Here is a 57,671-nt window from a genome sequence, read left to right on the forward strand (position 1 = left end):
GCCTCGCCTTCGCCGCGCAGGCCGGCAAGCATGCGGATCACCGCGGCCGGCTGCCCGGACAACGTGGTTTCGGCCAGCCGGAACACGTCGTAGCGCGCGGCATCGGCCACCAGCGATTCCATTGCCTCCAGATCCAGCGTCTTGCCGTCGGCCAACAGGGCAAGCTTGTCGATTTCCTGTGCGGCGGCGAGCAGGTTGCCTTCCACCCGCTCGCTCAGGCGCTGCACGGCAGCAGCGTCGGCGCGCAGGCCGTGCGCGCGCAGGCGGCGCTCGATCCAGTCAGACAGTTCGTGCGGCTTGATCGCCCAGGCCACCGCGATGGTGCCGATGCGACCGACCGCCTCCGCCCACTTGCCGTGGTGCGCCTTGCTCCAGTCGTTGGCGGTGATCAGCAGCACCACGTCCGGCGGCGGGTCGGCGCAGAAGCGGGTGATGACCTCGGCCCCGTCCTTGCCGGGCTTGCCGCTGGGCAGGCGCACTTCGACCAGGCGGCGCGGACTGAACAGGCTGGGCGCATTGAAGCTGGCGTCGAGCTGGTTCCAGTCGAACTCGCGGCCATCGGCATCGAACACTTCGCGTTCGCCGATGCCTTCGGCGCGCGCCCGCGCGCGCACCGCGTCGGCGGCCTCAAGCACACGCAAGGTCTCCGGGCCGGCGATCAGATACACCGGCTGCAATGGCTGGCTGGACTGGCCGGCCAGCTGCTCTGGGCGAAGTTCCATCACCGAAAACGCGGGGCGCGGCTCAGTTGCCCGACGTGGGCGCGGGCGGCAACGAAGCCGGCACGCTGGATTCGGGCGTCGTGGTGGGCTGCGCTGGCGCCGTCGGGGCCGGCGGCAATGGCGCGGTCGGCGTGCTTTCCAGACCTTCGCCGCGCTGCAGGCGTGCCCGCACCACGCTGTCGATACGACGCAGGATCGAGGCCGACATGTCCTTGCGCAGTTCGTCGGCCAGGATTTCGCGCTCGGTTGCCGTACCGGTGGCGTCCACCGGTGGCGACACGTAGTCGCGCGACAGCTCGATCACCTGCTGCGGCACCAACACCGAGCCATTGGCAGTGGTGACGGTGAAAATGGCCGCGTAGCGCAGGCTGTATTCCTGGGCGCGGCCCTGGCTATCGATGGCGATCGGCAGGTCGCCCCAACGCTCGGACAACACCTGCACCTGCGCAAAGCCGGTCTTGGCGTCTTCATCTGCCAGCGTGGCACCGGAGGCCTTGAGACCACGCCGCAACAGCTTGGCCAGCTCGCTGTACTGCACGGCGGACTGCACCTTCACCGCCGGTGTGTCCGGCGGCAACGCCAGCGAATTGCGCAAATGGAAGCCGCAGGCGGTGAGGCTTGAGACAAGCACGAGGGACGCAGCGAAGGCAGTAGGGAATCGAATCATGGGCACAGTCTGGATGAGCGCCCCGGCGGCGGCAACAGGCGGCTAGCCTGCCCGAGACCGCGTGAACGGGGCTTGAGAGGACACCGCGAAACACTGCGGCGCCCCAGGAATGAAAAAACGCGTCGCCACGCGCCGGTGAAGCCAATCGTCGGCAACCACGGCCAAAACTCTATAAATGCATCGTGCGCGCCAGTGAATGCGATGTCGAAAACGAAAGCCGTGCCCAACTAAGCCACGCCCCGCGCCGATGCAGTGATCTTGCTAAACCCGGCAGCGCATCGTCATGCACCGATGGAATGAACGCCGCAGACGCCTGGCACTTCTCGCCGATCACCCTCGCCTTCCTGGTTGCCGCGGCGCCCATGCGGTGCATCGCCAGAGCCGTCGCAGCAGCACACCGCACATCGCACGTCGGTGCAGCGTGCAGTCGCTGCACCGGCAATATCACCGATGCGCCCTCACCGCGCCGAAACACTCTCGCCACCGCCGCGTCGCTACACCGATCCGGCGCACTGCCCGGGCCGGCGAAGGCCACCGGCCGGATCAGCGCGGCTTACCCCGCGACGATGTTCACGATCTTGCCGGGCACGATGATGATCTTGCGCACGCTCAGGCCTTCGAGGAACTTGGCGGCGTTCGGCTCGGCCTGCGCCAGTGCTTCGATCTGCTCGCGGGTCGCATCGGCAGCGACGTCGATGGTGCCGCGCAACTTGCCGTTGATCTGCACGGCCAGCGTCAACGCATCGCGCACCAGCGCGCTGGCATCGGCCTGCGGGAACGCCACGTTTTCCAACAGCGTCTCGCCACGACCCAGGACCTGCCACAACGCGTGGCTGGCGTGCGGAGTGATCGGGTTGAGCAACAGCACCATCGCCTCCAGCGCTTCCTGGCGCACCGCGCGGCCCTGCTCGCTGGCATCGTCGAACTTGGCCAGCGCGTTGGACAGTTCCATCACCGCGGCAATGGCGGTGTTGAAGCTGTGGCGGCGGCCATAATCGTCGCTGACCTTGCCGATGGTTTCATGGGTCTTGCGGCGGATCGCCTTCTGTTCGGCGCTCAGGCTGGCGGCATCCAGCGCCGCTGCACTGCCCTCGCCCACATGCTTGTGTACCTGCACCCACAGCCGGCGCATGAAGCGCGCCATGCCGTCCACGCCGGCTTCGTTCCACTCCAGCGACTGCTCGGGCGGCGCGGCGAACATCGAGAACAGCCGCACCGTATCGGCGCCGTACTTGGCCACCATCGACTGCGGGTCCACGCCGTTGTTCTTGGACTTGGACATCTTCTCGGTGCCGCCGATGTGTACCGGCTGGCCGTCGGCAATCAGCACCGCACCGGTGACGCGGCCGCGCTCGTCGCGCTGGATTTCGACGTCGGCCGGGTTGATCCAGTCCTTGCCGCCATTGTCGGCATCGCGATAGAAGGTGTCGGCGATGACCATGCCCTGGGTGAGCAGATTGGTCACCGGCTCGTCGCTGTCCACCAGCCGCGCGTCGCGCATGAGCTTGTGATAGAAGCGGAAATACATCAGGTGCAGGATCGCGTGCTCGATGCCGCCCACGTACAGGTCGGCCGGCATCCAGTAGTTGGCGCGGCGGTCGACCATGTCGCGCGCATTGGGGCTGGTGTAGCGCGCCACGTACCAGCTGGACTCCATGAAGGTGTCGAAGGTGTCGGTCTCGCGCTCGGCCGGGCCGCCGCAGTCCGGGCAGGTGGTCTGGCGCCAGCTCGGGTCGGTCTTGATCGGCGAACCGGTGCCGACAAATTCCACGTTCTCCGGCAGCACCACCGGCAGCTGGTCTTCCGGCACCGGAACCGCGCCGCACTTGGCGCAATAGATCACCGGAATCGGGCAGCCCCAATAGCGCTGGCGGCTCACGCCCCAGTCGCGCAGGCGGTAGTTGACCCGGCGCTGGCCCTGGCCCTTGCGCTCGAAGCGCTCGGCCAGCGCCTCGAAGGCGCCGCCGAAATCCAGCCCGTCGAACTCGGCCGAATTGACCAGCTCCAGCTCGCGGCTCTTGTCGGTATACCAGTCGCGCCACTGGGTGGCGTCCCAGCTCTGCTCTTCTTCGTTGCGCGGCTCGCGCAGCTTGACCACCTGCACGATCGGCAGGCCGTACTTGTTGGCGAATTCGAAATCGCGCTGGTCGTGGCCAGGCACTGCCATCACCGCGCCGGTGCCATAGCCCATCAGCACGAAGTTGGCCACCCACACCGGCACCTGCTCGCCGCTGATCGCGTGGACCGCGGTCAGGCCGGTGGCCATGCCGCGTTTTTCCTGGGTTTCCAGCTCGGCTTCGGAGACGCCGCCGTGCTTGAGCTCTTCCAACAGGCGCGCCAGCTCCGGATTGGATTTGGCCGCGTGCAAGGCCAGCGGGTGCTCGGCGGCGATCGACACGAAGGTCACGCCCATCAGCGTGTCCGGGCGGGTGGTGAACACGCGCAGCGGGTCCAGTGCGGCGCCGTCGGTATCGCGCACGTCGAACTGGATCTCCAGGCCTTCCGAACGGCCGATCCAGTTGCGCTGCATGGTCTTGACCGACTCCGGCCAGCCGTCCAGCTGGTCCAGGCCGTCCAGCAGTTCCTGGGCGTAATCGGTGATGCGCAGGAACCACTGCGGGATCTCGCGTTTTTCCACCAGCGCGCCGGAGCGCCAGCCGCGGCCGTCGATGACCTGCTCGTTGGCCAGCACGGTCTGGTCGATCGGGTCCCAGTTCACCACCGCATTGCGGCGGTAGGCCAGGCCCTTGCGCATCAAGCGGGTGAACATGCGCTGCTCGTGCACGTAGTAGTCCGGCGTGCAGGTGGCGAACTCGCGCGACCAGTCGATGGCGTAGCCCAGCGATTTCAGCTGCGCGCGCATGTGCTCGATGTTGGCGTAGGTCCACTTGGCCGGCGCGGTCTTGTTCTTGATGGCGGCGTTTTCGGCCGGCAACCCGAACGCATCCCAGCCCATCGGCTGCAGCACGTTGTGGCCGGTCATGCGCTTGTAGCGGCTGACCACGTCGGAGATGGTGTAGTTGCGCACATGGCCCATGTGCAGCGCACCGGACGGGTACGGCAGCATCGACAGGCAATAGAACTTGGGTTTCTCCGAGTTCTCCTCGACCTGGAAGGCGCGGGTGGCATCCCAGAATTGCTGGGCGGAGGTTTCGACCTGCTGCGGGTCGTAGACGTTCGGTTCGACGGTGGACATTGGGAGCGGATGCTCGGACGGTGCAAAGCGGTACAGGGTACCGCAGTGCAGCAGGTGGACCAAACCGTTACCGCAGCGCCACCGACTTCGGCGGCCAGATCCAGCCCGCCACCGCCAGCCAGCCTAACCAGGCCAGGAACGCCAGCCGTTGCGCAATGGCCTGGCGCACCAGGCCGGGCGGCCCGAACGCCAGCACCGCCACCAGCAATCCTGCCGCTAGGCTCAACCAGGCCAGGGTGCGGGTTGCGGCATCGTTGAGCAGCGCAGCGGCAATCAACAACATGCCCGGCACGAACGCCACGGCCCACAACAACCAGGCGGTGGCATGGGCCTGGCTGGCGCGGCCATCCAGATCGGTGGGGTCCAGCGGCAACATGCCCATGCCCAGAAAGGCCAGGCCGGCCAGCGCGATCAACTGCCCGCCCACGCGCAGACTCCAGCTGGCCTTGGCCGGCATGCGCGCCAGCAGACTCACCCCGGTGGCCATGCCCAGCGCGCCCACCAGCACGAACGCGACCAGATTGAAGCCCAGCGCATGCGGCACGCCCTGCGCGCCCAACAGCGCCACCGGATGGCTGGCCTGCAGATAGCCCGGCAGCGTGACGCCGAAACCGGCCAGCGCCAATACGAAAACCGTTGCGGCGATCAGGCCCATGTAGCGCTGTGCGCGCTCGGTGGTTGCCATTGGCTTACTCCAACACGGGGCGCGAAGCGCCGCCAGGACGCGGCATTGTCGTGCCGGTCGGGCGCGGCGTGAACCCCCGGTGCTCACACGGCCATGCGGAAGGCGCCCGACCCGGGCACGTGCGCGCGTCATTGCCGCTAGGCTTGTGTCAGCCGCGTTTGCCACCATTACCTCCCACTGTCGCCGTACTTAACTTCTGGAAGCCCATGTCCGACAAGCCGCATGTATTCGATGCCACCACCGACACCTTCGAGACCGAAGTCCTGCAGAAATCGTTGACCACACCGGTCCTGGTGGACTTCTGGGCCACCTGGTGCGGCCCCTGCAAGTCGCTGACGCCAATCCTGGAAAAGCTGGCCGGCGAGTACAACGGTGCGTTCGAGCTGGGCAAGGTCGACGTGGACAAGGAACAGCAGATCGCCGCGGCGTTCCAGATCCGTTCGGTGCCGACGGTGTTCCTGGTCAAGGGCGGCGAGATCGTCGACGGCTTCCCCGGCGCGATGCCGGAAGGCCAGGTGCGCGAATTCCTGACCCAGCACGGCGTGCTGCCGGCCGAGCCGCAGGTGGCCGAAGATGTGCCGCTGGCGCCGCTCGACCCGCAGGCGCAAGCCGCGGCGCTGCGTGAAGCGGTCGCCGCCGAACCGGACAAGGACGAACTCAAGCTGGACCTGGCGCTGGCGCTGCTCAAGACCGGCGACACCACCGAGGCCGAGCAGTTGATCGACGCCCTGCCCGCCAATCTGGCCACCGACGATCGCGCGGTGCGCGCCAAGGCGCGGCTGAGTTTTGCCAACGTCCTCAAGGACGCCCCGGACGCCGGCGCCTTGCAGGCCGCCGTGGATGCCAACGGCGCCGACCTGCGCGCACGCCACCTGCTCGGCGTGCGCCATCTGCTCGACGGCAACGACGAAGCGGCGCTGGAGCAGTTCCTGGAAATGCTGCGCCAGGACCGCAGCTTCGACGACAACCTGCCGCGCCGTAGCCTGATCGATGCCTTCCGCGTGATCGAGGACGAAGACCTGGTCGGCCGCTATCGTCGCAAGATGTCGGCGCTGGTGTTCTGACAGCCAGTGGCGCTGCGGCGCCACACGGACACGTAGGAGCGGACCCGGCCGCGACCAGGCGGTACTCGCCAGTCCTCGATAAGGTATTCGCGGAGAGCGCGCCGTCGCGGCCAGGTCCGCTCCTACGAAAACTGCACCACCACGGTGGGCTCTTGCCCGGTGTGCACCAAGCGGCAATGCACACCATGCGACTGCGTAAGCGGAGATGACCCACCGCCTGGACTGGCTCGCAGTACGAACACGACCGTCTCAATGTCGGCATGCGGCAAGCCTCCATACGCATGCGAATGTTATGCTGGGCACTTTCCCTCGCCAAGGAAACAGGCCCGCATGCGCGCATCGTTGTTCAAGTTAGGCATCAATCTTTGGCCGCCGTTCTTGTTCGCCGGCATCCACGTCACCGTGCTCTCGGCCGACTACCGTTTTGCGCGGGTGGAGCTGCGCCAGCGCCCGTGGAATCGCAACTATGTCGGCACCCATTTCGGCGGCAGCCTGTTTGCGATGACCGACCCGTTCTGGATGCTACTGACCATGCAGAATCTGGGCCGCGATTATTACGTGTGGGACAAGGCCGGCAGCATCGACTTCGTCAAGCCCGGGCGCGGCACGGTAACGGCGGATTTCGTCATCGACGACAGCGTGCTGGCGCAATTGCGCGAGGCCACCGCAAACGGCGAGAAACATCTGCACTGGTTCGAGAACACGGTCTACAACCGCGACGGCGAAGTGGTCGCACAGGTCCGCAAGCAGCTCTACGTCAAACGCAAGCCGGCCCGCTGAGGATGACGGCCGTGCTGCTGCCATGCCAGCTGATGCGGCGATGCATGCTTCGCTCACCTCGCCGCTCACGCAACGGATGATGCCGGCGCGAAACCTGCATGCCCTCACGACCAGCTGCAGGCGCCGCAGCAGGAACCGCGGCGTCCGCACCGCGCCAACGAAAAACGATCTGAAACTTTCATACGCAATGGGCAGCGACGCCTTACTGCCGACCGCCTTTATATCGGCGGCAACTTCCTAGGGAAACTCTGAACAATCCATCGTGATCTGCCACAATCGATCAACGACCCGAGTAGACGATTTCGATGCAGCTGACCTTCGGCGACGCGGAGTACAACGGCAAGCGCAAGCGGACGCGGCGTGAGGTGTTCTTGGCCGAGATGGACCAGGTCGTGCCGTGGAAGGACCTGCTGGCGCTGATCGAGCCGCACTACCCGAAGTCGGGGCAGCCGGGGCGACAGCCGTATCGGCTGGAGACCATGCTGCGCATCCACTTTTTGCAGCAGTGGTATGCACTGAGCGATCCATCGGCGGAAGAAGCGCTGTACGACACGGTGTCGATGCGCCGTTTCGCCAAGATCGGCGGGCTGGATGAGGTGCCGGACGAGACGACGATTCTCAACTTCCGCCATCTGTTGGAGCAGCACGATTTGGCGCGCAAGCTGTTCAATCGGGTCAACGCGCACCTGTCGCGCAAGGGGCAGAGCTTGCGCGGCGGGACGATCGTGGACGCCACGATCATCGCTGCGCCCAGCTCGACCAAGAACAAGGATGGCGAGCGCGATCCGGAGATGCACCAAACCAAGAAGGGCAACCAGTACTACTTCGGGATGAAGGCGCACATCGGGGTGGACGATGACTCCGGGCTGGTGCACCACGTGGAGTGCACGGCGGCCAACGTGGCCGATATCACACAAGCGCACAAGCTGCTGCACGGCAAGGAGGACACGCTGTGCGCGGACAGCGGCTACACCGGGCTTGAGAAACGCGAGGAGATGAAGCGCAAGCGCAAACTGCGCTACCTGATCGCGGAGAAGCCCTCGAAGCTGAAGCAGATTAAGAACAAGCGCGAACTGAAGTTGGCCAAGCGCTGGGAGCACACAAAAGCCAGCCTGCGTGCAAAGGTGGAACACCCGTTTCGGGTGATCAAGCGCCAGTTTGGCTACGTCAAGGTGCGCTATCGCGGTTTGGCGAAGAACACCGCACAGATGCTGATGCTGTTTGCGCTGTCGAATCTGTGGCTGAAGCGCAAAGAGTTCATTACCGCCGCGGGGTAGGTGCGCCCGTAATCGGGACGATACCCCGAAAAAGCGCCAAAAACGGCGAAAAACCGAGGATCTGAGCGCGGTCACCGCGACCGATATGGCTTACCACATCCTCCGATCGCGTTGTTCAGACCTTCCCTAGGCGGCGCCCGCACCGAACGCTTCAATACGCTCCTGCAAACGGGTATCCGCCCATTGCACGTTTTCCGCCTGCACTGCGAGCTGCTCGTCCGACGGCTCTGCAAACGGGCGATCCTTCAGACCTGCACGCAGTTGCGCCTTCAGGCGTTTGCAAGCGGCGCCACAACGCGCTGCGCAAGACCGCTGCGTCGCAGAAGAAGAAGCCACCTGCCGGTCGCCTGGATGCCGTCCAGCGCGATGCTGGCGCTCCGCGCGCGCTGATGCAGCGCGGGAGGATTCGCCCGCTTCCGGACGCCACTGCCCTGTCTTGGCGGCGAATCATTCGCCAGACCCGAGCAGTGTCACTGTCAGCGCCCAATCGCCGCAAAAAAAGCGCGAATCGCCGGCGCAACGCACGAAGCGCGAGCCTGACGTCACTCGCTAAATGCGCACGCTTGCCTGTTTACTCAAGTCAGCTATGAAGGCTGTAGTGGACACAGGGGTTTCGGCACCTCAGGTGATACCCGTCTCGAATGACCTCGCTTAGCATGCGGTCCGCTGCGGCAGCCCTGAAGCGCAGCACCCGTGTTGGCCTGCACCCGCGCCGACCTGCTCGCCATGGACAGGCATCCGGGAGATTGCTGACGAGACAGAGACCGGCCAACGGCCGAACTCCAGCGCCTTTAAAAAGACCGCGCTCTGTCACGTACGCCACATTGATGCGGACCAAGCGCCGTCTCGGAACCTCATTTGGTTCGCGTACGGCGATAGAAGATCTGCTGTGCAGACAGGCGGCATAGGGCTCTGGTAGTTCAATTTTCGCGCAGTGCATTCACCACCTCGCCTCCATCACTACCGGCAGGCTCAGGATTGCACCAGGAACCTCGCCAAGGGTGGAAGGTTCCACGGCATCTGCGATGCAATCCCATGCGATGCGCACCAATCGTCTGGTACGCAAGCAATCTATCTGCCGTATCCACGTCAGGAGATATCCCGATGAAGTCATCCGCATCCGTCGATCCGGCCAGCCGCAGTGCGAGGACGCACTCGCCTGAGATTCAGGAAACAGAGCTCGCCATTGCCTCCACCTCTGCGGCGGTCATCCCGCAATCCGCGCCTGATCCCGCACTCAGCCCACTTGGGCGCGCGCCCGTCAGGCGCAATAGCGGAACCACGTTAGGGGCGCTGCTAGCCAGGCCCGAGCAAGACGCCCAGGCCCTCGCTCCGCAACCGGTCACCTCATCGACTGCAACCAAGGCGACGCTGGCACGGCTTCGTCAGCAATTGGCCTCGGACAATGCACGCGCAATCGCACCGGACTTGGCGGCCGATCTGATCAGCAGGCTCAGGCCGATGAAATCGCCCGGCACCACGGGTGCGCAGGCACGCGCGGCCACGCATGCGGACTTGGTCAGCCGCATCAGCGAACAAGATGTGAGCGATTGGTACAAGGCGCAGGGGCTGAACGAAAACGACGTGGCCACCCTGCGGCGCACCGCACTGCTCTCCGGCCTGCCCAACCCGAGCGGCAGCTTCCTCACCAATGCCATGCAGTACATCGTCTCGCCGTGGATTAACTATGCGACACGCCAACCCTGGGCGGGCGCTGGGTTCGGCCTGGCGACCATGCTGGTCGCCGCACCTGTGAATGCCGGCCAACAATCGGCGGTTGTCAGCCTGTGCGAGTCGATTCGCGAACACGGCGCTCACGTCATCGTGCCGGACAAGAAGCAGATCAATGACAAGCACTGGCTCCCCGAACTGGCAAGCGCCCTCGAGGAAAAGATCGAAACGTTCGCCAACGCCTGCGACAGGTTTCGCGAGATCCAGCGTGATCCAAATTCCCCACATGCAGAACGCGCAGCGGCAGCCGAGGTCTTGCTGACAGCAGAGAAGGATCTGCACCAGGCCCAGCATGATTTCGTCATGACCCAGGGCGCGCACGATCGCCAGTGGCAAGGCAACCGCTGGCAGGCCATTCCACGCATCTTACGTTCGCCGGTCGCCAGCACGCTGGGGCTGCTCAGCAAGACAGGCGCGATGCTTGCGCTGTCGCCGACGGCGCAGACCGTTGGCGCGATGTTGATGACGGCTGCACAACATGTGGCCGCCGGTTTCGACGAGCAAGCCAAGCAGGAAGCCAACAACAAGCTCAACCTGTTGTACGCCGACGTACTGACCGCCGCAGGCAAGCAGAAGCTGGCCAGCGGCACGGCGGTCAGCGCAGAAGACATCAAGGCCGACAAACTACGCAGCCTGATCCAGTCGCCCACCCAAGCCCTGGTCAAGCGCGTCACCGCCGGGGTCGCCGAGCTGGAGAAGCTGCTGGCGGATGCGGTGACAGCAGAGGATGCGCAGCACGGCGCAATCACGGCAGACGACCGCGACATCGAGGCCGGCGACGCCAGCAAGGCAATGCAGGACCTGCGCTTGCTGCGCAACGACCTTGAGGCATTGCGTGAGGGCAGGCTCGACCAAATCGACCCGAACGGCACCGCATCCAAGCTGCTTATCGGTGCCGAAAAATCTGTGCTGTCGCAGCAGCTGTTCAGCGATATCGCCAAGAAGTACAACTATCTCGAGTTCACCGCGCAAACCGCACAGCGCATCGGCCAGATGTTCCATCTGGTCTTCCTGGGCAGCGCCGCATCGTCGGTGATCAGCAAACTCGTTTCGGCCGCCCAGGGCGGGACCCGCAATGTTCCGGTCGCGCAAAGCCTGGCGGTGTCGGCGATATCCGGAGGCATGGCCACCGTTGGCGCCCTGAACCAGCACACCGCCATCACCATCAAGAACAACCGTCGCGAGGGAAGCACCGACATCGGGCTGGGCAAGCAGGTAAGCCGCGGCGTCATGGGCGCGATGCATGAAACGCTCTCCCAGCGCCGTGCGACCAAGGCCAGCAAGGCAGTCAACGCCTTGTTGGAGGGCAATGACGTTGAAGCGCTGCTAGCAGCGGCAAGAGCGTTGCCTGCGCAGGAGGCAAGCGCCTCTTCCAGCCAGCCACAGGATTTGCCATCGACATCCAAGGCGGCACCACCGCGCCGGGAACATGTTTCGGCCCCGAGTAGCCCGAACCGATCGAGGCTGGGGCAGACGAACGACGAGATAACCCGGTCCAAGAGTGCTCGGAACTTGGGGGTGGAACTCCACGAGTTCGCGCGCATGGCCGGCAAACACTCCAAGGACTTGGTGTGAGGTGATCATCCGGCATGTTGCAGGGCCGTGCCTGCCTGCAACATGCCGCATGACGTGTCCCGGGCGCGGGACGAAGGCATGGGTCAGCAAGCCTGAACCACACGCACTGCCGGCATGCAGACAGCGTCCCGATGCGGGCTTTGTTCGCAAGATGCCGAGGGTTTTGAGTCGCCCGATTGTTCATCGCAGCGCAGGTGCACGTCAGCGCTGTGTGCGAAGGCCGCTCGGCGATGGGCTCCACCCAGCCACGCAGTCGATGGACGCGACGTCATGCCCAGCACGAACAGCACGATGGCGATGATGATGCCCGCCCAGAACAGGAACTTGGCGATCCCCATCGCCGCGCCGGCCATGCGTGCGAAGCCAGCCGCCGCACCGGACGCGACCTTATCCATTGTCGATGTCGATCGACGATGGATGTACGGCGTCCTCGGCGGCCGCGCTGGCGCGCGGATGCCGAAGCGGACTCAGTGCCGGATCAGGGCAGCATCAGGCCGAACATGCACACCGCTGCATCGTTCGCCTCGGCGCTGAACGACGCGAGATCGCCCCTATGAGCGTCGGATCGTCGCCGCTCTGCCAAAGGCATCGATCCTCGGCCATCGTGCGGCTGGCGACCGCTGCCCAAGCGCGCAGACACCGCACGCGTGGCCGGCGAATGTGAGCGACATGTGTGCAACGCAGGCCGCCAGTGGGCGACGCTCACGGCCTGCTCGCTGGGGCATGCGGAGTCTGGGGCCTCCCAACCCACATGGAATGCGTTCATGAAAACGATCAACGTCATCACTCTGGTGCTTCTTATCGTCGGCGGATTGAACTGGGGGCTGGTCGGCCTGTTCCAGTTCGATCTGGTTGCCGCACTGTTCGGCGGACAGGACGCGCTGCTGTCGCGTGTGGTCTACACGCTGGTGGGTGTCTCGGCGCTGTGGCAGCTGGTACCGCTGTTCCGCAACAACCATGGCACCGCCGAGCATCACACCAGCCCGCACGTGCGCAACAATCCGTAATCTCCTGCCCGCGGCAGGTCTGCGCATCTGCACATGACGCCGACGCGCTGCGTCGGCGTCATGCCATGCGATGCATGCTTTGCGTCCGGGCGCGTGGTCGGCAAGAATCGCAGACACCTCCCTTCTGGCTGCCTTCATGCTCCTGCGCACTGTTGCTTCCGCCTGCCTGCTCGCCCTGCTGTTACCCGCAGCCGCCAACGCGGCTTACCGTAGCCCGCAACAGATTCTCGACAGCTCGCCGACCAGTGCCTGGCGCGCGCTCGATCCGGACCGCACGCTGTACCTGGAGCTGGATGCCGGCCGGGTCATCATCGAGCTGGCGCCGCAATTCGCGCCGGAACACGTCGCCAACATTCGCACGCTGGCACATGAGCGCTTCTGGGACGGGCTGAGCATCTATCGCTCGCAGGACAATTTCGTGGTGCAGTTCGGCGACCCTGATGGCGAGACGCCGGCCAAGGCCAAATCGCTGGGCTCGGCCAAGACGCATCTGCCGGCCGAATTCGAACGCCCCTCGCAGGGCCTGGATTTCCAGCGCCTACCCGATAGCGATGGTTGGGCGCCGCAGGTGGGCTTTGTCGACGGCTTCCCGGTCGGCCGCGACACGGCCACCGGCAAGACCTGGCTGGCGCATTGCTACGGCACCCTGGGCGCAGGCCGCAACAACGACGAAGACAGCAGCATCGGCGCCGAACTGTACGTAGTCACCAGGCAATCGCCGCGCCAATTGGATCGCAACATCACCGTGGTCGGGCGTGTGGTCAAAGGCATGGAATTGCTCAGCGTGACGCCGCGCGGCCCTGACCCGATGGGCTTCTACGAAGACCCCGCACAACGCGCGCCGATCCGCGCGATCCGGCTGGCCAGCGAAGTGCCTGCGCCCGAGCGCACACCGCTGCAATTGCTGCGCACCGACAGCCAGACCTTTCGCGACGTGGTCGAGGCGCGCCGCAACCGCAAGGACGATTTCTACAAGCGCCCGGCCGGGCACATCGACCTGTGCAATGTGCCATTGCCGGTACGTGCACCGCCGGCGGGTTGAATCGGAATCGGGAATCGGGAATCGAAAAAGCGAGTCGCGTCCGCTCAGCGGGCGCGCTGGCTGAAGGCGACGCTGCCGAGGATCAGCACCGCGGCGACCAGCATGGTCCAGGTGAGCGGTTCGCCCAGCAGCGACCATGCCAGCAGCGCGCCGAACACCGGCACCAGATAGGTCACCGTGGACGCACGGGCCGGGCCGATGCGCTGGATCAGCCGGTAATACATCAAGAACGCCAGCCCGGTGCACACCACACCCAGCGCGGTGGCGCAGGCCCACGCCAGCGCCGGCACCGGCGTGGTCGGCCATTGCCACCAGGCCAAGGGCGCCAGCAAGAGCGCACTGCAGCCCAGGGTGGACGCCGCCGACGCAGCAGGCGGCAAATCGCCCATATGGCGCTTCACCAGGTTGTAGCCGATGCCGTACAGCAGCGAGGCAGTTGCGCCAGCCAGCGCTGCCGGCCCGACGCTCAAACCGGCGGATTTGCCGGTGGCCAACACCAGCACGCCGATAAACCCCACCAGCAACGCCAGTGCGCGACGCGTGCCGATTCGTTCGCCGAAAAACAGGAAGGCGATCAGCGCGGTAAACAGCACCGTCATCGCGTTGCAGATCGCCCCGACTGCCGCCGGTGCATGTTGCGCGCCCCAAGCGAACAGCAAGAACGGCAACGCCGAGTTGAGCACACCGATTGCCGCCAGCATCGGCCAGCGATGCAACGGGAAACGTTCGCGTGCCAGCCACAGGAATGGCAGCAGCACCAACGCACCCAGCGCCAGGCGAATTTCCACCAGTGCCACGGTGCCGAACTTGGGCGCGGCCACGCGCATGAACAGGAACGAGCAGCCCCACACGACGCCCAAGAAACCAAGCTCAAGCGGCGTGCGCCAGTGGTGGACCGCAAGCTCCGCCTGCGCCGGAGATTGGGCGCTCATGGCCGTGCTCCCGAACCGTGCCATGCAGGAATGAAACGGCAGAAGACAGCAGCAGGCAGACAAAGAGACATGGCACGATCGTCGCGAAGGGATGACGCAGCATCGGTTGCCGCCATGGGCGCGACAAGCGCGTAGTATCGGGGCGAGCCACAAATCTCACTCATGCCTCGATGAATCTGCGCCCTACCCTGTTGCCTGCGCTGGGCGTGTTCGCCGCGGCCGCCCGCCACCAGAACTTCGCCCACGCCGCCGAAGAACTGCACCTCACCGCCAGCGCAGTCAGCCACCATGTGCGCAAGCTCGAAGCGCTGCTGGGTGCGACCTTGTTCCAGCGGCTACCGCGCGGCGTCAAGCTCACCGCCGAAGGCCGCCAGCTGGCCGATGCGGCCACCGCCGCGCTCGCCGAGATTGCTGCGGTCGCCGGCAACCTGCATCCGCGCGAAGATGCCATTCCACTGCGCGTCACCACGTTGCGGTCGCTGTCGTACTGCTGGTTGTTGCCGCGGCTGCCGCGTTTTTGCCGCGCCTATCCGCATATCCGCATGGACCTGCAATCAGATACGGCGTTTTCGCGTTTCGAAGAAGGCGGCCCGGACCTGGGCATTCGCTATGGCCAAGGCGCATGGCCCGGACTGACCTCGCATCATCTGATGGACGACGAGCTGTTCCCGGTGGCCTCGCCGTCGTTGCCGGAAGTGGCTGCCCTGCGCACGCCGGCACAGATCGCGCAATTGCCGCTACTGACCGAAATGTCGCCGCAGGGGTGGCGCGACTGGTTCCGCGCAGCCCAGGTCCGCGGTACCACCGTGCCGCCCATGCACACCTTCAACGACAGCACCGACGCGATGCGCGCCGCCGTGTATGGCCTGGGCGCGGTGCTGGCGCGCAAGCACATCGCCCAGCCCTACCTGCAGCGTTACGAACTGGTACGCCTGCCCGGCCCCACGCTCAAGGCGCGTTACGCGTACTACATCGTGCACCCCAGCCACCGCGAGCTCAGCCCGGCCGCGGCATTGTTCATCGACTGGCTCAAGCGCGAAGCACAGGACGAACGCACCCCGATGCCGGCACTGCCTGCCGAGCTGGTGGCGTTGCCGCGGAGCGAAGATGTACAGGAGCCGCGTGCGCGGCGACGTTTGCCTAGCGCATCGGCGGCGAAATGAAATCACCCGGGGATCTCGAAGATTTTGCTGCCCCTTCGCGCTAGGGGAAAAGGTGCGCCGCAGGGGCGGATGACGGTAAGAGCGCGGTAGTGGAGCCTGCTGCACTTGCGGGTTCGCCCCGTCCCCTCACCTCCGCCCCGTGCCGCGCCCTTGCCCGCGCCAAGAGCGCGCGCGCCATTGGCGCGCAAGCATTGCATCGGCGCCCTGCAGGAGAGAGCGACAAACACGCCCTGAGCGACGCTGCATAAATCGCTTGACAGCCAGCCCCATCAAGATCATTAATTAGCTAATTCGTTAATTAGCTAACCCCATCCATGTCCATCGATCGCATTTTCGAAGCCCTGGCTTCCCGGCCACGCCGGGAAATCCTGGCCTACCTGTCTGCGCAGGAATTGACTGCCGGACAGATCGGCGAACGGTTTGCGATGAGCGCACCAGCAATTTCGCGCCATCTCTCCGTGCTGTCTGCGGCCGGGCTGGTCAGCAGCGAGCGCCGCGGCCAATTCGTGGTGTATCGGCTGACGCCCGACAACATGGTCAATACGCTCAGCGGCTTCGCATTCGAGGTCTGTCCCAAGGCAGGCCCGCTGCAGCGCGAGTCGCGCAAGCTGGCGAAAAAGACCCGCTGATCCTCCACTCGACTTCTGCTGCAAGGACATGCCATGGACCCCCAACGGATCGTCGCAGACACAAGCTTTCCACGTGTATCGCTGCCCTCGTACAGCGGTGGCCGCCCGGTCGAGGTGATGCTGATCGCGCAACTGGACCCAGGCGCAGGCGATAGCTTGATTGCGCAGACCGGCGAACGGCAGCGATGCCACCCTGCGCACCACGATGCCCTGGATGAACCGTCGGCGCAGCTGTCCGCACCCGACTTCGGCCATGACGATCGTGCCTCGCTATTTTCGTTTCCGGTCGGGCCGCAGGGGCATCCGTTTCACTGCCATGCCGGCAATCGCGTGTTCACCGCAATCACCGGAAGCGGCGGTGCACAACTGCGCTTTTCCACCGCGTCGGCGCAGCAGGTGCGTCGGGACCCGCGGGCCTTCTTGCAGGCGTTGCGCTACGTGGATCTGCCCGGCGACAGCCTGTTTACGGTGCGCTTCGGCGGCGGAACGTGGCACCAGTTCGTACCTTCGCAGCGGAACGCGCCACACTCGGCGTTCTTTGCGCTGTCCTGCCATCCGGACGAAGCCGGCGGCGACTTGAGCCCCGAGCAGCAAGCCTTGGTCACGCAAGGCACGGCGACCATTGCCAGCTTGACCGAGCTGCTGCCGCCTCCCGTCGCGGCGCTGCTGCAGTCCAATGCCTTTCATGCGGCGGATGTACCTACCGTGTCGCTGTCGCTGCACGTCAAACCGCAGAGCTGGCAGCAGCGCGTCTGTGGCCGTGCGCGCCGCTGGAGCGGGCGCATCCGCCAGCTGCCGCCGCGTACCCGCCGCCCCGGATTTGTCGCCACCCGTGTGGCACCGCTACGGATCCGCTCGCTGCAGGCACTGCCGGCCGATGCATTGCTGCGCGAGCAGTTGGGCGGGCAGGTGCATTTTCAGGACACCCATCAGCTGCGTTTGGACACACGCCAACTGCGCAGCGACAGCCTGCAAGGCCTGATGTGCGACTTGCTGCAGGCATTCATCGATCAGCCGCCGGGCGGCGTGAGCGGTTTGATGCGTCTGCGCAACCTGATGGTCAAGCCATTGGGACTACGCACCTCGCATCTAGGCTGCCCGGTGTCTTCGTTGCTCGACCCGAGCGCAGCGCACCGTTTCGCCGGGCGCTTCCCGGTGCTGGCACAACGCAGCGACGCCGATGGGCAGCAAGTGCAGATCGTGCTGGGCGCCGACGACAAACATCTGCGCTTCCGCTCGTCGGTGGCACTGCGTCGGGTCGGCACGCACGAGATCGAGCTGACGATGGCCACACGGGTGAGCTGCCGCAACTGGTTTGGCCGCATTTACATGGCCTGCATCCATCACGCGCATCACCACTACGTCATGCCGACGATGCTGCGCGCCGCAGTGAGCCGGGTAATGCATTCCGACCCGGTCACACGCCAGGCATGGCCGGCACAGCCGGCGTGATGTGAGCAGCGCACCGTCACCTGGTTTTGTCCTGGCGATGCCTAGGCTTGATGTCCCCAATCCACAGGATACTCCCATGCCTACCCTGCGCATGCGCATCACCGGCACCGACGACGACGCGCGTGCCATTGCCAACCTGCTGCAAAGCATCGACGGCATCGAGCACGTAGAAGAAGTGGACGACCTGATGCCGCACCTGGACGACGAAGATTCCAGCTCAGCAGGCCTGTCGGACGACGAAGGTCCGGGCAGCCACGAGTTCGAAGTGGAAGCCGGCAACGAGGCTACCGCGCAGAAGGTACGTGACGCAGTGCAAGAGCTGGCGCTGCAGCTGGATGTGTTTGTGGAATACGAAGTCGACGAAGGTTGAGCCAGGCTCAACCTACTTGCCGCACATGACTGCCCGGCTGGATAGCAGGTGACGCTGTGACGCGTCTGCTGCGCGTTGGCATGTGCTGCGTGCTTGAGCCGCGTGCGCCCAGCACTGACAACGCACGCCGCATGCAACATCAAATCGAATGACCCCGCAGCTGCGCGCCAGTACCGCGCAGCTGCGGTGCATCAGGACATCCGGCGCCGACGTACGCGCCAGCGCCACGCCTGCAGCAACAACCAGCCGGCGATCAGTGCGACCACAGCCACCGGCAGCAGCGCCGCCACTGCGCGGATAACGAATGCCACGCTGCTGGAAAACACCTCGCCGAACTCGGCAGCGGCTTCTGCGATCTCGCCCCTGCCCTGCTCGCCACCGGTGCTGCTGAAATTGAGCGTCAGCAGCTGCGTGCGCACCCGACGCTGCTGTTGCGCGGCTTGCTGTTGGGTCTGCTGCGCTTCGGCCTCGATCTCGGCCAGCCGCTTGGACAGGGCCAGCAGATCGGTCACCGCCAGATCGCGGCGCTGCTGCAATTCCAGCAGGCGCGCATGCTCTTTTTGCAGCCGGGCCTGCGCCAGGCTGGTGTCGGCGATCTGCTGCGCCAGGTCTTCGGCCCGCGTGCTACGCGCGGCGACATCGCCATGCTGGCCGGCCAACTGCACCATGGGTTCGATCCCGTCTGGCGCCAGCCGTACGCTGACGCGCCCACTGGGGTCGCGCCCACCTTCCTGCTCGACCGCCAGCAAGGCGCAGTCGCCGAACTGCGCGCCCTGGCAGGCAGTGCGTATCGCGGCGATGCGCTGGCCGATCTGGTCGGCAGGCAGCTCGATCCGCACATCGTGCTCGTAGGCCAACGCATTGCTCTGCGCGGCGGGCGGTGCCGGCGCCGCAGCGCCGCCATCGGCCGCCATCTCTGCGTGATGCTTCGCACACCCGCATAGCGCCCATCCCAGCAGCATCGCGGTGGCGTACCGCTGCATGGCGCGGCTCATCGGCTGGCTCCGTCGACGGCATGCACCTGCAGCCCGGCAAGATCCAGGGCCGGCAGGCAACGCACATTGACCGCGACGCCCATTTTCGCCGGTCTTGGGATTGAGGCCTTCGCTGAAGGGCGCGATCCCGCACTGCGGGCAATAGTGGTGATCGATGTGCTGCTGGTTGAAACGGTAGCTGCCGACAGCTTCCGGCGTGGCCTGAAGCTGCAGCTGGGTGCGCGCGCCGAACCAGAGCAAGCCGCCGCGGCGGCGACACAGCGAACAGTTGCAGTCGTAGACCTCGGTGATGGGCGCTTCGGTCTGCAGATCGAACGCGATGCGTCCGCAATGACAGCTACCGGCATAGTGCATGTGATCCTCCTTGGAACAGGCCACCGTGCGGGTGGCAAGCATGATGTTGCGTCTACGCGCAGCCTGAGGAGCGAGGCGGCGCCCGGGAACCGGAGTGTACGAGCGATCGCGCCCGCAACGTGCACCCGTCGTGTGCCCCGCGCGATCGCGCCGCTGACCGGCTGGCAGGATCGGGGGCGGCCGTCCCTGCGTGGTGAGCATCTGTGAGGGAACCTGGAGGGCGCGCAGAAGCCGGAGGGTGCAAGCGGCACAAGCAGGTCCAAGCCTCGGCCGCGCCCGCCTGGCGGTGGGGGCGGCCGATTTATTGGCTGACCCACACCAATGGCGGATGCGCATGCGCGCGCAGATGCCTATGCTGGCGGTTTGATTCCACCAGGACCCACGATGCGTCAACGCCTGCTTGTCCTCGCCCTGCTCGCCGGCCTCAGCGCCTGCCAGCAACAGCCCGAATCGCCGCAAGCCGGCACCACCGCAGCTCCCGCCCAGGACGCACAGACCCCGGATGCGCGCTTTGCCGCATTGTCCAAACAGGCCCTTGACACCTGGATGCAGCTGTCGCCGGTGACCGCCACCCAGACCGGCGACCATCGCTTCGATGCGCAGATCGACGACCTGAGCGCCGGCGGCCGCCAGCGCAGCGTGGATGCGGGCAAGAAGCTGCTGGCCACCCTGGATGCGATCGACGTCACCAAGCTCTCGCGCGAGAACCAGGTGGATGCGGCCATTCTGCGCAACCAGCTGCAATCGGAGATCTGGAATACCGAGGTGCTGCAAAGCTGGGCCTGGGACCCGCAGGTCTACAACGGCCTGGCCGGCAGCGCGCTGTACAGCCTGATGGCGCGCGAATTCGCGCCGCTGCCCGAGCGCCTGACTGCGGCCACCCAGCGCATGGAAAAGATCCCGAGCATCTTTGCGCAGGCACGCGAGAACCTGGACCCGGCGCGCGTGCCGAAGATCCATGCCGATACGGTGGCCAAGCAGAACAAGGGCATCCTGAGCATCGTCGACAGCTTCATCGCGCCCAACATCAGCCAGCTTGGCCCGATCGAGGCGGCGCGTGCGCAGGCGGCCATCGACAACCTGCGCAAGGCAGTGGCCGAGCAGCAGACCTGGCTGGACACCGTGCTGGTCCCCAATGCCAAGGGCGACTTCCGCATCGGTGCGGAAAAATACGATCAGAAGCTGAAATTCGCACTGCTGTCGTCGCTGTCGCGTGCCGACATCAAACAGCGTGCCGAATCCGAGCTCAAGCGCGTGCGCAGCGACATGTACGGGATTGCACGCACGGTGCTCAAGGACAAGCCCGGCGCCCCCAAGTTGCCCGAATCGCCCACCGACGACCAGCAGCAGGCGGCGATCGAAGCGGCCCTGGAGCTGGCGTATGCCGACAAGCCGGCGCGCGACAAGGTGGTGGACGCCGCCAAGGCCGCGCTGGCGCAATCGACCGAGTTCGTGCGCCAGAAGGATTTGATGACGCTGCCCGATTCGCCGGTGGACATCATCCTGATGCCGGAATTCCAGCGTGGCGTGGCGTGGCGGTGGCGTATTGCGATTCGCCCGGCCCGCTCGACAAGAATCTGAAGACGTTCTACGCGGTGTCGCCGATTCCCGACGACTGGAACGACAAGCAGGTCGATTCGTTCCTGCGCGAATACAACACCCGCATGATCCAGCTGCTCAGCATCCATGAGGGCACCCCGGGTCATTACCTGGAAGGCTGGCATTCGGCCAAGTTCCCCTCCACGCTGCGCGCGGTGCTGCGCTCTGGCATGTTCGCCGAAGGCTGGGCGGTGTACACCGAGCGCATGATGCAGGAGCAGGGTTACCTGGATAACGACCCGCTGTTCCACCTGGTGCAGCTCAAGTTCTACCTGCGCACCATCGCCAATGCCATTCTCGACCAGGGCGTGCATGTGGACGGCTGGGATCGCGACAAGGCGATGCACCTGATGACCCACGACACCTTCCAGCAGGAAAGCGAAGCGGCGGGCAAGTGGGTGCGTGCACAGCTCTCGTCCGCACAGCTGCCGACCTACTTCGTTGGCGTGCAGGAACATCTGGACACGCGCAAGGCGGTACAGGACAAGCTCGGCGAGACCTTCAACCTGAAGGCCTATCACGACCAGATGCTGTCGTACGGCGCACCGCCGGTCCGCTTCGCGCGCGAGCTGATGCTGGATCAACCGATCGAGTGATTGATCCTTCACCCACGCGCGGGAGAGGGGCGTTCTACGGCAGCCGAACAAGCGGTTGCATGTGGCCCTTCTCCCGCACGCGGGAGAAGGTGCCCCGCAGGGGGGCGCCTGGCAAAAAGGTGTCACCACCTACGATGTCGAACGCGTCGCTACGCGCCTCCAGAAATGACACACCGAGTGGCTTCCCCCGTGCCCTCACCCCAACCCCTCTCCCGCATGCGGGAGAGGGGCGTGCTCCGGCAGCCGAATAAGCTGCTGCATGCGGCCCTTCTCCCGCGCACGGGAGAAATTGCCCCGCAGGGGGGCGCCTGGCAAAAAGGTGTCACCACCTACGGCGTCGAACGCGTCGCCACGCGCCTCCAGAAATGACACACCAAGTGGCTTCCCACGTGCCCTCACCCCAACCCCTCTCCCGCACGCGGGAGAGGGGCGTGCTCCGGCAGCCGAATAAGCGGTTGCATGCGGCCCTTCTCCCGCGCGCGGGAGAAGGTGCCCCGCAGGGGGCGCCTCGCAGAGGTGTCACCGCCTGCGATGCCAAACGCGTCGCCACGCGCCTTCGGAATGAAACGGCAGGTGGCTTCCCACGTGCCCTCACCGTGCCCTCGCCCCACCCCCTCTCCCGCACGCGGGAGAGCGGCGTCCTACGGCGGCCGAATAAGCGGTCGCATGTGGCCCCTCTCCCGCACGCAGGAGAAGGGCTACGGTCGCGCCGAGCTCGCGCATCTCTTCAATCACGCATCCGCAGCAACAAATCCACCGGTCTGCCGCGCCCACAGGCGCGCATACAGTCCGCCATGCGCGATCAACTCCGCATGCGTGCCGGTCTCGACGATGCGGCCGCCGTCCATCACCACCAGCCGGTCCATGCGCGCGATGGTCGAGAGCCGATGCGCGATGGCAATCACCGTCTTGTTGCCCATCAGCGCGTCCAGGCTGTCCTGGATGGCGGCCTCCACTTCCGAATCCAGCGCCGAGGTCGCCTCGTCCAGGATCAGGATCGGCGCGTCCTTGAGCAATACCCGCGCAATTGCAATGCGCTGGCGCTGACCGCCGGAGAGTTTCACCCCGCGCTCGCCCACATGCGCATCGAAACCGCGACGGCCTTCGCCATCGATCAGCGTGTCGATGAAACTGTCGGCGCGGGCCTTGCGCACGGCGTCGAGAAGTTGCGCCTCGCTGGCCTGCGGCCGCCCGTACAGCAGGTTATCGCGGATCGAGCGATGCAACAGCGAGGTGTCCTGGGTCACCAACCCGATCTGCCCGCGCAGGCTTTCCTGCGTCACGCTTGCGATGTCCTGCCCGTCGATCAGGATGCGGCCCTGCTCCAGGTCGTACAGCCGCAGCAACACATTGACCAGGGTGGATTTGCCGGCACCGGACGGCCCGACCAGGCCGATCTTTTCGCCGGCGCGCACCTGCAGATCCAGCCCGGCAATCACCCCACCGCGCTTGCCGTAGTGGAAATGGATGTGCTCGAACTGCACCTGCCCCTGGGTTACCTGCAGCGGCACCGCATCCGCTGCATCCTGTACCTGCACCGGTTGCGAGATGGTCTGCATGCCGTCCTGCACGGTGCCGATGTCCTCGAAGATGCCGTTGACCGTCCACATGATCCAGCCGGACATGTTGTGGATACGGATCACCAAGCCGGTGGCCAGGGTGATCGCGCCCACGCTGATCTGGCCGCGGCTCCACAACCACAGCGCCAGCGCGCAGGTCCCCACGATCAAAAAACCGTTTGCCACGGCGATGGCGGTATCCATGGCGGTGGTCACCCGGGTCTGCCCGCGATGCTTGACCGCCAGCTCGTCGATGGCATCGCGCACATACGCCTGTTCGCGGCCGGCATGGGCGAACAACTTGAGCGTGGAAATATTGGTATAGCCATCGACTATGCGGCCGGTCGCCTTGGAGCGCGCATCGGAGGCAACCCATGCGCGCGCCTTCATGCGCGGCACGAAGAACGCCATCAGCGCGACGTACACCACCAGCCAGAGCAGCAGCGGCGCCATCAACCAGGGGTCTGCCTGCGCGAACAGCCACAGCGCACTGCCGGTATAGACCACGATGTACCACAGTGCATCCACCATCTGCACGGCCGATTCGCGCAGCGAGGTGCCGGTCTGCATCACCCGGTTGGCGATGCGCCCGGCAAAATCGTTGTTGAAGAAGCCCAGGCTCTGGCGCACCACGTAGTTGTGCATCAGCCAGCGCGAACGGTTGCTCAGGCCCGGCACGATCGCCTGATTGACCAACAAATTGTGCAAGCCGGTGAAAAACGGCCTTGCCACCAGCGTGATCACCGCCATCCAGATCAGTTCGCCCGCATGCTGCCGGAAGAAATCCGGCCCTGGCTTGCCGGCAAGCATGTCGACGATGCGGCCGAGGAAATCGAACATCGCCACTTCCACCAGCGCCAGCAACAGCCCGGCGATCAAGGTGGCTAGCAGGATCGGCCACAACGGCCGCAGATAATGCAGATAGAAGCGCCACACGCTGCGTGGCGGCATCTCCCGCTCGATCGGCGGGAAAATATCGATCAGGGACTCGAACCAGCGGAACATGGCGCAGACTTCAAAAAAACCGGGGTCCCAGGCTAGCCGATCGGGCGTCAAGCCGCAGTGGCGCGGATCGGCACGCGCGGCCTGGTCAGCCCATGCAATGCGTCAATGCTCTGGCGATGAGAAACTAGAGACGAGGTCTGCAGCGCCTTCGCCCCTGAGGCGCCACCGCTGTCACTCGCGCACGCGCGCGAGCAGGCGATTGACCTCCGGCAGATCGAAATGCCCGGGTTCCAAGCGCCCACCCAAGCTCGCCAGTTCCTGCACATGCTGCGGGTGGTCCGGGTCGGCGATGATGCGCAACAGCGCCTGGTAATGACCGATGCCGCCACTGCGCTCCGGCGGACAGGCATTGGCACCGTCCATGCAGCGCGCTACGCGCAGGCCGGCATCGGCCGGCAACCGCGCTTCCACGTGCAGGCGATGTTGCCAGCCGGCGCCGGCGCCGTAGAAATAATCGAAGCCTTCTAGCTCGCCCACCGCGCTTTCCAGCGTGACACGTCCGGCGTGCTTGAGCCGGGGACGCTCGGGCACATCCAGCCCGGATTCGCCATAACGTCCGCCACCGAGGTCGAACTCGTAGGGATGGATGCCAGTCCAGCCCATCACCGGCTGCAACACGCGATGCAGCGTGGCCAGGCGCACCGCACCGGACACCAGCAGGCGCCGCCAGATCAGCGGCGCACTGCCGGTCAATGCCACATGCAGTTGATACACCGGCGCAGGTGCCTGCAGCGCTTGCTGCGCGGATTTCTTTCTTGCCTTGGTCATCGTGTGATGCGTTTGCCTGCCTGTTACCAGTATGGCGTGCCAGGCAGGCGAATGCAGAAGCTGTCCAGCTCCGCGCGTCAGTCGACTGCGCAACGCCAGGCGCGCGCGGCCTGTGCATGGGTCGGGATGTACCCCATGTACATCCGCACTCTGAGCGCTCCATCCACGCCCGCCTGGCCGCGACTGGCTGCGGTTTGCTGACAACGCTCAGGCACGGCGGCGCAGGCGCAAACCGAACAGCAGGTCATACAGGATCGGAATCAGGCCCAGCGTCACCAGCGTGCCCAATGCCAGCCCACCGATCATGGTGATGGCCATGCCCGTCCACAGTGGGCCTGCAAACAGCATCAGCGGTACCAGGCCAACGATGCAGGTGAGCTTGGTCATGACGATCGGGCGCAGCCGCTTGACCGCGGCCGCCACCACCGCGTCGCGGCGCGGCAGGCCATCGGCAAGTTCGGCTTCGATGCGCTCCAGCAGCAACACCGCGTTGTTGACGATGATGCCGGCCAGCGCCAGCAGGCCGAAGGTCGCCATGAAGCCGAACGGATAGCCGGTTATCACCAGCGCCAGTGCCGCACCGATCAGCACGAAAGGCACCGCCGACAGCACGATGAACAACTTGCGGAACGAGTTGAACTGCCACACGAACAGCAACAGGATCGCGCCCAGCGCATGCGGCATGTAGTGCAGCAAGGCCTGATTGGCTTCGGCCGAATCTTCCAGCTCGCCACCGATCTCCACGCGGTAGCCGGGCGGCAACTTGAGCGCGGCGATTGGCGCGGACAGCCGTTCGACGATCTCGGTCGCGGTCAGTTGCGGGTTGCGTGCGGTCACGGTGATGGCACGGCTGAGGTTGCGCCGCTGGATCGCCGACGGCTCGCTGTCGCGCAGCACCGTGGCGACCGCCGCCAACGGCACCGGTGCGCCGCCTGCCTGCGGGTACACCAACGTATCGGCCGGATTGCCGTTGGCGGCACGCTCGTCGGTGCTGCCGCGCACGACGACCGGCACATCGGTGCCATCGTCGCGGATCAAGGTGGCGTCCACGCCGCTGTAGCGCCCCTGCAAGGCCTGCGCAATGTCTTCGCTGCTCACACCGGCGCGGCGGGCCTTGAGCTGGTCTACCTGCACCACGTAGCGCGGAATGCGCGCCTGCCAATCGTCCTGCACGTCCACGGTGCCCGGCACCGCCCGCAACGCCCTGGCAATCGCGGCAGCGCTGCTGCGCAGGACGGCCTCGTCCGGACCCACCACGCGATACACCGCCATTCCGGCTTCGGTGGCGCCCAGCGAAAAGCGCTTGGGCTCGGCACGCAGCGCGGGGAAGTGGCTGCGCACATGCGAGCGCACCCGTGCGATCACCGCATCGATGTCGGTCCCCGGCCGCACGCTGACCGTGAAGTAGGCCTGGTTGGCCGCCGGCAGCGGCGGGTTCAGGCCCAACACGATGCGCGGCCCGCCATCGGCGACATACCCGATGCTGTCCACCACCTCGGGGTTCGCATGGCGGTCGCCCAACCAGCGGCTGAGTTCACTCACCGTGCGCAGGGTCTGGCGTGCATCGCTGCCCGCCTGCAACGTCACCGGCATCTGGAACTGCAGGCGGTCGGACTTGGGCAGGAAGTCGTACGGAATGGACACCAGCACGGTGACCGCCACCGCCAGCGTCGCCGTCATCGCACCGATGAACAGCACCTTGTGCTGCAGCACGCGTTCGATCACACGGCGGTAGCCGCGATAGAAACGCGACTCGCCTGCATCGCTGGTCTTGGCGACATGCACCTTGGCGAAGTACATGCACAGCAGCGGCGTCACCGTGATGCTCAGCAACCACGAGCCCAGCAGCGTCACGCCGAGCACGGTAGCCAGCGAGCGCAGGTATTCGTTGGTGCTGGTCTGGCCGAAGAAGAACGGCGAGAACGCCAGCACGATGACCAACGAGGAGGTCAGCAAGGGTGTCGCCAACGTCCGGCCCGCGTCGATGCAGGCCTGGCGGCGTTCCTCGCCGGCCACCAGACGGCGCTCGATGTCTTCGGCAATCACGATGCCGTTGTCCACCAACAAGCCCAACGCAAGAATGATGGCGGCAATCGAGACCGTCTGCAGCTCCACGTCCAGCACACGCATGACGATCAGCGAGGCGAAGATGGTCAACGGCACGATCGCGCCGACGATCAACCCGGTGCGCCAACCCAGAAACAGCATCACCACCGCCATGACGATGACAATGGTCTCGCCCATGACGTGATGCATCTTGCCCATCTCGCGCTCGACCACATCGGCCTGGAAGCTCACCACATGCTGGGTGAAGCCGACAGGCAGCTCACGCGCGGTGTCGTCGAGCTTGGCGCGCAGCGCCTTGCCGAAGTCGGCGATATTGGTGCCGGGCTGCATCGAGACCGAGACCACCACCGCCGGCTGTCCCTGGTAGACGGCCGCGCTTTGCGGCGGGTCGGTCGGCATCACCTGCACCTGTGCCAGCTCGCCCAGGGTCACTTCGCGGGTACCGCCGGCAGGCGCGCCTGGCACGCTCAGCAACACGCCGCGCAACTGCTCAGGCGTGCGGATTTCGCCGGACGTGGCCACGGTCAGCGCCAGCCCGGACACCGCGACCTGCCCACCGGAGCCCACCACATTCTGCGCGCGTAACTGCGCCATCACGCTGGAGGGCGTCAATCCGCTCGCCAGCAACCGCGCGCGATCGAACGACACATACACTGCCTCGTCCTGCAGGCCATACACCTTCACCTGCTCCACGCCGGGCAAGGCGTATAGCTGCTCGCGCATGCGCCGCAACGGGGCGCGCATTTCGCTCATCGAAAAGCCCGTTGCGGTCACCGCAATCGAGGCTACCGACACGCGCCCGAAGTCGTCGTCGACGAAGGGGCCAAGCGTGCCCGCAGGCAATTGCGCGCCGGCCTCCGCGGCCTTGGCGCGAACGCGCTGCCACAGCGCAGGCAGATCCTGCACATCGTCATAGGCGGTCAGCTGCACGATCGCGCTGCCCGGGTGCACCGTGGTGACGATGCGCTTGATGCCGGCCAACTCGCGCAAGCGCTCTTCCACCGGACGCGCCAGCAGGTTTTCCACCTGCTCGCTGGGCATGCCGGGATAGGCCACCGACACCAGCGTGTCGCGCACGGTCACCGACGGTTCTTCCTGCGATGGGAAACCGAGAAACGCCACGATGCCGCCGATCAGGATCATCGCTGCGGCAAACAGCGTCAGCCGGCTCGAGCGCATCGCCATCTGGGTCAGCTTCATGGCGTGCGACCTCCGCTCAGCTGCGTTTGCGCCTGCAGTGGCGTCACCGGCTGGCCGTTCACCAAGAAGCCCACCCCGGCGCTCACCACCTGCTCGCCTGCACGCAGCCCGCGCAGAATCTGCACACGCTCGCCGACGATCGTCCCCAGGTCGACCGCGCGTTCGATCACGGCCCGCTTTGCCGGCTGGTAAACGAACACGCTGGCCCGCTGCCGGTTGAGCCGGGGCAATACCGCCGACAACGGCACGCTCGGCGTGGAAGCGGCAGGAGGCGGCAGCGTCAGCATCACGCTGTCGCCGCTACGCAGCGACGGCGCGGCGGCGAGCGGTTCCAGCAACGCCTGTACGGTCGTGGCATTGTCCAGGCGGCTGGAAAGACTGCGCAGACGCAGTTCGATCGGCGCCTCGCCCGTATCCATGCGGGCACGCACGGTCTGCCCCGGCGCCAGGCCGGCACCGGCAGTTGCCGGCAGCGTGGCGACCAGTTGCACACGGCCCTGCCCTTCCACCTGCAGCACCACCTGCCCCGCCGCCACATCGGCCTGCGGCTGCTGCAGGCGCGCCACCACGCTGCCATCGAAGGGCGCACGAAGCTCGCCCAAACGCGTGCCGCGGCGCGCCATGGCCAGGTCGGCCCTGGCCACCTGCAGCTGCGCGGCGGCCGCATCTGCCGCCGCCCGCGCGGCCGTCAAGGTGGCATTGGAACTGGCGCCGTCATCGAACATTGCCTGTTGCTGGCGCAATTGCAGTTGCCGTTCGCCAGACTGCGCCAGTGCCGCGCGCACGTTGGCATCGGCCTGCTGTTCGCGCAGGCGCAGCGGTTCATCGTCCAGCCGTGCCAGCAGTTGCCCGCGGGTCACACGGTCGCCGACATCCACCAGCACTGCCGACAGACGGCCTGCCCCTTCGAACCCCAGCTCGGCGCGTTGTTCCTGGCGCACCAGCGCCGGCACCTGCAGCGGGTTATCGCTCCCGCTGCCGAAGCGCTCCAGCTTCACCGCGCGCGGTGTCTCGGTGGCCGGCGCATCCGGCCCGCTGCATGCGGCCAGTCCCAGCAGCAACGTGCCGCACACCAGGCCGCGATAAAACATCGTCATCATTCGATCCCCCGGTGTATGCCGCTCAGCGGCTGTAGGTCAGTGCAAGGTTGCCGCTCACCACGCTGCGGCGTGCCACCAGCGGGCTGTCTTCGGCGTTGTCCAGGTAGCGCGTTCCGGTGACCCCCACCGTGGTGGCCCAGTGCTCGCCCAGCGAGTGCGTCCAGCTGCCACCTACCGCGGCGGCATACGCACCGGACCCGGCATTGAAGGCGGCAAAGCGGGTGCGCGCGGCTTGCGCATCGCTGACACCGAAGTAAGCCTGATTGAAGCGGCGGTCGCCGCCATGCACGTCCAGGTCCAGGGTGACCGTGTCGCTGGCGCTATGCAGCAGGGTGAACTCCATCCCGGCGCGATAGCGGTTGCGGCGCGCAGCATCCTTGAGCGTGAATTCCGCCTCCGCATTGACGTTCATGTAGGGCGTCACTTGCTGCATCACCAGCGTACGTGCCGTCACCGAGCCAGGCACATCGCCCATGCCGGCCAGCAGGCGCGAGCCCGGCCGCCAGTTGCTGTCGCGTTGCAGCCGTCCCAGGTCGTAATACAGCGATTGCGATATGTAGAAGCCGGACTTGCTCTGGAATTGCAGGCCTCCACCGCGCGAGGTGTCGAAGAACAACACGCCGCGCTGCACCACCAGCACCGGGTTGAATTGCACGCGCGCGCGCTCGGCACCGGCATACTCCGGCGTGGCCACCGCTGCGGCGCCGGCGGTGATCTCGGTGCGGTCTCCCAGCAGGCGCGAACTTCCGGTCAGATCGGTTTGTGCGTGCGCGATGCACGGGATGGCGCTCATGCAGGCAAGGACGCTGGCGCGAACCACATGGTTGCCACGCAGGCGATTGAAAGACGATACGTTCATCGAAAGTCTCCGTCGGAAGTCAGGAAGCGGTGGGCAGGCGCACGCCATAGAACGCCTGAAACAGCGCAATACGGCTCAGCACGCGTTGGCGTGCGGTATCCAGGTAATCGAGTTCGGTTTGGGCGATGCGGGTCCGCTCGGCCAGCAGCGCGCTGCGGTCTTGAAGACCGGCATCCACGCGTTGTTGCATGCGAGCAAGTCGCAGTTGCTCGCGTTCGACCTGCTCGCGCGAGCGCGGCTCGGCCTGCGACAAGGTGGCGTGGGCGTCGAGCGCGTTGGCGACCTCGCGAAATGCCGCTTCGATTGCCTGCTCGTAGGCAACCACATCGGCGCGTTTGCGCAGTTGCGCCAGGTCCAGGTTGGCGCGATTGCGGCCGCCATCGAACAACGGCAGATTCACTTGCGGCATGAAGCTCCACACGCCGTGGCCTGCAGAAAACAAGCCGTTCAATCCGTCGCTGGCCGTGCCCACGCTGCTGCTCAAGGTGATCGACGGAAAAAACGCCGCGCGCGCCGCGCCGATATCGGCATTGGCCGCGCGCAGCTCCAGCTCGGCCTGCTGGATGTCCGGGCGTTGCAGCAACAGCGACGAATCCAGCGCGCGCCACGCACTTGCCGACGTATCGGCGGCGATCAGCCCCTGCAGATCGCCGGGTACCGGCGTGCTGTCGTAGCCGGCCAGCAATTGCAGCGCGCGCACCGCAGCGGCGTGGTTGTCGTTGCCCTGCAGGGCCGCCACATGGGCCTGGTCGGCCTGCCGCTGCTGCGCATCGCGCTCGTCGCGCGCAATCAGCCCCACCTGATATTGCCGCTCGGCGATGGCAAGCAATGCAGCGCTGTCGGCATCCAGCGATTGCAGCTGGTGCAGCGCCTGCGCGGTGGTGCGCTCGGCGGTGTAGGCGCGCAGCACCTCTGCAATCAGGGCGCCACGCGCCGCGTCGCGGCCATGGGTGCTGGCCAAGTAGCGCTGGCGTGCGGCCTCGGACATCGCCTGCAGCTTGCCGAAAAAGTCCACTTCGAAATTGCCGATCCCCGCATTGGCAATCACCAGATCCTGCTGGTAACGCGCATCCAGCGTCGGGTTGTCGAAATGTTGCCGCAGCTGCTGTGCGCCGACGGCGAGCGTCGGCAGGCGCGACGCCTGCGCGATGCCGTATTGCGCACGCGCCTGTTCTACCTGCAACGCCGCACGGCGGAAATCGCCGTTGTGGGCCAAGGCACGTTCGACCAGCGGCCGCAGGTCGCGGTCTGGCGCGAAGGCCTGCAGAAACGCGCGCTCTTGCGCGTTCAACGCGACCGCGGCGGTCGCATCGGCGTCGGGCTGAGCGGATGCCGGTGCGGGTGCGGCCTGCGGGCTGCCGAACGTGGCCGGCACGCTGACCACCGGGCGCTGGTAGGCCGGCGTCAGCGAGCAGCCAGCAGACAGCACCGCACTGGCGGCAACCAGGCACACGCAAGACCAACGATGCGGAATAATTTGTGGAATCATGATGTCGGAGCACAGAGCCAATCTCGACCGACATCCTCGACCCGCAGCGTCCAGGTTGTTTTCGGGAATTATCCAGATTTGATCGAGACGACAGGGCAACACGCCATGACAGGCAAAAAGGTTCTGCTGGTGGAAGACGACAGCGATAGCGCCAGCATTCTGGAGGCCTATCTGCGCCGCGACGGCTTCGATGTGGCGGTGGCCGGCGATGGCGAACGCGCCATCCAGCTACACCGGCAATGGGCACCGGATCTGGTGCTGCTGGACGTGATGCTGCCCAAGCTCAGCGGCATCGAGGTGCTGTCGACGATCCGCCGCGCCGGCGACACGCCGGTGATCATGGTCACCGCCATCGGCGACGAGCCGGAAAAGCTCGGCGCCCTGCGCTACGGCGCCGACGATTACGTGGTCAAGCCGTACAGCCCCAAGGAGGTGGTGGCGCGCGTGCATGCGGTGCTACGCCGGAGCGTGGCGGTGCGCGCACCGGGCGAGCCGTTGCAGCACGGTCGGCTCAGCGTGGATCCGGCCGCCGTGGTGGCCAGCGTGCAACACGAAAACGGCGACAGCGTGGCGCTGGATCTGACCCCGACCGAATTCAACCTGCTCGCGCTGCTGCTCAAGACGCCGTTCAAGGCCTTTACGCGCAGCGAACTGCTCGACGCCTGCCTGCCCGACAGCGATGCATTGGAACGGGTGGTGGACTCGCACATCCACAACCTGCGCCGCAAACTCGAAGTGCATGGCATCACCGGTGTGCTGGTCACCGTGCGTGCAGTGGGGTATCGCTTTCAATGAAGGTGCTGCGGCGGTTTCATGCCTGGCGCAACCAGGCGCCCCTGTGGTGGTGGGTGGGGCTGCGCATGAGCGCGCTGGCGGTGGTGACCATGATGGTCATCGCGTTCGGCATGTGGTGCTATTTCAACCTGCGCTACAGCCTGATCCTGAGCACCGTGCCGGCCGGGCCGCGTGCGGAGATCTCCGAGCTGATCGAGCAGCCCAGGGCCAACCAGGCCCGCCTGTGGGAGCTGTTCCAGCGCTATTACGACATCGAAAATTTCCTGCCCGGGCTGGCCAATCCGGACTGGTGGATGCTGGGCGCCATGATGGCCATCTCGGTGCCGGTCATTTTGTTCTGCGGCCTGCTCGCGTCGCGGCCGCTCTCGCGGCAGTTTTCGCAGGTGGCTTTCGCGGCGCACCGGGTCAGCGATGGCGATTTCGGCGCACGCGCACAAGTGGTGCGCGGCGCGCCGGACGAGCTCACCGCGCTGGCCGAGGACTTCAATACGATGAGCGGCAGGCTGCAGCAGTACGAGCGCGAATTACGCGACTCCAGCGCGATGCTGGCGCATGAATTGCGCACCCCGCTCAATGCCGCGATGGGACGCGTGCAAGGCATGCTGGACGACGTTTTCCCGCGCGAACCCGAGCAACTGCGGCTGGTACATCGCCAGCTGGAGCAGATCAATCGCCTGATCGGCGACCTGCACCTGGTGTCGCTGGCGCGTGCCGGCCAGCTGGTGCTGGAGCCGGAAAGCGTCGAGCTGCGGGAGCTCGTCGCCGAGCGTATCGAATGGGCAGGGCCGGCACTGCGCGAGGCGCAGATGACCATCCACTACCCCACGCATCCGGCGCTGCGCCTGCATGCCGACCGGCACCGGCTGGGCCAGGTGCTGTCGATCCTGATCGATAACGCGTTGCGCTACGCCGCAGCCGGCAAGCTGCTGGAGATCCAGGTGCGTCGCGACGGCAACAGCGTGCAGCTCACCGTCGGCGACCGCGGTCCCGGCGTGGCGCCTGCGCAACTGCCGCACCTGCTGGACCGCTTCTGGCGTGCCGACAGCTCGCGCGCGCGGCATTCCGGCGGCAGCGGCCTGGGCCTGGCGATCGCCTCGGCCATCTGCCAGGCGCACGATGGCCAACTGGTCGTCAGCAATCGCCCCGGCGGTGGCCTGCTGGCCAGCGTGCAGTTACCGCTGGGGCGTTGACGCAACGCTCGGCCGCGCACACGCCAGTGCAAGTGCCCGCACCCGCGGGCAGTTGCGCGCCCGATCACCGCGATTGCAGGCTCGGCACCGCATCGCTCACATGGGCGTGGCGGCGCATGATCCAGTTGAACAACGGAGTGGCCATCAGCGTGGACACGATCGCCATCAGCACCAGCACCGAGAACAGGCCCTGTTCGATGACACCGGCCTGCAAGCCGATATTGATGATGATCAGCTCCATCAGCCCGCGTGCATTCATCAGCGAGCCGATCGCCATCGCGTCGCGGTTGTTCTCGCCGGTCGCACGCGCCGCGGCCCAGCAGGCCACGCCCTTGCCGATGAACGATGCGGCCAGGATCGCCACGCCAGCCAGCATGATCTGCGGCTGCAGCAACACGCTGAGCTGGGTTTTCAAGCCCGAATAGGTGAAGAACATCGGCAGCAGCAACACCACGACGAACGGCTGCAGCATCTCGCGCAGCTTCTCGGTCAATGCGCCCCTGGGCAAGCAGACCCCGAGCAGGAAACCGCCGAACACCGCATGGATGCCGATCGCATCCATCGCCCAGGCGCTGACGCAGAACAGGATCAGCACCACCGCCAGGACACTGTTGCTCAGCGGCTGGCCGGGCACCACATGATCGGCCAGCCGCTTGAGCAGATGCCGGCCGACGAAAATCATGAACACCGCATAGCCGATGCCGCCGCCGATGGCCAGGTAGGCATTGCCCCAACTGCCGCCGAAACTGGCCAGCACCACGGCCAAAATGCACCACGCTGCCGCATCGTCGAACGCGCCGGCGGTCAGCGCCAAGGTGCCCAACGGGCTATTGGTCAGACCGCGTTCGTGGATGATGCGCGCCAGCATCGGGAAGGCGGTGATCGCAATGGCCGCGCCCAGGAACAGCGACGCTTCGGTCAGCTTGGCCTGTTCCGAAAACAGGCCTTCCACGTTGATCAGCCACGGGCACATGGCAAACGCCAGCAGGAACGGCACCGCGATGCCCGCCATCGACACGCTCATGGCGCTGCGATAGCGCGCGCGGAAGTGGTCGCCGCGGAAATCGGTTCCGACCAGGAACATGTACAGGCCCACGCCGAACTGCGCGAACACATACAGCACGTCCATGGTCTGCTTGGGGAACAGGGCTGCTTGCACGCCCGGCGCCAGCAAGCCGAACAACGAAGGCCCCAGCATCACGCCGGCAATCATTTCGCCCACCACCTGCGGTTGCCCGAGGCGCTTGGCCAGCATGCCGACCAGCCGGCACACCAACAAAATCGCGGCAGCCTGCAAAAAGAAATACACCGACATCTGCGGAGTGGTCATGCGTGCGGCGACATCCCTGAAAAGTGCGCAGATCGTAACCGGAGCTGCCGCACTCCGATAGCGTGCGGCCGCCGTGGCGATCTGAGCCCACCTGCGCGCTTGGGCCCGCCAGGCACGGCGCGCAGGCCATCGGCGCTTGTCTGCATCATGTGCCCGCAGCGGCCTGCGCCGGCACCGGCGTCAGCACCAGGTCCTGGAAATCGAAGCTGAAATCGGTCAGCGGCGAAATCGGCTCCATGCGCATCTCGCGCACCGCGCCATCCGGGGTCAGCGCAAAATTGACGAAGGCATCGGCATTCAAGGAGCGGTCGTCCCAGCGCACGATGAAGCTGTCGTGCTGCCAATGCTCCAGCGTGCCCACCAACTGGGCGGTCTTGGCGAACTGCATGCGCAGCCGCTTGCCATCCTGGACGATCACCACATCGCCGTACCAGGGGTCGCGATAGGTGGTCGCGTAGCTGCGCAGCGGCAACGACGGCGTCGAACGCGCCGCACGCGCTTCCTGGTGCTTCTTCCAACTTGCGTCCGCATCGCTGTCGGCCTTCTCCACCAGTTTGGCGTAGGCGGCGGTCCAGTCCGTGGACGGCACCTGCAAAAACGCATCCAGCATCTGGAAGGTCACGGCGTTGAACGCAGCGCCCACTTCCTGGTTGGTCAACACCACCACGCCCAGCTTCTGATCCGGCAGCAGCGTCAGGCGCGACACCATGCCGGGCCAGCCGCCGGTATGCCAGACCATGCGATGGCCGCGGTAGTCGCTCAGGCTCCAGCCCTCACCGTAGCCGGCGAAGTTCGGCCGCGCCGCGGCAAGCTCGGGCACCTGCACCTCGCCGATCGGGATCGGCGTGATCATCGACCACATTTCCTGCTGACGCTTGGCGCTGAACAGGGGTTTGCCATCGGGCAGGATGCCGCCGGCCAGCTGCACGTTCATCCACAGCGCCATGTCGTGCGCGCTGGCATAGATGCCGCCGGCACCGGAGTTGTTGGACCAGGTCAGCGGCGCCACCGTACGCAGCTCGGTAAAGTCGTACTTGGCATGCCCGACTGCCGCGTGATCGCCGGGCTGCAGATGGTCGGCGTTGAAGCGCGTGCCGCGCATGCCCACCGGGTCGAAGATGCGTTGCTGCAGAAACGCCGCGTAACTCTGCCCGGATACCTGCTCGATCACCTTCTGGGCAACGGCGTACAGGATGTTGTCGTAGGCATAGCGGTCGCGAAAGCCGCCCTTCAGCGGCACCTTGGCCAGGCGCTGCACGACCTCTTCGGTGGTATAGCTGGTGCTGGGCCAGAACAACAGATCGCCAGCGCCCAGGCTCAGGCCGCTGCGGTGCGCCAGCAGATCGCGGATGCGCATTTGTCCGCTCACATACGGGTCGGACATGCGAAACCACGGCAGATGGTCGATGACCTTGTCGTCGAGCGAGAGCTTGCCTTCATCGGCCAGAATCGACAGCGATGCGGCAGTGAATGCCTTGGTATTGGAGGCAATGGCAAACAACGTGTCGGCCTGCACCGGCGCGGGCTTGCCGGTCTCGCGCACGCCGTAGCCGCACTCCAGCACCACCTGGCCGTCCTTGACGATGGCCACCGCGAGACCGGGCACGTCGAACTGCTTGCGCACGCGTTCCATCTGCGCATCGAACTGCTGCATGCCGGCGGGAAGCTCGGCCGCATGCGTTGTCGTCACCAAGCTTGCCACCATCAGCACGCCCCCACTCAGCCATCGGTTCAAGGTCACTGCATCACCTTCAGGTTGTTGGTCAGATCGATCCGCCGGCGCCATCCAGCGCCAGCGGTTGCGGCGCCACCAGCACGCCATTGGCATCGGCATACAGCCAATGGCCAGGAACGAAGGGCACGCCGGCAAAATTCACCGGCACATCCACATCGCCCAGATCGCGTCGCTCGGTACGGCGCGGGCAAGCCGCCAGCGCCAGTACCCCCAGCGGCAACGTGGCAAGAATCTCGACATCGCGCACGCAGCCGTGAATCAGCACGCCGGCCCAGCCGTTGGCCACTGCGTTGGCCGCGATCTGGTCGCCTAGCAGCGCATGCTTGAGCGAGCCCTGCCCGTCCACCACCAGCACGCGGCCATCGCCCGGCGTGGCGGCCAGCTCGCGTACCCGCGAGTTGTCTTCGAAACAGCGCACCGTGACCATCGGTCCGGCGAATGCCGTACGCCCGCCGAAGTGGCGGAACAGCGGTTCGGCGATCGTCACGTCGGGGTAGCGGTCACACAGATCAGGCGTGGTCCAGGTCATCGGGGCGATCTCGCGCGGCAGAGCTGGCATGGTAGCCGGCCGTGGCGGCGCGCGGGCGATGGGGGACGGATGCCCGATATCCGCTATCCGATACCCGATAACGCGACATGCAGGCACGCACGCGCAACGACAGTGCGCACACGCGGACACCGCTGCGTTCGCCGTTTCATGATGGTCGCGACAAGGCAGTCGCCATGCGGCGCTTGCCGCGTATGGGCCTCGGCAGCGCGCTGCTGCGCTGGCGTCCAGGGCATCTGCTTGAGGTAAGCACTGCGAAGACGCCGAATTGCGGCACCGAGACGCAACGCAGCCGACGTGGGTTGCCGGCAGCGACGCCGTCGGTGGCGTGCGCAGCTCACCCCCGGCGGCGTGTAACCCCAACACGGCAGACCAGCGCAGGGGCAACGCACTTCGGTAAGACGACCGCCCCACTGCGATGCACCGTTGCGTCATGCAGGCTCAACCATTGCCCTTCACCGCGGCGCCTCATTGGCCGCCGCGTTTCTCATCGCGCCACCTGCGCCACGGCTATGATCGGCCGGCGCGCGTCGCACCCATTGACGCATCCGCAACGACGCACGACCTCGCCAGCGAGTATCCATGCAATGACCGATCTGTTCGCTTCCGCCCCGCCCGCCCTCGACGGCATCCACATCGGCATTGGTGGCTGGGTCTATGCGCCGTGGCGGGCGGGCATGTTCTACCCGGAAGGGCTGGTGCAGCGCCGCGAGCTGGAATACGCAAGCCGCCACGTCACCGCCATCGAAATCAACGGAACCTATTACGGCACGCAGAAGCCGGCCACGTACGCGAAGTGGCGCGATGAGGTGCCGCCCGGCTTCGTGTTCTCGGCCAAGGCGCCGCGCCGCATTACCCAGTCGCGCAAACTGGCCGGTACCAAGGCGCAGGTGGAAGATTTCATCGGCGGCATTGTCGAGCTCGGCGATACCCTTGGGCCGCTGGTGTGGCAATTCGAACAAGGGCACCGGCTGCAGGCCGACGATCTGGACGCGTTTTTGTCGTTGCTGCCCAAGCGTGCAGGCACGCGTGCGCTGCGCCATGTACTGGAGATCCGCGACCATGATGCGGTGGATGCGGCGCTGCTCGCATTGGTGCGCGGCCATGGCGTGGCCACGGTGTTCACCGATTCGGATGAGCACCCCTCGTTCGCCGATCTGTCCACGGATTTCGTCTATGCACGTCTGATGCGCAGCCAGGCGCGCCTGCATGCGGGGTATCCGGCGCCGGCATTGGCGCGCTGGGCAGAGCGCATCAAGGCCTGGCGCCGCGGCGAAGACCCGGCCGACCTGCCGCACGTGGATGCAACGACGGCGCCAGCGCCGCAGCCGCGCGAGGTCTTCGTGTTTTTCATCAGTGCGGCGAAGGAACGCAACCCGGCAGCGGCGATGGCGCTGTTGAAAGAAGTGTCGGCGCGTTAGAGCAGCTCGCAACACGACAGCCCAGCGGCGATATGGGCGCGGCGGCTTGGGAATCGGCAGGTTGCATGCGTACGTTCGGATGCTGCGTGCGGCATCCACAGCCATCTGACGACGGCTTGTTGGTGTATCAGCCGCTCTTGGCCCGCGCATGAGGACAATCGGCGATGATGGATGCGGCCGTCTCCTGAGCACGGCGTTGCGCGCCGGGGTACGGCGATCGATCGCGGCGTGGGGTGATGCATCGCTCGTGGACTCTCCTGCCGTGATGCAAGTCGGTCGATGGCGGGCGTCTCGCGCGATGACTGCGCGACAGCCTGATCAGCCATCCCTCCATCGGCGCCGCTGCACGCCGCCGCCGATTCCCTCGCAGCGCAACATCACGCCGTTTTCGGCGACGATGACGCATGCCCACGACCGACCTGCGCAAGGCGCAACTGCAAATTCACTTCTGCGTCCTGCTTTGGGGCATCACCGCGATCCTGGGCAAGCTGATCACGCTGCAGGCATTGCCGCTGGTGTGGTGGCGCATGTTGATCGTCGTGGTGGCACTGGCCTTGTGGCCACGCGTGTGGCGGGGGTTGCGCGGCTTGTCCGGGCGTGTGGTGCTGGGCTATTGCGGCATCGGCGCGCTGGTTGCCTTGCACTGGCTCACCTTCTACGGCGCGATCAAGCTGGCCAATGCATCGGTGGCGGCGACCTGTATCGCACTGGCGCCGGTGTTCACCGCGGTCATCGAGCCATTGGTCACGCATCGCCCATTCCGTCCGCGCGAGCTGCTGTTCGGGCTGGCCGTGTTGCCCGGCGTGGCGCTGGTCGTCGGCGGGGTGCCGGACGGCATGCGGGCCGGCGTGGTGGTAGGCGCGATTTCGGCGGTGTTCGTCGGGCTATTCGGCTCGCTCAACAAGCGCATGGTGGCGCATGCCGACCCGCTCACCGTCACCGCGCTGGAACTGGGTGCCGGCACGTTGACCCTGACCCTGCTTGCACCGGCCATGCCGCTGCTGCTGCCGGCGTTGCATGGCGATCTGCTGGTGATCCCCAGCCTGCACGATGGCGTGTTGCTGCTGGCGTTGTCGCTGGCCTGCACCTTGCTGCCGTTCGCGCTGGCGCTGATCGCCTTGCGGCATCTGAGCGCCTATTCGGTGCAACTGGTGACCAATCTCGAACCGGTCTACGCCATCGTGCTGGCGATCGCGCTGCTGGGCGAACAACGCGAACTGACCCTGCAGTTCTATCTCGGCGTGGCAATCATTCTCGGCGCGGTATTCCTGCATCCGGTCCTGGAGCGTCGGCGCACGGTCGCGCACCCGGAAGTGCTCGGCACAGCCGAGGCGAAGAACATCGTCGACTGATTGCACTGCGCTGCAAGACCACGCATCTTCACAGCGACCTCTGCGTTGATGCGCGCCGACGCTCACGCTGCATCGCGCGGGTTCGGCGCCCGGCACATGGCAATCGACGCCCCATGCGCTTGCCAGGCCATCTGCATCGGCAGGCGCGCAGCCACGCCCGCCCCTACTCCAGCGCAACCACCTGATCGCGCCCGCCGCGCTTGGCCGCATACAGGGCCTGGTCGGCGCGCTTGATCACTGCCTCCACGCTTTCCTGCGGGTACAAGGTCGCCACGCCGATACTCACCGTCACCGGCAGCGCGATCGTCATCGCCGCCACGCTCTGGCGCAGGTATTCGCATTGCACGCGTGCCTGCAGCAGATCCGCATTGGGCAGCAGCAACACGAATTCCTCGCCGCCATACCGGGCGATGGTGCCGGCACCGGCCATATGCGCACGCAACAACGTGGACAGTGCGCGCAGCACTGCATCGCCCTGATCGTGCCCATGCACATCGTTGACGGTCTTGAAATGATCCACGTCCAGCAGCGCGACCGACAGCGGCTGGCCCACCGCACGCGCCTGTTCGGTGGCCGCCGCCAGTGCCACCGCGAACGCGCGCCGGTTGGGCAGGCCGGTCAACGGATCGGTACGGGTCTGTTCGACCAAGTCGGCGTTCAACGCATCCATCTGCGCGTAATAGCCGGCCATCTGCTGTTCGTACCACTCGCGCTCGTGCAACTGCTGGCGCAACTTCCTGCCGGCCAACCGCAACTCGAGCAGGTGCGAGGCCTGGCGCGACAAGGCCTGCAAGGCGTGGCGCTGGTCTTCGCGCAGGTGCGCCGGGGTCTGGTCGAACACGCACAGCGAGCCCAGCGCCATGCCCTGGCTGGTCACCAGCGGCGCGCCGGCGTAGAAGCGCACCCCGCCGCTGCCGACCACCATCGGGTTATCGTGGAAGCGTGGGTCCAGCAAGGTGTCGTCCACCATCAGCACTTCGTCCGGGCGCAGGATCGCGTGCGCGCAGAACGAGATATCGCGTGGTGCCTGGCTGCGTGGCGCACCGTGCGCAGACTTGAACCATTGCCGGTCTTCGTCCACCAGCACCACCGCCGCCATCTGCGTCTCGCACAGCGTGGAGGCAATCATGGTCAGGTCGTCGAATGCACGTTCGGCCGGCGTATCCAGCACGTCGTACTGGCGCAGCGCGGCCAACCGCTCGGCCTCGTTGCTCGGCAATTCCGGTTTGATCACTGCCGCCCCCTGGCTGTTATCTGTGAAAGTATGCCGGAGCCCGGCAAGTGCCACCATCTGGCTGGCCCGCACCCTGCCGTGCCGCAAGCACCGCCCTGGCCGACATCGGCCGTGTCGAAGGGTGATCCATCGGGCGGGCGCAAATACCCGCCGCGGGGTTGCACGTGTGGCGCGGCAGCACGGCAGTACCACGCGCGCATGTGCCGTGTCTGAAACGCCGGCTGCGCTGACCTGGCAGCGATGCAGCCGGCCCGGCACAGGCACTTACCAGTCGGTGCGTTGCGGCAGCAGCCCGCGCAATTCCGCATCGCTGAGGTTGCGCCACTGCCCCGGCTTGAGCGCAGCCAGCTTGATGTTGTCGATGCGCACCCGGCGCAGTTGCGTCACCCGGTAGCCGAATTCGGCAGCCATCAGGCGAATCTGCCGATTCAGGCCTTGCTCCAGCACGATGCGGAAGCCGAATTTGGCAATGCGCGCGGTGCGACACGGCAGCGTGGTTTCGTTGTGGATGCGCACGCCGCGTGCCATGCCACGCAGGAATTCGTCGGTGACCGATTTGTTGACCGCGACCAGATATTCCTTCTGGTGGCGATTTTCCGCACGTAGGATCTCGTTGACGATGTTGCCGTTGCTGGTCAACAGGATCAGCCCTTCGGAGTCCTTGTCGAGCCGGCCGATCGGAAAGATGCGCTGCTCGTGACCGACGAATTCGACGATATTGCCCTTGACCGAACTCTCGGTGGTGCAGGTGATGCCCACCGGCTTGTTGAGCGCGATATAGACGTGCTTGCGACCGCCGAGCTTCTTGGCCTCGCGCATGCGTAGCGGCTGGCCATCCACCAGCACGGTATCTTCCTCGCCCACCACCGCGCCGGTGCCGGCGGGCACGCCATTGACGGTGACCCTGCGTTCTCCGATCAGGCGATCGGCCTCGCGGCGTGAGCAGAAGCCGGTTTCGGCGATGTATTTGTTGAGTCGGATCGTCATCTGCCAATTATCGGCGATTTGGAGCAGGCCGTGCGTCATGCCGGCTGCCCGGGCCAGCAATCGGCAGCAGGCCGTCGCAAAGGCGTGTGCACGCAGCACCGGCATGACGCTGCGCGACGTCGCCTGGGTCAGGCGCGCTTACCCGGAGACGGCCACCAGCTGCGGCGTGTGCAACAGCTCTTCCAGCGGGCATGGACGATGCAGGCTGAAACCCTGCACCTGGCCCACACCGGCGTCGCGCAGACCGGGGATGTCGGCCTCCGATTCCACGCCTTCGGCGACCACCTCGATGCCCAGCGCCAGGCCGACCTGGGCGATCGAATGCACCGCCGCGCGATCCACCGCATCGTGCGCGTAGTTACGGACGAAGCCGCAATCGATCTTCAACACGTCCACGGTGAATTGCTTGAGATAGCCGAACGAGGCAAGGCCGCTGCCGAAGTCGTCCAGCGCCACGTGGCAGCCGCGCGCGCGCACGCTCTGCACGAAACGCTGCGCGTGTTCCAGATCGCCGATGACTGCGGTCTCGGTGATCTCCATGCACAGCTTCGGCACCAGTGCCGGGTAGCGTTCGAACAGGGCACAGACCACGTCGAGAAAATCCGCCTGCGCGATCGATTGCGCAGACAGATTGACGTGGCACAGGTCCAGCGTCGCCACATGCATCGGGTTGGCCGACAACTGCGCGCACAGCGCTTCCAGCACATAGGTATCGACCATGCGCCCCAGGCCGTAACGCTCCACCGCCGGCAAGAATTCACCCGGGCTCAGCACCCTCCCGTCGCTGGCGCGCATGCGCACCAGCACCTCGTACTGCAGGCGCCCCGGGTCGTTCAGCACCTGGATCTTCTGCGCGTACAACAGCAAGCGCTCTTCGGCGATCGCCTGTTGCACCGCACTGATCCAGCCACCATCGTGGCGGCGCTGCGCCAGCGCCAGATCGTTTTCGTTGAAGCAGCGAACGCGGTTGCGGCCTTCTTCCTTGGCCGCATGACAGGCCAGATCGGCGGCGGTCATCAAGGTGGTGAGGTCGCTGACGCCCTGGCGAATCTCCACCACGCCAAAACTGCAACTGGGCGTCAGCGGTCGCCCGCCTTGATGGCTCCACGGTTGACCGAGCACGCCGTGCATGCGTTCCAGCACGATTTGCGCCTGCGCCAGATCGGTATTGGCCAGCAGGATGGCGAACTCATCGCCGCCCAGGCGCCCCAGCCAATCGCCAGAACGCAGCTGCATGGTGATCACGTCGGCGAAGTGACACAGGAACCTGTCGCCCACCGCATGCCCGAAGGTGTCGTTGACCAACTTGAAGTGATCCAGGTCGACAAAACACAGCGCGTGGCACATCTGCGGCGATTGCGGCAGCTCGATCAGGCGCAGCAGCCGGCGTTCGATTTCATGCCGGTTGATCAACCCGGTCATCGCATCGTGGCGCGCATGGAAGGCCACTTCGTCGGCCAGCTCGTGCGCGTGCGAGACATCTTCGATCACCGCCAGCACAAGGGTCGGCTCTTCCGGCCCCGGCTCGACCAACGACGCGCTCCAGCGGCCCCACATCACCCCGCCGTCGGCACGCAGAAAGCGCAGCTCGCCGGACTGCAGCAGCTTGGGCCAATCGAGCATGCCGCGGCTGTCCAGCTTGATGTCTTCCGGATGCATCACCTCGGCCAGCGTGCACGCCTGCAGCTCTTCGGGCCGGTAGAGCAATACATTGGCCATCGACGCATTCGCATCCAGCACATTGCCGCGCAGGTCGAACTTGACCATGCCCAGCGCCGCCTGCTGAAACGCGGTACGGAAGCGACCTTCATGCGACAGCAGATAATCGCGAATGCGCCGCATCGCCAGTACGCAGGTGATCAACACCAGCAGCAAGGTGGCCAGGCTGCAGACCACCATCACATCGTGCAACAGCCGCGCGCAGCGGGTCAGGTAGGCCAGGAATTCGGCCGCATCGCGGCGCATGCGGCCGTCCAGCAGATGCAGTTCATCGCGCAGTGCCTGCAGCGCACGCGGGTCGGGCCGGTTGGCGGCGTGCACCGAGGCGGCGCGGTCGGCCAGGTCGCTCAGTTGCAGGATGCCGGCGTCGGTGCGCTTCCACAGCGCGATGGCGTCGCCGAGATACGGAAATTGATGCCCGTAGCGATACAGCCGCACCATTTGCGGCATGTCTTCATGGGCATTACGCCCAGCGGCCAGACCGGCGTAGACCGCGTCCCAATCGATCGCCGGCTGTTCGATCGCCACGCGAGCAGCGCGGTCGCCCAGCGGCACTTCCAGCGCGCGGCAGGCGGCCTGCAGATCGGCCGTATCGCCGCTGCCCAGGTAGCGCTCCATCCAGTACACCGATTCCTGCTGGGCGTTGGACCAATGGCTCTGGCCGACGATCCAGGCGGTCGCGCCGGACTGGACTTCGATCACCAGCGCCGACACCACCGTCATGCAGACGGCGATACCGATCAACAGCGCCAGAGGAAGCGTCAGCCAGCCACGCACCAGATGCATGGTCTGCCCACCGCCCTTGCCGCGTACTGCCTGCGCCATCGCCGTCCGTCCTTCGCCGCCCCAGTGCGATTCAGGCGCCCACTGGGCGCCTGAAGGCAGTAACGGCCGCAACGGCCGAGTCTGTATGGCTACGCCCGCTTGGCGTCCTGCGCTCGGGGTTAGCGACGCTGACGGGATCGGCCTGATCGCCGCCGCCCTGAGGCGCCGTAACGTCCTACCCGCTCGCTATGCTCTCTGATGCATAGCGATACTGGGCAATCCGACCAGCTGCGGGGGTCCCGGCGGGCCGTGCCGGGCAGGCTTACTCGCCGCGCGGCTTCGGCGGACCCTTGCGGTGCGGCGCGCCGGCGCGGTCCATCGGACGGCCCGGGCCGTTCGGGCGCCCGGACGGCTTGCCGCCACGCGGGAAGCGCGGCTTGGACGCCGCACCGGCCGCTTCGCCGTCTTCCAGCTTGCGCATGTTCAGCTGCTGACCGGACACCCAGACCTTCTTCAGGTGGGCGAGCAATTCGCGCGGCATGTCGGCCGGCAGATCCAGGATCGAGTAATCGTCCTGGATGTCGATACGACCGATATAACGACTTTCCAGACCGGCTTCGTTGGCGATCGCGCCGACGATGTTGGCCGGCTTCACGCCATGGCTGTGGCCTACTTCGATGCGATAGCTCTCCATGCCGAACTCCGGCTCCCCACGTGGGGCCGGCTCGCGGCGCGGACGCTCGCCGGCATTGTCAGCGCGGGGCGGGCGCGGAGCGCGGTCGCTGTCGGCGCGCGGGCCACGTTCGAACGTGGGTTCGAAACGCGGACGCTCGCCCCGGTCGGCACGCTCGTTGCGCTGGCGCGGAGCGGATTCCTCGCGCGCACCGCGCACCGGCGGGGTCAGCAGGAACGGGGCATCGCCCTGCAGCAGCTTGGCCAGCGCGGCGGCGATATCGATCGCCGGCACGTTGTTTTCGGCCTCGTAGCGCTGCAGCAGATCGCGGTACATGTCGATCTGGCCACCGGCCAGGGTCTCGGTGATGCGGGTCATGAAACGCGCGACGCGGGTGTCGTTGACCGCGTCCACGCTCGGCAGCTGCATTTCTTCGATCGGCTGGCGGGTGGCGCGTTCGATCGAACGCAGCATGCCCTTCTCGCGCGGCGTCACGAACAGGATCGCGTCGCCGTTACGCCCGGCACGACCGGTGCGACCGATGCGGTGCACGTAGCTTTCGGTGTCGTAGGGAATGTCATAGTTCAGCACGTGGCTGATGCGCTCCACGTCCAGACCGCGTGCGGCCACGTCGGTGGCGACCAGGATGTCCAGCTTGCCGTCCTTGAGCTGGGCGATGGTCTTCTCGCGTGCGGCCTGCTGCATGTCGCCGTTGATGGCCGCAGCCGCCATGCCGCGCGCCTGCAGCTTCTGCGCCAGCTCTTCGGTGGCCGCCTTGGTGCGCGCGAAGATGATCATGCCGTCGAACGGCTCGACCTCGAGAATGCGGGTCAACGCATCCAGCTTGTGCAGCCCGCTCACCCACCAGTAGCGCTGGCGGATATTGGCCGAGGTGGTGGTCTTGGCCGCGATGGTGACTTCGGCCGGGTCTTTCAGGTAGGTCTGCGCGATCCGGCGGATGGCCGGCGACATGGTGGCCGAGAACAAGGCCACCTGGCGCTGCTCCGGCAGCTTCTTCAGCACCGCTTCGACATCGTCGATGAAGCCCATGCGCAGCATTTCGTCGGCTTCGTCCAGCACCAGCGTCTTGAGCTGCGACAGATCCAGGGTGCCGCGATCCAGGTGATCGATCACCCGGCCCGGGGTACCGACGACCACGTGCACGCCGCGCTTGAGCGCGCTCAGCTGCTGGGCATACGGCTGGCCGCCGTAGACCGGCAGCACACGGAAGCCGGGAATGGCCTCGGCATATTTCTGGAATGCCTCGGCAACCTGGATGGCCAGCTCGCGGGTCGGGGCCAGCACCAGTGCCTGCGGCTTGACCTGGTTGAGATCGGCGTTGGACAGCACCGGCAGCGCGAACGCGGCGGTCTTGCCGGTGCCGGTCTGGGCCTGGCCGAGCACATCGCGACCGGCCAGCAACGCGGGGATGGTGGCAGCCTGGATCGGCGACGGCGACTCGTAGCCAACATTGGCAACGGCCTTCATCACAGCGTCCGAGAGGCCGAGATCTGCAAACAGCAGCGGCGCGGAAGATTCTTGGGTCATGGGTAACTCCGGAGGCGCCGCACGGAGCCGGCAGGCGCAAAGCAGCATAGTGTGCCTCTTCAGCCCCCTTGCTGTCGAAATTTTCGTGACAGTCCATTCAGGTTGTGAGGAATCGCGCTCCTGCGCGAATCATCCCCGTGTCGCCCCTCACCTGCCCGACTGGAGCCATGCCCCTGGACACAGACCTGCACACCCGCTTCAGCGCCCTGCTGCAGCAACATCGCGGCATCGTGCTGAAGGTGGCGGCCAGCTATTGCCGCGGCCGCGACGACCGCGACGAACTGGCGCAGGAAATCGCCACGCAACTGTGGCGGGCATTTCCCGGCTACGACCCGGGCCGGCGCTTTTCCACCTGGATGTACCGCATCGCCCTGAACGTGGCGATCAGCGATCTGCGCGGCCGCCGCGCGGCCAGCGAGCCGATCGCGCTGGATGCGGTGCAGGAGCGCATTGCCGATCCCCATGCGCACGACCCTGTACGCGAGCAACAGGTGGCCGCGCTGTATGCCTTCATCGCACAGCAACCGCCGCTGGAACGCGCGTTGCTGCTGCTTTATCTGGACCAACACAGCTATCGCGAGATCGGCGAAGTGCTCGGCATCAGCGAAACCAATGTCGCCACCAAACTCAGCCGCCTGAAAACGCGTATGCGCGCCGAGCTGTGACCCCCACCCATCCGCAACCGGAGCAAGACATGGAACTGGACGACATCGCCCTGGCCTGGCGTTCGCTGGAACAGCGACTGGACCAACATGCCGCACTCACCGACCAGGTGCTCGGCGAGCTGCGCAGCCACGCAGCACGCGCCCAGCTACGCCCGTTGTGGCTGAGCCAGTCGGCGCAACTGCTGTGCGCCATCGCACTGAGTGGCATCGTTGCCCACAGCTGGCGTGCGTTCGCCGAACAGGCGGCTGCCGTCGTCGGCGGCGTGTTGCTGCAGGCGTGGTGCGTTGCGCTGGCGGCGTCTGCGGTCCGTCAACTGTGGCTGTTGTCGCAATTGGATTTCGCCAGGCCCCTGCTGCAGACACAGCGCGCGCTTGCACAGCTGCGGCGCTGGCGCACGCGCGTGGCGCCGTGGCTGGGCGTAGCGTTCTGGGTGCTATGGGTGGCATTGGCAGACGCTGCATGGCGGGCCCTCACCGGCCTGTCGTTGCCAACCGCCTGGCTGCTATGCAACCTGCTGGTCGGTGTCATCGGCGGCATCGGCACCTGGCTGGGCTATCGCCGGCTGCAGCGCAGCGGTCACCCCTGGCTGGAACGCCTCGACACCGCGCATGCCGGCCGCAGCGTCGCCCGCACCGAAACCCTGCTGGAACAGATCGCGCGTTTCCAGCGCGAGTAAGCGGATAATCGCGGCCTCCCTGCCACCGAGCACACCATGCAATACCTGGAATTCGACCTGGACGGCGACTACATCGAACTCAACCAGTTGCTCAAGCTGGCCGGCATTGCCGACAGCGGCGGCCAGGGCAAGGCGATCGTCGCCAGCGGCGCGGTCAGCGTCGACGGCGTGCAGGAGCTGCGCAAGACCGCCAAGATCCGTCCCGGTCAGCTGGTGCAGCTGGACGATGTGGAAATCCGCGTGCTGGCATGGGACCCGGACGCCGAGCCCGACGCATGAAGGTGGTGGAGATCGGCCGGCGCAACAACGCACCCTCGGCCGACGATCCAACCCACGACGTCTGTGTTTTTTCGATCGCCATCGACGCGGACCAGCCGTTCTGGCTGGAGAGGTCCATCCGCGGCGGCCATGCCGAGCGAGGCGGCTGCAGCATGCTGGCCTTGCACGAACTGGATGCCTGGCGCGGCGACTGGCGTGCCGAGGTGACCAGGGCCGGTTGCGCCTGGGTGATTCCACTCCTGGAACACGCCCTGCGTACCGACGATGCGCAGGCGTCCATCGATGCCATCCTGGCGCGGGTGCAAGCGCCGGATTGAAACTCGCACCCGCCGGCGACGCTGCATCAAATGCCCAGCAGTGCGCGCACCAGTTTGATGATGCCCCAGAACGACACCACCCAGATGGCGCTGCGCAGGTACGGAATACCCGCGGCATACACCGGCACATACGCCACGCGCGCCCACAGGTAGAGCTGCACGGCGAGTGCTGTTTCTGCGCTGGTGCGCCCGGCCACGCTCACTGCCAGCACGGCAGCCGCGAAGATCGGAAAGGTTTCCAGATAGTTGCGGAACGCGCGGTCCAACCGCGCCGCCACGCCGGTGAGCGGCTTGGCCTCGCCATCGCGTGCGCTGGCATTCCACTTGGTGCCGCGCTGGGCGGTCATGCTGGCCGAGGCGGCCAGCAATTGCACCAGCCCGAGCACCATCGCCCAGCCCAGCATCTGCAGCTCGATCGTCAGTTGCATGCGTTTCTCCTGGCCGATGGAAACATCACTTCACCGCCGTGCGCAGGCTGTAACCGGCCAACCGCCAGGTCTTGTCTTCGTCCAGACGGAACGACACCAGCTCGCGGACCGGCTGTTGCGCCTTGGCAAAACGGGTCGGGAAGCTGACGTTGACATACAGGCCTTCGGGCACCTGCGCGCCGGGGCCGTACTTGACCCGCGTGACCGAGCCCTGCCCGCGCCCCACCACCGCACCCAAGCGCGCGCGTTCGGTGCCGATCTGGCTGACGAAGACATCGCGCTTGACGGCGGTCTTGGCGACCTTGGACGCGCCATCCCACAGGGACGCAACCTGGTTGCCGTCCACCATCTGCGCCACGCGCAAGGCGGCCTGGGTCATCTCGGTGTTCTGCTTGGTCAGCTGCGCCTGCTGCGCCGGGCTAAGCGCCGGCTGCGCTGCGGGCCCCGCAGCGGCCGGTTGCGCCGCAGCCGGGCCAGCGGGACGACTGGCGGCCTGCGGTTGTTGAGCGAACGCCAGCGCTGGAGCCAGTGCCAGCACGATAACCAGACGAGAACGAAGCATGGGACAAGGACCTTGTACGGATCGGGTGGAAAGGAAAGGCGCCCGCCCACCTGTGGGTGGGTAGCGCAGTCTAGGGCGTGTCATGCGCAACACAAGTCTGCGGCTGCAGGTGCGGGGACGGCACTGACGACAACACGCCAAGCGCTGACGCGGGCCTCGGGGAACAACGCACCGCTCGAGCGCGCAAGCGACGAGCAGCAAGCTCTGGCCACGGCCGCACGCATCGACGTCATCGGGTTTGGCAGCGGCGTTTTCCTCCCTCTGTCCGGAGTGGCAGGCATGCTGCGGATATCGGCATCGGTTGGGCGTGGACGCGTGCCGCAACCATTTGAAGTTGCCAAGCCCCCATCCCGCACAAGCACCCACCAACCTTGAAGTTCCAGCGTCGTTGCCTGCGCAATCAGACCTCGCTCCCGGGAGCCGGCGGCACGGCTGTCACGCCACGCGGCCGCCACAGACGCCAACTGACCCAGAAGGCACGCGCGATCGCGGCAATCAGCGCCGCCAGACTCAGCCAGGTTGCCAGTGTCGCCGGCCATTGTTCGTGCATGGCGGCAGCGGCCAGACGCAGCAACTCGGCCACACCGAAGCCGACCAGCACCAGCAGGGCCGACGGGAGATATGCCAGTAACACACCCTTGGTCTTGCCTCGCATATGTCACCGGCTCGGTTGTGATGCAGCGACGATAGGCAGCGCGCAGTGCGATACGCGTGAAGCCGGTCGCTGCGCTCAGCCGTCGGGGTGAAGCGCAGACGGCGGGCCGGCCTGGGCCGCATCCTGCGCAGGCGCGGCGTCTGGCTCGGCTGCAGGTGTCGCCGCACCTGCGGCGTCGCGCTGGACTTGGTCGTTCTGCGCCTGGCCGTTCTGCGCCTGGCCGGTCTGCGCCTGGCCGGTCTGCGCCTGGCCGGTCTGCGCCTCACCGGTCTGCGTTTCGGCCGGCGGGCTGGCGGGCAGCGCCGCGGCATCGGTTTCGGCCAGCGGGCTTTCTTCCGGGCAGGCGGCATCCGGAAAGCCGAAGCGCTGCTTCAAAGCCAGGCCGCAGGCATTGACCGCGTCCAGGTCTGCGCCCTCGCCCTTGCACTTCTGGTCGAAGGCGACCAGAAACGCGTCCTTGCGGCGTACGAAGGCATCGCCGCACTTGCGCATCTGGCGGATGCGTTCCAGATCGTCCTGCACCGCGTTGGTGCCATCCAGCCCGTATTCGCGCAGCTCTTCCATGCTGAGCAGGCGCAGGCTGCGGTTGGGCACGGTCATCATCAGGTCGGCCACCGCCACCGCCACGCCGTTGCGCTCCAGGTAATCCTTGACGTTGCCGTAGACCTCGCGCAGTTCGCGATTGAGCTCGGCGCGCGAGGTGGCCTTGGAGCTGATCCGCATCATGCGGTGAATGCCGACCTTGCCGGCGACCAGGCGGTTGTCGCCGGCCGCCAGCACGAACACGCAGGCGCTGTGGCAGATCGAGCCTTCGCGCACCCAGATGGTCCAGTTGGACTCGCCGATGGTGTCGCCGGCACGGATAGCCGCCTCCACCTGCCCGCCACTGGAGTCCAGGTCCAGGATGCGATGCGGCAACTTCCACTGCTCGGCCACCGAGGCCAGCCGCCACACCAGCGCCGCAAACCCTGCGTTGATCTTGCCGGCGTAGCGCACCCGCACCAGCCCGGTCTCGCGGCACGGCGCCAGCGCCGCTTCCACGCTGGCCCGGTCCAATGCCGGCAACAGCGTGCCGTCGCCGGCCTCGCGGCTGTAATCGGTCGCGCAGCTGATCCAGGCCTGGCCCGATTCCAGTTCCGCCTGCGGCCAGCTTGCCTCGCCTGCCTGCGTGCGCGGGCGCGGCGGCGGTACCGGTTCGGGCGTATCCACCGACACCATGTGATCGCCATCGCCGGCCTGCCCCGCACCACTTTGCTGCGCAGCCGCGGCATCGGCGGAGGTCGCCGACCGGTCGCAGGCGGCCAGCAGGAGCAAGCAGGCAAGGGACAGACAAACCGATTTCAGCATGATGTGGGGCACGGAACGCGACGGAGATCACCCGCAGTCTATGGCTGAATGGGTCGAAGGGTTGACCCGGCCATGAACGCGCAGGGCCAACGCAACCCTGTCCGAAAACGGCCAGCCGGCGCCGGAGCGAGCGCATAGACTGGCGCCATGCAGACCGCAACGCCCGACCGAGCCCAATGCGACCGCGCCCGCCTGGCACGCGATGCACGCTTCGACGGGCTGTTTTTCACCGCCGTGCGCAGCACCGGGATCTATTGCCGCCCGGTGTGTCCGGCGCCGCCGCCGAAGCCGGCCAATGTCAGTTACTACCCCACCGCCGCGGCAGCCAGCGCTGCTGGATACCGGCCATGCCTGCGCTGCCGGCCGGAGTTGTCGCCGCAGGCGCAGCAGCATCTGGGCGAAGAAAGCGTGCAGCGTGCGCTGGCGATGATTGCCGACGGCGCGCTGCAGGCGCAGCCGGTGCAGACGCTGGCCGATGCGGTGGGCGTGAGCGCGCGCCAGCTGCAGCGGCAATTCGTGCAGCAGCTGGGTGCCACGCCGATCCAGGTGCACGGCACGCATCGGCTGCTGCTGGCCAAGCAACTGCTGACCGAAACCGCCCTGCCGGTAACCGAGGTCGCGCTCGCAGCCGGCTTCAACAGCCTGCGCCGCTTCAATGCGGCCTTCCTGCAGGGCTGCGGCATGCCGCCCTCTGCACTGCGCAAGCAGCGTGCCGAGGTGCCGGGCGGCGAACTGACATTGCGCCTGGGCTATCGCCCGCCGCTGGATCTGCCGGCGATGCTGGCCTTCCTGCAGCGCCGCGCGATTCCGGGCATCGAGCAGGTCGACGCCAACGGTTACCGGCGCGTGATCGGCGCGCCGGGCAAGGCCAGCGTGATCGAGGTCAGCGCGGCACCGCAGCGCCCGGAACTGCTGCTGCGCATCGGCGCCACCGACCCGCGCCAGGTTCCGCAGATCGTGCGGCGCGTGCGCCGGCTGTTCGATCTGGATGCAGACCTGCAGGCCGTGCACGCCACGCTGGCGCCGGAACCGCTGCTGGCCGAGGCAATTGCACGCCGACCCGGTCTGCGCGTACCCGGCGGCTGGGACGGCTTCGAAGTGGCGGTGCGTGCAGTGCTGGGGCAGCAGATCAGCGTGGCCGGCGCGGCAACGCTGGCAGCGCGCCTGGTGAACCGTCACGGCGGCCATCATGCCGACATGCCACCCGGGCTGGATCGCAGTTTTCCCACGCCCGAACAGTTGGCCGACGCGCCGCTGGAACACCTCGGGCTGCCGCGTGCGCGCGCCGCCACGCTGCGTGCGCTGGCCTCGGCCTGCGCGCAAGGCCAGCTGCACTTCGGTGCCGGGCAGCGCCTGGCTAATTTCATCGCCGCCTGCACCGCGCTACCCGGGATCGGGCCGTGGACCGCGCATTACATCGCCATGCGCGCGTTGTCCCACCCAGATGCGTTCCCGGCCGGCGACCTGATCCTGCAGCAGGTGCTCGGCGCCCCCGGGCGCCTGAGCGAACGCGCTACCGATGCCCGTTCGCAGACATGGCGACCGTGGCGCGCCTACGCCGTGCTGCACCTGTGGCATCTGGCCAACGACCGCAAGGACCCCCGCGCATGAGCACCCTGCACTACGACACCTTCCCCTCGCCGATCGGCGCACTGAGCGTGGCCGCCGACGACACCGGCGTGCACCACATCCTGTTCGCGCAGAACCGCTACGACGCCGTCGGCCGTGCACGCTGGTTGCACGACCCCGATGCGCCACTGGTGCGCGAAGCACGCCAACAGCTGCTCGATTACCTGCACGGCGGGCGACGCAGTTTCGATCTGCCGCTGGCACCGGTCGGCACACCGTTCCAGCTGATGGTCTGGCGCACGCTGGCGCAGCTTCCGTTCGGGCAGACCTGGAGCTATGCGCAGCTTGCGCAGGCGGTGGGCAAGCCGGCCGCGAGCCGCGCGGTGGGCGCTGCCAACGGACGCAACCCGCTGCCGATCGTGCTGCCGTGCCATCGCGTGATCGGCGCCAATGGCACGTTGACCGGCTTCGGCGGCGGCCTGCCGACCAAGCAGGCGTTGTTGCAGTTGGAAGGCTGGTCGCCGCGTGGTGCGGCGCGCGCCGACGATCTGTTCGCCCCTGCCTCGCCAGCGCGCACTGGCTGACTTCGCGGCGTCATCGCTGCGCCGTAGACTTACGCCATGATCGACCGACGTCTTGGAATTGCCGCAGCGGCGCTTGCCTTGCTTGCGGCCTGCAGCAGCCAGCCATCCGCGCGCAGCGCGCCCACGCAGCTGCCAACTGCATCTGCGAACATCGCATCGGCCAGCAACCCGCACACCTTGCTGCTGATCTCCATCGACGGCCTGCGCGCGGACATGCTCGATCGCGGCATCACGCCGAACCTGTCGCAACTGGCACGCGAAGGCGTCCGTGCGCGCTGGATGACGCCCGCGTATCCGTCGCTGACGTTTCCCAATCATTACACCCTGGTCACCGGGCTGCGTCCGGACCACCACGGCATCGTGCACAACAGCATGCGCGACCCGACGCTTGGGGGATTCTGGTTGAGCAAGTCCGACGCGGTGGGCGATGCGCGCTGGTGGGGCGGCGAACCGGTGTGGGTGGGCGTAGAAAAATCGGGCCAGCATGCGGCCACCTGGTCGTGGCCAGGCAGCGAGGCGGCGATCAAGGGCGTGCGCCCGTCGCAATGGCGCCATTACCAAAAAGGCGTGCGCCTGGACACGCGCGTGGACGCAGTGCGGGGCTGGCTGAAAACCGACGGTGCCCAGCGCAATCGCCTGGTCACGCTGTACTTCGAACACGTGGACGAAGCCGGCCACGACCACGGCCCGGAATCGCGCGAATACGCCGACGCCGTGCGCGCGGTGGATGCGGCCATCGGCCGGCTGCTGACAGGCATGCAACGCGATGGCACGCGTGCGCGCACCAACATCATCGTGGTCTCCGACCATGGCATGGCCGAGGTGGCGCCAGGGCATGCGATCAGCGTGGAAGACATCGCGCCGCCGCAGATCGCCACCGCAATCACCGACGGCCAGGTGATCGGTTTGGAGCCACTGCCCGGGCAACAGGCCGCTGCCGAGGCCAGCGTGCTTGGCGCGCACGACCACTACGACTGCTGGCGCAAGGCCGAGCTGCCGGCACGCTGGCAGTACGGCAGCCACCCGCGCATTCCGTCGATCGTCTGCCAAATGCACGAAGGCTGGGATGCGCTCTTCCCGGACAAGCTTGCCAAGCGCGCGCGGCAAGGCATGCGTGGCTCGCACGGTTTCGATCCGGCATTGCCGTCGATGCGCGCGGTGTTCCTGGCGCAAGGCCCGGATCTGGCGCAGGGCAAGACACTGCCAGGCTTCGACAACGTGGATGTCTATGCGCTGATGACCCGGCTGCTGGGGATTGCGGCCGCACCCAACGATGGCAACCCGGCAACCTTGCTGCCGGCCCTGCGCATGCCGCCGGCAGCCGACGCCCGGTAATCGCGACCGGCATCCGCAACGCCGCCGCGGTGCGTAAGCGGGCCGCATCAACGCCGACAATGCGCACGCAGGGAAGATCCCGCTCCACCTCGCCACCGCGCAGCGCGTGTTGGCGAGCGCGCAAAAATGCGGATCGCTGTAGACACCGCTGCGGCCCGGCAGTGCGACAATGACGCAATGTCCGGTTCCAATCCCCCGCCGCATCGCTCGCGGCCGCTGTTGTCCAGCGAAGGCTGGCGTCGTCGCGCTGCGCTGTGGGGCGGCGCCATTGCGGTGGCGCTGGTGGCGATCGTGTTCGCCAAGGCCAGCGACGCGGCTTTTCATCTCTTTCAACGCATTACCGCACACTCGATCTGGTGGGCATTGCTGCTGACGCCGGGCATCTTCGCCCTGCTCGCTTGGCTCACCTCCGGTGCGCTGCGGCCCACGCGCGGCAGCGGCATCCCGCAGGTGATCGCCGCGCTGGAGCACCCGGACCCGGCGTTTCGCGACAGCAACCTCTCGTTGCGCGTATCGGTTGGCAAGCTCGCGCTGACCACCTTGTCGCTGCTCGGCGGCGCATCGGTGGGACGCGAAGGACCCACCGTGCATGTCGGCGCCAGCCTGATGCATGTGTTCGGGCGCTGGTTCGGTTTTCGCGACCCACGCGAGCTCTCGCATTTTCTGCTCGCCGGCGGCGCCGCCGGCATCGCGGCTGCGTTCAACACCCCGCTGGCGGGCGTGGTGTTTGCGATCGAAGAACTGAGCGGGCGTTTCGAGCACCGCTTTTCCGGCACCTTGCTCACCGCGGTGATCGTCGGCGGAGTGGTGTCATTAGGCCTGCTGGGCAACTACACCTATTTCGGCAAGGTGGCGGTGGCCTTGCCGTTGGGCCAGGCCTGGCTGGCGAACGCCTTGTGCGGCAGCGTGGCCGGGTTACTTGGCGGCCTTTTCGCGCGGATGGTGCTGGCCAGCGTCAGCGGCAAACCGCGCTGGTTGGGCGCGCTGCGCCAACGGCATCCGGTGCTGCTGGCCGCGTTGTGCGGCGTTGCCCTGGTCGGGCTGGCGCTGGTGTTCGGGCAAGGCGCCTTCGGCACCGGCTACGAACAGGCGCGCAGCCTGGTGCAGGGGCATGCGGTGGTCGGCCACGAGTTCGGCTTGATGAAACTCATCGCCAACCTGGTCTCGTATCTGGCCGGCATTCCGGGCGGACTGTTTTCGCCGGCGCTGGCAGTGGGTGCCGGCATCGGCCACAACCTCTCGGTGCTGATGCCCAGCGTGGACCCGCGCACCTTCGTGCTGTTGGGCATGTGCGCCTATCTCACCGGCGTGACCCAGGCGCCGCTGACCTCGGCGGTGATTTCGCTGGAACTCACCGACACCGGCCAGATGCTGCTGCCGATCCTGGCCACCGTGCTGATCGCGCGCGCAGTCTCCGGGCTGGTCTGCAAGACGCCGATCTATCGTGGCTTGGCCGAGCAATTGCTGCCGGTGCCGGCGCCCGCTGCAGAGCATGCGTCAACGTCGCAGTCCCAGACATTGGCCGGAAACAGCAGCCAGGACGACGCCTCGCCACGAACCTAAGCTGCCGCAACGCTCGCCAGCGGTGCAGCGCGGTAGATCCCCTCTTCGTTGTGCTGCTTCCTGAGGTTATGTATGCGTGCAATGCAGTTCGAGCGTTTCGAACATGTTCCGAAAATTCTGCAGCTCCCGGACCCGACGCCAACCGATGACGGGGTGGTGATCAAAGTGGCGGCCACTGGCATCTGCCGCAGCGATTGGCACGGCTGGATGGGGCACGATCCGGACATTGCATTGCCGCACGTGCCGGGACATGAGTTCGCCGGCGAAGTGGTCGCCTTGGGAAAACACATCTCGGGCTTTGCGATCGGCACCAGGGTCACCGTGCCCTTCGTGTCCGGGTGCGGGCGCTGTGCGCAGTGCCACGGCGGCCATCAGCAAGTGTGCTCGAACCAGTTCCAGCCCGGCTTCACCGCATGGGGATCGTTCGCCGAATATGTCGCGATCGACTTTGCCGAAACGAATCTGGTTAGACTGCCGGACAGCATCGACAGTGCGACGGCGGCAAGCCTGG

47 protein-coding genes and 4 pseudogenes (2 of these 51 running past the window's edge) are annotated in these 57,671 nt (G+C 66.3%); 26 read left to right on the forward strand and 25 right to left on the reverse strand.

Annotation, left to right across the window (positions count from 1 at the left end):
- The 4 genes from holA to ACCQ03_RS14230 all read right to left on the reverse strand — a co-directional run.
- Positions 1-722: the 5' portion of a DNA polymerase III subunit delta gene (gene holA / locus ACCQ03_RS14215; RefSeq protein ID WP_057677479.1), read on the reverse strand. The gene continues 307 nt to the left of window position 1, outside the view; 722 of the gene's 1,029 nt are visible here — the first part of the coding sequence; the start codon lies at positions 720-722; its stop codon lies off the left edge, out of view.
- Between the two features lie 22 nt (positions 723-744).
- Positions 745-1,389: an LPS-assembly lipoprotein LptE gene (locus tag ACCQ03_RS14220; protein ID WP_057685516.1), complete on the reverse strand. Its 645-nt coding sequence runs from the start codon at positions 1,387-1,389 to the stop codon at positions 745-747.
- A 553-nt stretch (positions 1,390-1,942) separates the two neighbouring features.
- Positions 1,943-4,585 (reverse strand): leucine--tRNA ligase, encoded by a 2,643-nt coding sequence (gene leuS, locus ACCQ03_RS14225; RefSeq protein WP_209227875.1) that lies wholly within the window; start codon positions 4,583-4,585, stop codon positions 1,943-1,945.
- Positions 4,586-4,652: 67 nt separating this feature from the next.
- The gene (locus tag ACCQ03_RS14230; protein ID WP_209227877.1) at positions 4,653-5,270 is read right to left on the reverse strand and encodes a DUF998 domain-containing protein; all 618 of its coding nucleotides are present in this window, start codon (positions 5,268-5,270) and stop codon (positions 4,653-4,655) included.
- 206 nt (positions 5,271-5,476) lie between these two features.
- On the opposite strand from ACCQ03_RS14230, the gene trxA reads away from it, so the two are divergent.
- From trxA to xopN, 6 genes and pseudogenes are all read left to right on the forward strand, one after another.
- A complete protein-coding gene (gene trxA, locus ACCQ03_RS14235; RefSeq protein ID WP_104625729.1) occupies positions 5,477-6,334 on the forward strand; it encodes a thioredoxin in 858 nt (285 codons plus the stop codon).
- A 330-nt stretch (positions 6,335-6,664) separates the two neighbouring features.
- Positions 6,665-7,114 carry a DUF4442 domain-containing protein gene (locus ACCQ03_RS14240; protein WP_209227879.1) on the forward strand — a complete coding sequence of 150 codons (450 nt, stop codon included), beginning with the start codon at positions 6,665-6,667 and terminating at the stop codon, positions 7,112-7,114.
- A gap of 22 nt (positions 7,115-7,136) precedes the next feature.
- Positions 7,137-7,357, forward strand: a pseudogene (locus ACCQ03_RS14245) (hypothetical protein); the annotation flags it as partial.
- Positions 7,358-7,419: 62 nt separating this feature from the next.
- Positions 7,420-8,391 (forward strand): IS5 family transposase, encoded by a 972-nt coding sequence (locus ACCQ03_RS14250; protein WP_150147813.1) that lies wholly within the window; start codon positions 7,420-7,422, stop codon positions 8,389-8,391.
- 126 nt (positions 8,392-8,517) lie between these two features.
- Positions 8,518-8,781, forward strand: a pseudogene (locus tag ACCQ03_RS14255) (hypothetical protein); the annotation flags it as partial.
- 714 nt (positions 8,782-9,495) lie between these two features.
- On the forward strand, positions 9,496-11,697 hold the full coding sequence (gene xopN / locus ACCQ03_RS14260) for a type III secretion system effector XopN (protein ID WP_209226030.1): 2,202 nt from the start codon (positions 9,496-9,498) through the stop codon (positions 11,695-11,697).
- Between the two features lie 83 nt (positions 11,698-11,780).
- On the opposite strand, the gene ACCQ03_RS14265 is transcribed toward xopN, so the two are convergent.
- A complete protein-coding gene (locus tag ACCQ03_RS14265; protein WP_209226028.1) occupies positions 11,781-12,092 on the reverse strand; it encodes a DUF1328 domain-containing protein in 312 nt (103 codons plus the stop codon).
- 369 nt (positions 12,093-12,461) lie between these two features.
- Between ACCQ03_RS14265 and ACCQ03_RS14270 the strand changes: the two genes are divergently transcribed.
- Together ACCQ03_RS14270 and ACCQ03_RS14275 are read left to right on the forward strand one after the other, a co-directional pair.
- Entirely contained in the window at positions 12,462-12,704 is a 243-nt protein-coding gene (locus ACCQ03_RS14270; RefSeq protein ID WP_017157139.1) for a DUF378 domain-containing protein, read from the forward strand.
- Between the two features lie 70 nt (positions 12,705-12,774).
- Positions 12,775-13,746, forward strand: a complete 972-nt coding sequence (locus tag ACCQ03_RS14275) for a peptidylprolyl isomerase (protein ID WP_209226026.1) — start codon at positions 12,775-12,777, stop codon at positions 13,744-13,746.
- A gap of 44 nt (positions 13,747-13,790) precedes the next feature.
- Here ACCQ03_RS14275 and ACCQ03_RS14280 read toward each other — a convergent pair whose 3' ends face one another.
- Complete coding sequence (locus tag ACCQ03_RS14280) at positions 13,791-14,678, reverse strand: DMT family transporter (protein ID WP_039570296.1); 888 nt, start codon at positions 14,676-14,678, stop codon at positions 13,791-13,793.
- 170 nt (positions 14,679-14,848) lie between these two features.
- Here ACCQ03_RS14280 and ACCQ03_RS14285 point away from each other — a divergent pair, with 170 nt between their 5' ends.
- From ACCQ03_RS14285 to ACCQ03_RS14300, 4 genes are all read left to right on the forward strand, one after another.
- On the forward strand, positions 14,849-15,841 hold the full coding sequence (locus ACCQ03_RS14285; RefSeq protein ID WP_209226024.1) for a LysR substrate-binding domain-containing protein: 993 nt from the start codon (positions 14,849-14,851) through the stop codon (positions 15,839-15,841).
- A 314-nt stretch (positions 15,842-16,155) separates the two neighbouring features.
- Positions 16,156-16,470 (forward strand): metalloregulator ArsR/SmtB family transcription factor, encoded by a 315-nt coding sequence (locus tag ACCQ03_RS14290; protein WP_017157135.1) that lies wholly within the window; start codon positions 16,156-16,158, stop codon positions 16,468-16,470.
- 117 nt (positions 16,471-16,587) lie between these two features.
- Positions 16,588-17,922, forward strand: coding sequence for a DUF2867 domain-containing protein (locus ACCQ03_RS14295; RefSeq protein WP_244663985.1), 1,335 nt, complete (start codon positions 16,588-16,590; stop codon positions 17,920-17,922).
- A gap of 76 nt (positions 17,923-17,998) precedes the next feature.
- Positions 17,999-18,292: a hypothetical protein gene (locus ACCQ03_RS14300; protein ID WP_005912915.1), complete on the forward strand. Its 294-nt coding sequence runs from the start codon at positions 17,999-18,001 to the stop codon at positions 18,290-18,292.
- Positions 18,293-18,483: 191 nt separating this feature from the next.
- Here the strand turns inward: ACCQ03_RS14300 and ACCQ03_RS14305 are convergent, their stop codons facing one another.
- Both ACCQ03_RS14305 and ACCQ03_RS14310 read right to left on the reverse strand, forming a co-directional pair.
- Positions 18,484-19,287 (reverse strand): DUF4349 domain-containing protein, encoded by an 804-nt coding sequence (locus ACCQ03_RS14305; protein ID WP_057677471.1) that lies wholly within the window; start codon positions 19,285-19,287, stop codon positions 18,484-18,486.
- Positions 19,284-19,683, reverse strand: a pseudogene (locus ACCQ03_RS14310) (GFA family protein). The gene ACCQ03_RS14305 and the pseudogene ACCQ03_RS14310 overlap by 4 nt, the downstream one beginning before the upstream one ends.
- A gap of 342 nt (positions 19,684-20,025) precedes the next feature.
- Here ACCQ03_RS14310 and ACCQ03_RS14315 point away from each other — a divergent pair.
- Positions 20,026-21,836, forward strand: a pseudogene (locus ACCQ03_RS14315) (DUF885 domain-containing protein).
- Between the two features lie 731 nt (positions 21,837-22,567).
- Here the strand turns inward: ACCQ03_RS14315 and ACCQ03_RS14320 are convergent.
- The 6 genes from ACCQ03_RS14320 to ACCQ03_RS14345 form a co-directional block, all read right to left on the reverse strand.
- Positions 22,568-24,400: an ABC transporter ATP-binding protein gene (locus ACCQ03_RS14320; protein WP_017165128.1), complete on the reverse strand. Its 1,833-nt coding sequence runs from the start codon at positions 24,398-24,400 to the stop codon at positions 22,568-22,570.
- Positions 24,401-24,571: 171 nt separating this feature from the next.
- Positions 24,572-25,168, reverse strand: a complete 597-nt coding sequence (locus tag ACCQ03_RS14325) for a plasmid pRiA4b ORF-3 family protein (RefSeq protein WP_209226019.1) — start codon at positions 25,166-25,168, stop codon at positions 24,572-24,574.
- 207 nt (positions 25,169-25,375) lie between these two features.
- A complete protein-coding gene (locus ACCQ03_RS14330; protein WP_209226017.1) occupies positions 25,376-28,435 on the reverse strand; it encodes an efflux RND transporter permease subunit in 3,060 nt (1,019 codons plus the stop codon).
- Complete coding sequence (locus tag ACCQ03_RS14335) at positions 28,432-29,535, reverse strand: efflux RND transporter periplasmic adaptor subunit (RefSeq protein WP_057677468.1); 1,104 nt, start codon at positions 29,533-29,535, stop codon at positions 28,432-28,434. The genes ACCQ03_RS14330 and ACCQ03_RS14335 overlap by 4 nt, the downstream gene beginning before the upstream one ends.
- A gap of 22 nt (positions 29,536-29,557) precedes the next feature.
- A complete protein-coding gene (locus ACCQ03_RS14340) occupies positions 29,558-30,394 on the reverse strand; it encodes a MipA/OmpV family protein (RefSeq protein ID WP_209226015.1) in 837 nt (278 codons plus the stop codon).
- Positions 30,395-30,413: 19 nt separating this feature from the next.
- Positions 30,414-31,883 (reverse strand): efflux transporter outer membrane subunit, encoded by a 1,470-nt coding sequence (locus ACCQ03_RS14345; protein ID WP_209226013.1) that lies wholly within the window; start codon positions 31,881-31,883, stop codon positions 30,414-30,416.
- 105 nt (positions 31,884-31,988) lie between these two features.
- Here ACCQ03_RS14345 and ACCQ03_RS14350 point away from each other — a divergent pair, with 105 nt between their 5' ends.
- Positions 31,989-32,678, forward strand: a complete 690-nt coding sequence (locus ACCQ03_RS14350; RefSeq protein ID WP_005912893.1) for a response regulator — start codon at positions 31,989-31,991, stop codon at positions 32,676-32,678.
- A complete protein-coding gene (locus ACCQ03_RS14355) occupies positions 32,675-33,868 on the forward strand; it encodes a sensor histidine kinase (RefSeq protein ID WP_209226011.1) in 1,194 nt (397 codons plus the stop codon). Before ACCQ03_RS14350 ends, ACCQ03_RS14355 begins: the two co-directional genes overlap by 4 nt.
- A 64-nt stretch (positions 33,869-33,932) precedes the next feature.
- On the opposite strand, the gene ACCQ03_RS14360 is transcribed toward ACCQ03_RS14355, so the two are convergent.
- The 3 genes from ACCQ03_RS14360 to rraA form a co-directional block, all read right to left on the reverse strand.
- Positions 33,933-35,198 carry a cation:proton antiporter gene (locus ACCQ03_RS14360; RefSeq protein ID WP_209226009.1) on the reverse strand — a complete coding sequence of 422 codons (1,266 nt, stop codon included), beginning with the start codon at positions 35,196-35,198 and terminating at the stop codon, positions 33,933-33,935.
- A gap of 145 nt (positions 35,199-35,343) precedes the next feature.
- Entirely contained in the window at positions 35,344-36,939 is a 1,596-nt protein-coding gene (locus tag ACCQ03_RS14365; RefSeq protein ID WP_485130637.1) for a serine hydrolase, read from the reverse strand.
- A gap of 22 nt (positions 36,940-36,961) precedes the next feature.
- On the reverse strand, positions 36,962-37,462 hold the full coding sequence (gene rraA, locus ACCQ03_RS14370) for a ribonuclease E activity regulator RraA (protein WP_017113654.1): 501 nt from the start codon (positions 37,460-37,462) through the stop codon (positions 36,962-36,964).
- Between the two features lie 605 nt (positions 37,463-38,067).
- On the opposite strand from rraA, the gene ACCQ03_RS14375 reads away from it, so the two are divergent.
- Together ACCQ03_RS14375 and ACCQ03_RS14380 are read left to right on the forward strand one after the other, a co-directional pair.
- Positions 38,068-38,901 carry a DUF72 domain-containing protein gene (locus ACCQ03_RS14375; RefSeq protein WP_209226007.1) on the forward strand — a complete coding sequence of 278 codons (834 nt, stop codon included), beginning with the start codon at positions 38,068-38,070 and terminating at the stop codon, positions 38,899-38,901.
- A 404-nt stretch (positions 38,902-39,305) separates the two neighbouring features.
- Positions 39,306-40,253, forward strand: coding sequence for a DMT family transporter (locus ACCQ03_RS14380; protein WP_209226005.1), 948 nt, complete (start codon positions 39,306-39,308; stop codon positions 40,251-40,253).
- A gap of 163 nt (positions 40,254-40,416) precedes the next feature.
- Here the strand turns inward: ACCQ03_RS14380 and ACCQ03_RS14385 are convergent, their stop codons facing one another.
- The 4 genes from ACCQ03_RS14385 to ACCQ03_RS14400 all read right to left on the reverse strand — a co-directional run bounded on the left by ACCQ03_RS14385 (position 40,417) and on the right by ACCQ03_RS14400 (position 47,179).
- The gene (locus tag ACCQ03_RS14385; protein WP_209226004.1) at positions 40,417-41,544 is read right to left on the reverse strand and encodes a GGDEF domain-containing protein; all 1,128 of its coding nucleotides are present in this window, start codon (positions 41,542-41,544) and stop codon (positions 40,417-40,419) included.
- 207 nt (positions 41,545-41,751) lie between these two features.
- Entirely contained in the window at positions 41,752-42,474 is a 723-nt protein-coding gene (locus ACCQ03_RS14390; RefSeq protein WP_209226001.1) for a pseudouridine synthase, read from the reverse strand.
- A 138-nt stretch (positions 42,475-42,612) separates the two neighbouring features.
- Positions 42,613-45,018 carry a putative bifunctional diguanylate cyclase/phosphodiesterase gene (locus tag ACCQ03_RS14395; protein WP_017155818.1) on the reverse strand — a complete coding sequence of 802 codons (2,406 nt, stop codon included), beginning with the start codon at positions 45,016-45,018 and terminating at the stop codon, positions 42,613-42,615.
- 262 nt (positions 45,019-45,280) lie between these two features.
- Positions 45,281-47,179, reverse strand: a complete 1,899-nt coding sequence (locus ACCQ03_RS14400) for a DEAD/DEAH box helicase (protein WP_209225999.1) — start codon at positions 47,177-47,179, stop codon at positions 45,281-45,283.
- A gap of 167 nt (positions 47,180-47,346) precedes the next feature.
- Here ACCQ03_RS14400 and ACCQ03_RS14405 point away from each other — a divergent pair, with 167 nt between their 5' ends.
- From ACCQ03_RS14405 to ACCQ03_RS14420, 4 genes are read left to right on the forward strand one after another with little or no spacing between them, the layout of a single operon-like run.
- Entirely contained in the window at positions 47,347-47,844 is a 498-nt protein-coding gene (locus ACCQ03_RS14405; protein ID WP_057679028.1) for an RNA polymerase sigma factor, read from the forward strand.
- Positions 47,845-47,873: 29 nt separating this feature from the next.
- Positions 47,874-48,521 (forward strand): hypothetical protein, encoded by a 648-nt coding sequence (locus ACCQ03_RS14410; protein WP_057679029.1) that lies wholly within the window; start codon positions 47,874-47,876, stop codon positions 48,519-48,521.
- A gap of 36 nt (positions 48,522-48,557) precedes the next feature.
- Positions 48,558-48,800, forward strand: coding sequence for an RNA-binding S4 domain-containing protein (locus tag ACCQ03_RS14415; RefSeq protein ID WP_005929320.1), 243 nt, complete (start codon positions 48,558-48,560; stop codon positions 48,798-48,800).
- Positions 48,797-49,117, forward strand: a complete 321-nt coding sequence (locus tag ACCQ03_RS14420; RefSeq protein WP_057679030.1) for a hypothetical protein — start codon at positions 48,797-48,799, stop codon at positions 49,115-49,117. Before ACCQ03_RS14415 ends, ACCQ03_RS14420 begins: the two co-directional genes overlap by 4 nt.
- A 26-nt stretch (positions 49,118-49,143) precedes the next feature.
- Here ACCQ03_RS14420 and ACCQ03_RS14425 read toward each other — a convergent pair whose 3' ends face one another.
- From ACCQ03_RS14425 to ACCQ03_RS14440, 4 genes are all read right to left on the reverse strand, one after another.
- Positions 49,144-49,545, reverse strand: a complete 402-nt coding sequence (locus tag ACCQ03_RS14425; protein ID WP_017155823.1) for an MAPEG family protein — start codon at positions 49,543-49,545, stop codon at positions 49,144-49,146.
- A gap of 25 nt (positions 49,546-49,570) precedes the next feature.
- On the reverse strand, positions 49,571-50,107 hold the full coding sequence (locus ACCQ03_RS14430) for a DUF4019 domain-containing protein (RefSeq protein WP_039570263.1): 537 nt from the start codon (positions 50,105-50,107) through the stop codon (positions 49,571-49,573).
- 400 nt (positions 50,108-50,507) lie between these two features.
- Complete coding sequence (locus ACCQ03_RS14435) at positions 50,508-50,762, reverse strand: hypothetical protein (RefSeq protein WP_057679031.1); 255 nt, start codon at positions 50,760-50,762, stop codon at positions 50,508-50,510.
- A gap of 75 nt (positions 50,763-50,837) precedes the next feature.
- Entirely contained in the window at positions 50,838-52,109 is a 1,272-nt protein-coding gene (locus ACCQ03_RS14440) for a COG3904 family protein (protein WP_209225997.1), read from the reverse strand.
- Positions 52,110-52,256: 147 nt separating this feature from the next.
- Between ACCQ03_RS14440 and ACCQ03_RS14445 the strand changes: the two genes are divergently transcribed.
- The 5 genes from ACCQ03_RS14445 to ACCQ03_RS14465 form a co-directional block, all read left to right on the forward strand.
- Positions 52,257-53,720, forward strand: a complete 1,464-nt coding sequence (locus ACCQ03_RS14445; RefSeq protein WP_150146620.1) for an AlkA N-terminal domain-containing protein — start codon at positions 52,257-52,259, stop codon at positions 53,718-53,720.
- Positions 53,717-54,262, forward strand: coding sequence for a methylated-DNA--[protein]-cysteine S-methyltransferase (locus ACCQ03_RS14450; RefSeq protein ID WP_209225995.1), 546 nt, complete (start codon positions 53,717-53,719; stop codon positions 54,260-54,262). The genes ACCQ03_RS14445 and ACCQ03_RS14450 overlap by 4 nt, the downstream gene beginning before the upstream one ends.
- 36 nt (positions 54,263-54,298) lie before the next feature.
- On the forward strand, positions 54,299-55,597 hold the full coding sequence (locus ACCQ03_RS14455) for an alkaline phosphatase family protein (protein ID WP_150146625.1): 1,299 nt from the start codon (positions 54,299-54,301) through the stop codon (positions 55,595-55,597).
- Between the two features lie 177 nt (positions 55,598-55,774).
- Positions 55,775-57,160 (forward strand): chloride channel protein, encoded by a 1,386-nt coding sequence (locus ACCQ03_RS14460; protein WP_209225993.1) that lies wholly within the window; start codon positions 55,775-55,777, stop codon positions 57,158-57,160.
- A 72-nt stretch (positions 57,161-57,232) separates the two neighbouring features.
- A protein-coding gene (locus tag ACCQ03_RS14465) for a zinc-dependent alcohol dehydrogenase family protein (protein WP_209225991.1) crosses the window boundary here: on the forward strand, positions 57,233-57,671 show its start. Its footprint extends 602 nt past the window's final position; 439 of the gene's 1,041 nt are visible here — the first part of the coding sequence; it begins with the start codon at positions 57,233-57,235; the stop codon falls past the right edge of the window.

Source organism: Xanthomonas sp. NCPPB 3569 (assembly GCF_041475645.2).
Taxonomy (GTDB): Bacteria; Pseudomonadota; Gammaproteobacteria; order Xanthomonadales; family Xanthomonadaceae; genus Xanthomonas; species Xanthomonas phaseoli.

Coding starts and splice junctions, on each gene's coding strand:
- ACCQ03_RS14455 (WP_150146625.1), top strand. CDS start 54,299: ATGATCGACCGACGTCTTGGAATTGCCGCAGCGGCGCTTGCCTTGCTT.
- ACCQ03_RS14375 (WP_209226007.1), top strand. CDS start 38,068: ATGACCGATCTGTTCGCTTCCGCCCCGCCCGCCCTCGACGGCATCCAC.
- rraA (WP_017113654.1), bottom strand. CDS start 37,462: ATGACCTGGACCACGCCTGATCTGTGTGACCGCTACCCCGACGTGACG.
- ACCQ03_RS14285 (WP_209226024.1), top strand. CDS start 14,849: ATGAATCTGCGCCCTACCCTGTTGCCTGCGCTGGGCGTGTTCGCCGCG.
- ACCQ03_RS14360 (WP_209226009.1), bottom strand. CDS start 35,198: ATGACCACTCCGCAGATGTCGGTGTATTTCTTTTTGCAGGCTGCCGCG.
- ACCQ03_RS14400 (WP_209225999.1), bottom strand. CDS start 47,179: ATGACCCAAGAATCTTCCGCGCCGCTGCTGTTTGCAGATCTCGGCCTC.
- leuS (WP_209227875.1), bottom strand. CDS start 4,585: ATGTCCACCGTCGAACCGAACGTCTACGACCCGCAGCAGGTCGAAACC.
- ACCQ03_RS14410 (WP_057679029.1), top strand. CDS start 47,874: ATGGAACTGGACGACATCGCCCTGGCCTGGCGTTCGCTGGAACAGCGA.
- ACCQ03_RS14220 (WP_057685516.1), bottom strand. CDS start 1,389: ATGATTCGATTCCCTACTGCCTTCGCTGCGTCCCTCGTGCTTGTCTCA.
- xopN (WP_209226030.1), top strand. CDS start 9,496: ATGAAGTCATCCGCATCCGTCGATCCGGCCAGCCGCAGTGCGAGGACG.
- ACCQ03_RS14425 (WP_017155823.1), bottom strand. CDS start 49,545: ATGCAACTGACGATCGAGCTGCAGATGCTGGGCTGGGCGATGGTGCTC.
- ACCQ03_RS14420 (WP_057679030.1), top strand. CDS start 48,797: ATGAAGGTGGTGGAGATCGGCCGGCGCAACAACGCACCCTCGGCCGAC.
- ACCQ03_RS14295 (WP_244663985.1), top strand. CDS start 16,588: ATGCTGATCGCGCAACTGGACCCAGGCGCAGGCGATAGCTTGATTGCG.
- ACCQ03_RS14325 (WP_209226019.1), bottom strand. CDS start 25,168: ATGACCAAGGCAAGAAAGAAATCCGCGCAGCAAGCGCTGCAGGCACCT.
- ACCQ03_RS14250 (WP_150147813.1), top strand. CDS start 7,420: ATGCAGCTGACCTTCGGCGACGCGGAGTACAACGGCAAGCGCAAGCGG.
- ACCQ03_RS14330 (WP_209226017.1), bottom strand. CDS start 28,435: ATGAAGCTGACCCAGATGGCGATGCGCTCGAGCCGGCTGACGCTGTTT.
- ACCQ03_RS14345 (WP_209226013.1), bottom strand. CDS start 31,883: ATGATTCCACAAATTATTCCGCATCGTTGGTCTTGCGTGTGCCTGGTT.
- trxA (WP_104625729.1), top strand. CDS start 5,477: ATGTCCGACAAGCCGCATGTATTCGATGCCACCACCGACACCTTCGAG.
- ACCQ03_RS14290 (WP_017157135.1), top strand. CDS start 16,156: ATGTCCATCGATCGCATTTTCGAAGCCCTGGCTTCCCGGCCACGCCGG.
- ACCQ03_RS14460 (WP_209225993.1), top strand. CDS start 55,775: ATGTCCGGTTCCAATCCCCCGCCGCATCGCTCGCGGCCGCTGTTGTCC.
- ACCQ03_RS14405 (WP_057679028.1), top strand. CDS start 47,347: ATGCCCCTGGACACAGACCTGCACACCCGCTTCAGCGCCCTGCTGCAG.
- ACCQ03_RS14320 (WP_017165128.1), bottom strand. CDS start 24,400: ATGTTCCGCTGGTTCGAGTCCCTGATCGATATTTTCCCGCCGATCGAG.
- ACCQ03_RS14240 (WP_209227879.1), top strand. CDS start 6,665: ATGCGCGCATCGTTGTTCAAGTTAGGCATCAATCTTTGGCCGCCGTTC.
- ACCQ03_RS14270 (WP_017157139.1), top strand. CDS start 12,462: ATGAAAACGATCAACGTCATCACTCTGGTGCTTCTTATCGTCGGCGGA.
- ACCQ03_RS14230 (WP_209227877.1), bottom strand. CDS start 5,270: ATGGCAACCACCGAGCGCGCACAGCGCTACATGGGCCTGATCGCCGCA.
- ACCQ03_RS14280 (WP_039570296.1), bottom strand. CDS start 14,678: ATGAGCGCCCAATCTCCGGCGCAGGCGGAGCTTGCGGTCCACCACTGG.
- ACCQ03_RS14305 (WP_057677471.1), bottom strand. CDS start 19,287: ATGAGCCGCGCCATGCAGCGGTACGCCACCGCGATGCTGCTGGGATGG.
- ACCQ03_RS14385 (WP_209226004.1), bottom strand. CDS start 41,544: ATGGTGGCACTTGCCGGGCTCCGGCATACTTTCACAGATAACAGCCAG.
- ACCQ03_RS14355 (WP_209226011.1), top strand. CDS start 32,675: ATGAAGGTGCTGCGGCGGTTTCATGCCTGGCGCAACCAGGCGCCCCTG.
- ACCQ03_RS14440 (WP_209225997.1), bottom strand. CDS start 52,109: ATGCTGAAATCGGTTTGTCTGTCCCTTGCCTGCTTGCTCCTGCTGGCC.
- ACCQ03_RS14350 (WP_005912893.1), top strand. CDS start 31,989: ATGACAGGCAAAAAGGTTCTGCTGGTGGAAGACGACAGCGATAGCGCC.
- ACCQ03_RS14445 (WP_150146620.1), top strand. CDS start 52,257: ATGCAGACCGCAACGCCCGACCGAGCCCAATGCGACCGCGCCCGCCTG.
- ACCQ03_RS14435 (WP_057679031.1), bottom strand. CDS start 50,762: ATGCGAGGCAAGACCAAGGGTGTGTTACTGGCATATCTCCCGTCGGCC.
- ACCQ03_RS14300 (WP_005912915.1), top strand. CDS start 17,999: ATGCCTACCCTGCGCATGCGCATCACCGGCACCGACGACGACGCGCGT.
- ACCQ03_RS14390 (WP_209226001.1), bottom strand. CDS start 42,474: ATGACGATCCGACTCAACAAATACATCGCCGAAACCGGCTTCTGCTCA.
- ACCQ03_RS14265 (WP_209226028.1), bottom strand. CDS start 12,092: ATGGATAAGGTCGCGTCCGGTGCGGCGGCTGGCTTCGCACGCATGGCC.
- ACCQ03_RS14395 (WP_017155818.1), bottom strand. CDS start 45,018: ATGGCGCAGGCAGTACGCGGCAAGGGCGGTGGGCAGACCATGCATCTG.
- ACCQ03_RS14275 (WP_209226026.1), top strand. CDS start 12,775: ATGCATGCTTTGCGTCCGGGCGCGTGGTCGGCAAGAATCGCAGACACC.
- ACCQ03_RS14380 (WP_209226005.1), top strand. CDS start 39,306: ATGCCCACGACCGACCTGCGCAAGGCGCAACTGCAAATTCACTTCTGC.
- ACCQ03_RS14335 (WP_057677468.1), bottom strand. CDS start 29,535: ATGATGACGATGTTTTATCGCGGCCTGGTGTGCGGCACGTTGCTGCTG.
- ACCQ03_RS14340 (WP_209226015.1), bottom strand. CDS start 30,394: ATGAACGTATCGTCTTTCAATCGCCTGCGTGGCAACCATGTGGTTCGC.
- ACCQ03_RS14415 (WP_005929320.1), top strand. CDS start 48,558: ATGCAATACCTGGAATTCGACCTGGACGGCGACTACATCGAACTCAAC.
- ACCQ03_RS14450 (WP_209225995.1), top strand. CDS start 53,717: ATGAGCACCCTGCACTACGACACCTTCCCCTCGCCGATCGGCGCACTG.
- ACCQ03_RS14430 (WP_039570263.1), bottom strand. CDS start 50,107: ATGCTTCGTTCTCGTCTGGTTATCGTGCTGGCACTGGCTCCAGCGCTG.